Origin of the sequence: Pseudomonas fluorescens, from assembly GCF_001623525.1 — a bacterium.
Classification (GTDB): Bacteria; Pseudomonadota; Gammaproteobacteria; order Pseudomonadales; family Pseudomonadaceae; genus Aquipseudomonas; species Aquipseudomonas fluorescens_Q.
Genome location: NZ_CP015225.1, coordinates 288358 through 345754 on the forward strand (window position 1 = coordinate 288358; position 57397 = coordinate 345754).

Consider the following 57397-nt stretch of genomic DNA (forward strand, 5'->3'; position numbering starts at 1 on the left):
CAAATATCGTTTGCCGGCCCTGGGGATCACGGATCAGGAAAGCCCCCGTTTCGAGCAGCGGCGAGTCGAGCTCTTCGATGACGCAACCGTTGCCGAGCAGGCGAACCCGCAGTGTTTGCAGGCGAGGCTGACTGCCCAGGTCGAACGCTGCCGCGAGCAGGCCGCTGTGGTCGGCGGGAGACACGAGCATGGCGCGTTGCGGGCCGCTGAGCATCCAGCTGCCATCGGCTTGCGCCTGGCTGTCCATGTCCAGCATCCGTCGATAGAAATCGATTTGCCGTTGCGCGTCCTTGCTCGCCAGGTGCAGGTAGCACAGGCGTGCAGGTGTGGAAGTCTGGAGTGTTTGCATAACCACCTCTGTGCTTGAAGGTTTAATGAAAGACGGGCGCGATGCTCGGCTCGATTGCGCTGCTGTGGGCCTCGGCGATGCCGAACAGCGACTGCAACGATTCGGCGGCCCGGATTTCGGTGGCCTTGTCGAAAATCGCGGCGATATAGCGATCCGGGCGCAGCAACAGGAACGGGTGCGAATCGCCCAGCAGGGTTTTGAGCTGGCCTTCACGGTCCTGGAGCACCGTGCAGCCGGGGATCGACGGCATGGCCTGGACGGACGCGGGCAGGATCAGGATGCGCCTGGCTTCAAGGTGGCTCCAGAGGCCATGCTTGAGTTCATCGATACGTTGGCGGGTCGGGTCGCCGTATTGAATCAAGGCGAAGCCGGCGCCGATGGCGTCATCGAGCAGGCGTTCCTGGTCGTGGGCGTCGGTGAGCATCGGTTGCGGGAACATGTGTCCGCAGGACAACGTGCCTGCTTGTCCCTCGGTCAGCACCAGGCCCCGGGTGAAACGGGGTTTGGGCTTGAAGCGCATTTGCAGGAAATAATCGCGCAACGGCGGCAACAGGCCGATCAAGGCGAATGCGCCACTGATCAGGCGAGCGCGCAGGACGGTGGCCGGTGCCATGACCACGCCGAGGTTCAAGGCCAACTTGATCAATGCCCACGCATGATCACGACGCTCGCTTTCGTAGGACAGCAGTGCGCTTTCCGCCATTTTTCCCTTCAACACGCCGACCAGCTTCCAGCCCAGGTTGTGGGCATCGCGAACGCCGCTGTTCATGCCTTGCCCGGCATAGGGCGGGGTCAGGTGAGCGGCGTCGCCGGCGAGAAACACCCGCTGCACCTGCCACCGCTCGGCGACCCGGGCATGGAAGGTGTAGACCGTCTTGCGCACGATGGAAACCGGCGCGTCACTCTTGAAGGGGCGCAGCAATGCTTGCAGGCAGGTTTCGTCGAGCACCTGTTCGTCCGTTTCATCGGGTTTGAGCAGGAACTCGAATCGGCGCGTACGGTGAGGGCCGGGCACTTCCACTACCGGGCGCCTGGCGTCGCAATACACGCGGGTCTGCCAGAAGGGGTCGTCGTCCTGGTCAGTATCGACCACCAGCCAGCGCGAGGAGAAGCTCGAGCCGACCATCTCGATCCCAAGTTGCTTGCGCACCGGGCTACGGCCACCGTCGCAGGCCACCAGGTAAGCTGCGTGGACTTCCATCAGTTGCCCTTCGGCGTCACGCACCAGCGCGCATACGCCGTGTGGGTCCTGGGTGAATTCCACCAGCTCGTGGCTGAACCGAGCCGTCAGGCTGGCAAAACGTTCGAGGCCTCGCCTGAGGGTGTTTTCAAACAGCGGTTGGCGAAACGCGTTGCGCTTGGGGAAGCCATACAGCTTGCCGGTCGGCTCGACCTTGCCGAAGCAGCGACCGCCGGGCCGGGTGAAGTAATGCACGCCGTAGCCGGGCACGACATCACGCAGCACAGCAGCATCGAGCCCGATGGCCTGCATGGTGCGCAAGGACTCGTCATCGATTGAAACCGCCCGCGGCTCGGTCACGGTGCCCGGCTTGCGATCGATGATCAGGGTGTCCACATCGGCTTGGCCGAGCAGGTTGGCCAGGGTCAGCCCGGTAGGGCCGGCACCGATGATCAGGACCTGGGTGTTGATGCGTTTGAGGGTTGTCATTGTTATTCCCTTCCGGATGGCTCAGCCCAGTGGCTTGGCGCGGTTGGCGAGCGCAGCCATGCGTTGCGACAGTTCCTGCGCCAGGGCAAGGATCTGTTGCCCTTGTGTCTCTTCCTGGGCGCTGTCGCGTTCTCGTACCGGGCGCACGCAACTGATGCTGCCGACGACCTTGCCATCGCCGTCGAAGATCGGCGCGGCCAGGCCATAGACGCCCGCGTCGACTTCACCTGCGCTGGCCACATAGCCTTGGCGACGCAGTTGCTGCAACGAGCGACGAAACGCTTCCCAGGTCTGGCCAAGTTGACTGGCGCGCACTTCATCGGGGTGATCGAGGAACAGTTGGCTGTGTTGGCGCGAGGTCATGTTGGCGAGGATCGCCTTGGACGTCGCTCCCAGGAACAAGGGCCTGGGTGAACCACGGGAGTAGCTGACCTCACTGAACAGGTCCCCGTGCTGGTGAATGCACACAACCTGATCCTTGAACAGCCGGCAGATCAGCCACACCTGATGTTCGCTCCACTGCGGGAAGCTGGGCTCAAGCGATTGTGCTGCGCGTACGAGGGGGTCGCTCAGGCGCAACTGGCGGTCCCAGGTAATGATTCGCGCGCCCAGGGCATAACGGCCGGCTTCGACCTGGAACAACAGGTTGGCCTCGGCCAATTCGCGCACGTAGCGGTAGATCGTCGAACGGGTAAAACCCAGGGCGCCGCCCATGTCGTCCACCGCCCAGATCGGGCTCTGTTCGGTGAACAGGTCGAGTACCCGCAACATGCGCTCCAGGCTCGAGCCTTTGCTGTCGCCATCCGGCTCGGGCAGGGCGTCAGGGGTGTGTAGGTTTTCCATGCTTATTGCTCGTCCACGATGCTGTTGCGCAGGGTGCCGATTCGAGCGATCTCGATCTCGACTTCGTCGCCTGGTTTCATCCACACCGGCGGCTCGCGGAACGCCCCGACGCCGCCAGTGGTGCCAGTGACAATCACATCGCCGGGGGCCAGTTCGGTGAAGGTGGAACAGTATTCGATCAGCTGGCGCACATCGAAAATCATGTCGCTGGTGCGGGTGTGCTGCATCACTTCGCCATTCAGGCGGGTGGTCAATTCCAGGTCCTGCGGGTCGCCGATCTCGTCGCCGGTCACCAGCCAGGGGCCGAACCCACCGGTGTTCGGGAAGTTCTTGCCGGGGACGAACTGAATGGTGTGCTTCTGCCAGTCGCGGACACTGCCGTCGTTGTAGCAGGCATAACCGGCGACGTAGTCCAGCGCGTCGGCGTGTTTGACGTGACGGGCCGCTTTACCGATCACCACCGCCAGCTCGCCCTCGAAATCAAGTTTGTGGGACGCGGTCGGGCGAACGATGGGTTGCAGGTGGGCGGTCTGGCTGTCGGCGAAGCGGGTAAAGATCATCGGATAGGTCGGCATTTCCCGACCGGTTTCGCGCACGTGGGTGGCGTAGTTGATGCCGATGCACAGCACTTTGCCCGGGTTCGGGATCACCGGCAGGAACGTCACGTCAGCCAAGGGGATACGCGGCAGGCGTGCCAGGCGCGCAGGGCTCAGTTCGTTCAGGCGGTTGTGGCCGATGGCCTGCTTGAGATCGCTGCCAAGGGTTGGCTTGAGCGATTCCAGGTCGATGACTTGATCACCTTCGACCACACCGTAGCTACTACGGCCTTGGACAATAAAGCTTGCGAGTTTCATGGCGGTTCCTGGAGAGAGGGAGGGTGCAATGAGGGTTAATCTAGTCTTGCTATAAAATCCTGTAAAGTAGGATTTATACAAAAATCCTAAAATATGGAATTTATGTATTTTTGGCGAGGCTGTACCTTTGGCGGACCTGGGGAGCAGAGGGAGGGGAGGCAGGCATCCACCGCAGATGGCAGGGGCCGCGAGAGGTGCGCAAAGGCTCTGAACGTGTGGGAGCGAGCTTGCTCGCGATGAGGCCAGCCAAGTTCAATACTCATGTAACTGAACCGCCGCCATCGCGAGCAAGCTCGCTCCCACAGGGATTGTGCTTAATTGACGGGCATCAGGGCCCGATGCCAATCAATCGCTTGGTGCCCAGCAGCCATGCAGCGACATGCGCATCCGGAAGGGAATCCTGATCCGGGCAATGGGGCCGCTAGCCATGTCACGGGTGTCCAGCACTACCAGTTCACTGCGCCCTTCGGCAATGAGGTTGAGCAGGGCAACCACGTAGCCATCGGCTTCCTCCGCATCCGCCGAGCGCGGTATGAAGATGGGTTCCTGGAAGCATCCGCTGTCGCCGGGAAACCAGGCGTCGGTGCGGCCTGTCTGCAGGTCCAGGTGCGCCAGCAGGTTGAAGAACTGGAAGGGTATTGGCCCATTCGCCGGGTTGTAGGGGCGCTCAGGATCGAAGGCGAGCAGGAACCCATGCCGGTATTTCCGACCGATGTAGCGATCATCACACCGTGGAAACTCGCAGGGATATTCCGTCAGTGGCTGCGGTTGAACGTCCTCCTGCGCGCCATTCAGGTCGAAGGTCCAGCGCATCAGGCTGGCGGCCAGGGTTTCAGGCGGTGGTACGTAGCCGTCGGCCTGGGGAAAGAAGTAGAAGATATTTCCGCCGGTGACCGGCATGTCCACATACACCTTGCCGTCCTCATCGAACGCATTGAGCGTATGCCCCTGGAAACCGTCCTTGGGCCCCTTGAACCAACGCACATCTTGCCCACGGCCGTTGCGCGGCACGATGGCGAACAGCTGGGGCAGGTCGGGTTGCCACTGAAAATGTGGCCCGCCGTTTTTCATGCGTTCGACGTCCACCGTCAACGGAATCAACGGGAACACGACGTAGCGTTCGGTCACCGCGAAATCATGCACCATCGCCGCATAAGGCGCCTGGAACCAGATCTCGTGCAGCAGCTTTCCGTCCGGCGAGATTTCGAAATAGGCCAGGTCGGGCGTGCCGTCGCCTTTGGCCTCATAACTGCAGGCCAGCAGGTTGCCTGTCACCGGATCGAGCTTGGGGTGGGCAGTGAACGTCGCGGCTTTGATCTGCCCGTCAAAGCTCCATTCGCCGAGGGTCTCCAGGGTTTCGAGGTCCATCGCCCAAGGCAGGGCATCTTCCTTGAGCGCCAACAGGACGCCGTTGTGAGGGATAACGGTGGTGTTGGCGGTGGTGTTGTTTTTCGCCGCGAGAGGGTCATTGGTGTAGACGTTTCGATAGACGCCGTTGAGCGAACGCCCTTCACGGCGCTGGGCCAGCAGGCGATCGGTTTTCACGTAGCGGCGTCGCATCGAGACTTTGCCATTGGCAAAGTTGAAGCGGCTAACCACGCCGTCGCCGTTGAAAAAAATGTCGTTACCCAGCATGGGGGGGTACTGCGGGTCTGGCGCCACCTGAAAAAAAGTCCCACAGATCGACGCGGGCAGGATGCCTTCGATCTCAAGATCGAACACCTCTGCTTCCACGCGGCTGGGCGTGTAGAGAGCGCCGGAAAATTCAGGGGTTTGAGGGAATGGAATACTCATCGGGCAATCTCGTCAATGTGCGTGTTCGTTCATGTTCAGGCCGATTGCGGGGACATTGCCGGCCCGGAGGGCTTCACGCCGCGGCGAAAGCGTGCAACGACCAGGCACGAGATCACCAAGGCTAGCAGATAGGCTGAGGCGGCCAGCCATCCGACCGCGCGCAAGTGTCCCTCACCCACGACCAGTGCGGCGCCAAACGGGCCGAGTCCCTGGCCGATGAAAATCGCAGCGTTACCCAGGCCTGCCAGTCGGCCGGAAGGGTCCAGTTCCGCCGCCATGGAAAGTAGGTACGGCAGGCTGAAAAACCAGACCATATGGATCAGGCAGGCCGTGGTGATAAAGGCAACGGGGCTGGTGCCATAGACCATGATCAAGGTCGCCAGCAATGCTGTACCGAAGCTCAACAGTTGCGGAAACAGTAGGCCCAGGCGTCGTCCGATCAGCCCGGCCAGCCCGGCGCCAAGGGCACCGGCAAGGATGCTGCCGCCGAGGATGCCGCCAATCTGCTGGGGCTCCAGGCCGATACTCCTGCCGATGCGTTCCTGGTACACCCACAGGGCGGAGTGGCCGAAGAACAGCAGGGCAAACAGCAGGATCAACAGCATGGCGGTGAGACCGAATGGCTGGATCGAGCCATTGGCCGCGCGATGGGCGTCCGGGTAGCGCTTGGGCACTCTCCAGCAACCCAGCGCCGCGAGCACGCTGGTGATCGCCAACAGGGAAAACGCGCCATTCACGCCAAATGCTTGAAGGACCAGCGGCATGGAGGTCACCAGCAGCATGCCCCACAGCAGGTTGCCGATGTTGATGATCGCGAAAGTCGCGTCCTTGGACGTGCGCAGCGCTGCGGTGGCATAGACAACCGCCATGACCGCGCCGCCGCTGGCGCCGCAGATCATCCTGGAAATGACCAGTCCGGCCTGGCTGTGCAGTTGTGTGCTGGCCAGGTTACCCAATGCCAGGATCAACAAGGCCACCAGGGCGAAGCGACGGCGGTCGACGCTCGCCATGAACAGGGCGCAGACCCCGCAAGCGATGGCCATCGCCATGAGTTCAGCGGCGAAAAGAGCGCCGATTGCATTGAGTGGCAGGCCGAGTTGGTCGATCAAGGCACCGCCCAGGATCGGCTGGATCTGTAGCGTCCCCAGGGAAATGACCATCATCAGGCAGATGGCGCCCAGTGATTTTTTGCTGTCGATGGAGTCGAGTGCGTTCATGAAGCATCACCTCAGGTCAAGAGCCCGCTCATGCGTGAGCCGGCCTACACGTCAATCAGAACTTGTGGACGTAGCGAACCTGCACCTGGTAATCCGCTCGGGAGCGATTCTCGACGCCGGTTTCTTTATAGGTGTTGAGCCAGAAGGCTTTGTCTTCGGTGATTTTCCAGAACAGGCCTGGGCCAAAGCCGAGCACCTTTTCCCGGGAGTCGGTCAGGGTGTTGCCGTTGACCTTGTCATCCGAAATCTGCCGGAAGTAGTAGCCGTTGATGCCGACCGAGACCTTCGGGAACACTTCGTACGAGGCGGTGAAGTTGGCCCACGCCGACTGTCCTGACTGGGTGTCGCGCACCGCTTGCCCTTCAAAGAACTGCTGCGAACTGCTCGCCGGATCGTCGTTCTTGAAGTTGTACAGATAGTTCAGTCTCCAGCTCACTTCCCAACGGGGGGCCGGCATCCAGGTCGCTGCCCAGTAGGGGTTCAGGGAGAAGTGGTTGGAGCCAGGGTTCAGGTCTTTGTCTTTGTCGTACTTGCCCGTTGGCAGGATGGTGTCGAAGGCCATGCGCTGGACGAAAACCGGCCGGCCGCTGGCGTCGACGATCGGATCGAACTGGACCTGGGGCCCGACCGTGACATCGCCCAGGCCGGTAGCGTTGTCCTTGAGCTTGGCACCGTTGTCGCCGAAGTCGCCGTCCAGGGACACGACGGGAACCAGCAGGCTCCAACCCAGGTGTGCCCCTCCCGCGAAAGTGTCGGGTGAGTAGTAGCTCAGTTGATTGATCATCGTGATGACGTTGATTTTTGGGTCATCGAAGGCGCCGTTTTTCTTGCCGCCGTTGGTCCTGATGCTGCTGGCGGTGCTGAACTTCAAGTAGGTCTGGTGAGTCAGCCCGGGTGGCCCCGCAAACCCGTCGTAGAAGCTGGTGCCGCCCAGGTTGATACCGCTGGGTTGGCTTACGGAAGGTGGTGGAGGGCCATCGGCTGCATGGGCGGCAAATGACGCGAAGCTGAGTGCCAGGCACGCTGGCAGGGATTTGGTCAGGCTCATTGAAGTGGCTCTATTCTTGGAATTGTGAGCGGGGGAATGTCCCCTGGCACTTCGACTTTAAGTCCCGGTGGTGGGTGATGCTTGAGCGCAACGGCCAGAGTTGACTGGGAGCGCCATGAACCGGGAGAAACCCGAGCGAGTTGCTCAGCCGCCAGCGCCAACGGCGCGCCAGGCCGCCTCGGCCAGCTGCTGCCGGTAGAGCTCAGGGCTGCGTTTGACGCGGGCCGAGAGCCAGGCGCGGCAATAGCTCTCCGCCGAACCGATGATCAATGACGGAATCAGCTCAAAAGGCAAGTCCTGCAAATCCTGTTGGTGGGCAGGGTCGCTGAACCATTGCTTGAGCGCGGCGTTCCTGGCGGCATTCGCTTCGGCGAGCCGCTCGTTGAAGCTGCTGCGTGCGACCGCAAAGCGAGCCTGGTATTGGAACCGCGCCCAATCGGGTTGGCTGACCACCCAATCCACGTAGCTGAACACCAAGGCGTGGACCCATTCCCTGGTCGACGTGACAGCGCTGAGGTAGCTGTCCCTGAGCTGTGCCTGGTCATCCAGGGCGGTCATGTACAACGCCGCGACCAAACCTTCCTTGTTATCGAAATGGTGATAGATAGCCCCCACGCTCATCTGGCTTTCGGCCCGGATGATGTCGATGGTGGTCGCTTCTATGCCCTGTTGATTAAACAGCGCCAGGGCACATCGCAGGATATGCCGCTTGGACTCGGCACGGCGCCCTGGGTAGCAGCGCTCGAGAAGATCGACAGGTTCCATTTTTCGGCCCAGGCAAAAAGGGGCCATGGTAATTGAAACGACGGCTAGGCACGAGCGATTGACAGGGTGGACATTTACAGAATATTGTTCTGTAACAGAGCAATATTCTGTAATTGAGTGATGTTCTGTCCATGACTTCAATCCACCTGACCAGAGATCCCCCATGAGCCAGACTCTCAGCATGTACCAAAGCGTTGGCCCGTCCGCCTTCAGCAATATGGCCTGCCAGATGGCACCGTACTTCGGCACCATCAACCCGGAAATTTCGGTGTTGGCCCCCGGCCGCAGTGAGGTGAAGGTGCCGTTCCGCAAGGAAATCACCAATCACCTGGCGTCCGTTCACGCGATCGCGTTGTGTAACGCGGCAGAACTGGCGGGCGGCATGATGACCGAGGTGTCCATCCCTGGCGGGGCTCGTTGGATTCCCAAAGGCATGACTGTCGAATACCTGGCCAAGGCCAAGACGTCCATCCACGCGATTGCCGACGGCAGCGACATCGACTGGCAGACTTCGGGTGACAAGATTGTTCCGGTCGAAATCTTCGATGAGGCAGGGGTGAAGGTCTTTACGGCGCGCATCACCATGAATGTGAAAGTCGGCTAGGTCGCCTGGCCCATCAAGCGTCGACCGTCTCCGCCATCAGTCGCTGGCGCAAGCGGTTGACGCTCGAGGCAAGGCTAAAGATCAAGGACCAGGTCAGAGGTGGGCTTGCTGCAGCACAGCAAACGCAGGCCTTTGTCGATGGTCGGATACGGAAATCGCTGTAAAGCTGGCGGATACGGCATTGCGCGACCACTTGACGCAACCGGTCAAGTTGGTGCTCGCCGATATTGGTATCCAGTTCCAGGCCTTGGCCAACGGCAATATCGACCTGATCCCGATGGTCTGGCTGCCGAGCACCCACAAGGCGTTCTATGACAAATACCAGGACAAGCTCGAAGACCTCGGCGTGCTGTATGAAGGTCGGATCGGCATGGCGGTGCCAACGTCCATTCCCACCAGCGAGATCGCCAGTGTCGAGGATCTGAATAAACCAGAAGTGCGGGAGAAACTCGGCGGCAAGATCCTGACTTCGGAAGTGGGCAATGGCCAATACAAGCTCACGGAAAAGGCCATCCAGGAATATAAGCTCGATGGTTACAAGATGGTCGCTTCTTCAGAGTCCGGGATGTTGAGCGAGCTGGATCGAAACCTCAAACGTGACAAATGGTCGTTGATCAACGCTTGGAGCCCACACTGGATGTTTGCCAAGTGGCCGCTGCGCTACCTGGATGATCCGAAGCAGATTTTCGGTGGTGCCGAGCAAATCCATGCGGTTGCTCGCAAAGGTTTCAGCGCCGAGCATCCTGATGTCGCCCGGTTCTTCGCCAACTTCAAGATCCCCAAGGCTGATCTTGAGAAGTTGATGTCGACCGCCCGTGACAGTTCGGCAGACAAAGTCGTTGCCGAGTACTACGCCGCCAACAAGCCTCGCTTCGAGGCCATGTTTGGCAGTCAGACCGCCTCGGCGACCGGCAGCCAGTAATCGCCGCGGTTTTCCGATAGGTGTTTGCAGTTCGGTGCCCTTGACGCAAAGTGAAGAGCGTCGGCTGTCATCGATTCCGTTCGGGCTACCCTTGGAACATGCTGGGACCCCCTTCCGGTGCCGCTGAGGTACGTTGAGCAGCCTGTCATTTTTTCTGCGTCTGACTCAGGAATGGGATTGAACACGATGATTACCCGTCGCGAGCCTTTGTCGTTGGATCCGGCTGTCACCCGCAGCGCGCAGTGGCTTCGGCGATCGCTGCATGAAATCCTCTCGAACCACCTGGGGGACGGTACATCCGAGGCGACACAAGCACATGCCGCCGCCCTGGGCGCGGCCGAGTGGACCCTCAAGAAACCGCCGGCAACGCCCCGCGCGTTACCGGCAGTCCTGGCGCCCTATTTGGCCCAGGCATTCGACGCTGCACCGAATGCCCCCGAGCACCTGTCAGGGGTGTTGGAGGCGTTGAGCGCACTGGTGCCCCATGTTCCCTGGATCAATCGTCAGGCCCAGGCCGGCCAGGACGATCGGTTCGTGGAGCGGCATCGCCATGGGATGGTCACCGGTCCAGGGGGATTGTTCGACTGTCCCGGCATGACCCTGGGGTTGGCCCTCATGGCGCCTGAAACCTGTTATCCGTTCCACCAGCATCCTCCGGCTGAGTTCTATCTGGTGTTGTCCCCAGGCGATTGGTATCGCGAGGACGTAGGCTGGTGGACGCCCGGGGCAGGGGGCATTGTCATAAACCCACCGTCTTGCACCCATGCGATGAGATCAACGCAAGCGCCACTCCTGGCGCTGTGGGGGTTGCTCCATGAGCCCTGCGCTTGAGGTGAAGGGTTCGAAGACTACCGTCGCGCCGCTCGTCATGGTGCGTTACTGGGTATTCCTGGCATCACGTTTTCTGACTTGCCTGGACCAGACCCCATGGACTGTTGTGGGGCGTGCATGGTGATTGCCGGTGGCCTGTATGCGATCAAGGCGAAAGGCTAAGTGACTTGTTTAATCTTATGCCATGTAGGAATAAGCATGATTAAATATATTCCTTGTCCGTATTAGTCACCGTGCTAGATTGTTCCCACCGGACAGCCGGATATGTTCAACCTAATCGATGGTACGACTATGTCCGGTGTCCGAATCTTTCCAATCAGCCTCGAGGCTTTGTCCTATGACCAAGTCTGTGGAGCGATTTCTCATTCCGGCAATACCCACATCAGTCCTGAAACCTTCATTGCCGTTCCATTCGTGACCGGCAAACCGCTTCCTTGCCAGGCCAACAGCGAAGCCTGCAGTGCAATCAGCGAAGGCTTGGCGTTTCTGCTCTACGCCATGTGACGCAGCGCTGTCGGCATTTCCATACCGTAACGTCAGTCAGTCATCTCCAGGTAATACCCGTCCCGGGTGGTCGCTTGAAGTGTGAGTGAGTGGGCGTCTGTTCAGCGCAGCCTATCGCGACTTACCACCATGCCAAATTATTTGGATGAAGCTCATCGAGCCGAAATCGTTAAGCTCGGCAGAACCTTGACCAGCCGGACTGAATGGCCCACCTGGCTTTTACTGGTCGGCTTTTATCTGGCCTGGGCTTTTATTGTTTTTCATGGGCAGGCACTTGGCCAACTCATCAGCATTGTCCTGTTGGTTCCACTGGTCGTGCTCTGGATGTCGATTCAGCATGAACTGATCCACGGTCATCCCACCCGATGGCCCATGATGAACAAAGCCTTGGGATTCCTGCCGTTTGCCGTGTGGTATCCCTACGATATCTATCGGGACACGCATCTGGCCCATCACAACGATGAAGTGCTGACTGTGCCTGGACAAGATCCAGAAAGTCGCTACGTCACCCGCATGTCCTGGGTGCAATCACCCCGTTATATGAAGGCCTTGTTGTGGGTGAACAAGACCTTGGGCGGGCGCCTGATCATCGGCGCGCCGTTGGCATTGATGACCCTTGCAAGTACCGCGCTCGGAGGGTTGTTGCATTCGGAACGAAGCAATTGGCGGATGTGGCTCATTCATCTCCTGAGCGTTGGGGTGTTGCTGGGATTGGTTGAACAGTACAGCGCCATCAGCGCACTCCAATACCTCTTGCTTGTGGCACTTCCAGCATTGTCCATTTCAATGGTCAGGTCGTTTTACGAGCATCGACCGTCAACGCTGCCAGAACACCGTACGGTGATCAATGAATCCTCAGGGATTTTGAGTTGGCTCTTTCTTAACCTCAATCTTCACTTGGTTCATCACGATCTTCCCGGTTTGCCCTGGTTTTATTTGCCCCGGGTGTATAGAGCCAGGCGTGAACAATGGATCGCGCGAAACAATGGCTATGTCATTCATGGCTACTTCCAGTTATTGCAGAGGCATCTGATCAATCCCGTGGATTGTCCTCGCCATCCTGCCAGGCACTAAAAATACTCAAGCTAATCTGGGCGTCGGAAAATGATACGTTTTGAAGCCATCAAGAAAACTCATAAAGGCAGCCCGCGAATGGCCGTGAGCGATTTAACGCTTCATGTCCGGGAGGGGGAGATCTGCGTATTTGTCGGGCCAAGTGGGTGTGGCAAAACGACCATTTTGCGAATGATCAATAGACTGGACACCCAGGACAGTGGCCGCATCAGTGTCAATGGAGTGGCGACCGATGAGCTTGACGTCGTGACGCTTCGCCGTGGCATCGGTTTCATGATGCAAAGCTCAGCCTTATTTCCTCATCAAACTGTTGCAGAAAATATTGGCGCGGTTCCGCGGCTCTTGGGTTGGAGCAAGCATAAGATCCGCCAGCGCGTGAGCGAGCTCATTTCCCTGGTCGGGCTTCAGCCGGAATTTCTGGACAGGTACCCTAATCAACTGTCGGGCGGGCAGCAAAGTCGTGTTGCCTTGGCGAGGGCATTGGCCTCGGACCCACCGGTTGTATTGATGGACGAACCCTTTGCCGCGCTTGATCCGGTGATCCGCGAGCGACTGCAGGACGAACTGGTTGCGCTGCAGAGGCGTTTGCATAAAACCATTATCCTGGTGACCCATGACATGGAAGAGGCCATCAAGATTGGTGACCGGATCGCCATCTTCGAGGGCGAAGGAAAGCTTGCTCAGTTCGATACACCTCACAATATCCTTGCCCATCCTGCCAGCGAGTTTGTGAAGAACTTCATCGGCAAGGATCCGCTGTTGAAAAGACTGTCGCTGATGAAGGTTTCTGATCTTCCTGTGGATGAAGTTAATTGCGAATTCAAACTTCTGCTGGACGATAAGTCCAATCCGCTGAAGTGGGTCAGTGAATCCGACTTGCCTGTCCCTGAACTTACCACGGTGTCGAATAATGATTCGTTGCATCATGCACTGGTTAAAATTCTAACGGCTCCGCTCGGTGTGGTTGTTCGAGTGGACGAGGCGGGTGGTTACGAAGGTTGCCTGTCGATTGCCAGCTTTCACAGCGCACTCAATGAGCGCCGCTTTGGAAGTGCGCAATGATTGACTGGTCCTGGATCGTTGAAAACTGGCAGCAGATAGGCCAGCTGTTATTTGATCATATTCAGCTGGTGACCTTCGGCCTGTTTATAGGAATGTTGTTAGCGGGCGCAATGGTGCTCTTGACGTTATGGAAGCCAGGGTTGGCGCAGCCCATGATTTATATCAGCGGAATACTTTTTACCATTCCCTCCCTGGCACTGTTCATTTTGATAATGCCCTTTACCGGTTTGTCCAAGACGACGGCGGTGATTGGTTTGAGCCTGTATGCCTTGCTGATTGTGTTACAGAACACTCTGGCGGGCCTTGCGAGCAACCCCCCGGACGTGCTGGAAGAAGCCCGTGCGCTAGGGTACACGCGCATGCAGAGATTCCTGGGAGTTGAACTTCCCCTGGCGTTGCCTTCGTTATTGGCAGGGCTGCGAACGACCGCAGTGACATTGGTAGGGCTGGTGACGGTTACTGCGTTAATTGGTCAAGGCGGATTGGGGCAGCTGTTCATTACCGGGTTGGCTCAAAGTTTCACTACGCCTGTGGCGGTCAGTTTGGTTCTTACGGTGATGTTGGCGTTATGTTTTGATTTTCTGTTTTATTCAATCAATAAATGGCTGGTCCCTTGGGTGCGCTAATGAATAGGATCGCAGATGTCTACCTCTGGTTTTCTCTTCCTGAACACTGGTTGGGCGAAGACGGAATACTGACTCGGCTGGCAGAGCATATTTATTATGTGTCTTTGAGCCTGGCTATTGCTTGTGCGATAGCGTTGCCGCTCGGCGTACTCATGGCTAACTACCGCAAAGGCGCGCAGGTGGCGATCGGGCTGTTCAATATTGGGCGAGCATTGCCTTCCCTGGGTATTGTGATACTTGCAATCATGCTCATTGGCTATGAAACCAGCACGGTGATTATCGCCTTGGTCACCATGAGCATCCCGCCGATATTGACCAATACCTATGTTGGCATCGATCAGGTGGATTCGTCTCTGAAGCATGCTGCCAAATCGATGGGGATGCGCAGATGGCAGATGTTTATCCAGCTGGAATTACCGTTGGCTTTTCCACTGATCTTTTCTGGATTCCGATCAGCCCTGGTGCAACTTATTGCCACGGCCACCATTGCCGCCTATGCAGGGTTCGGCGGGCTGGGCAGGTTTCTCATTGACGGGCTGGGTCGAAATGACATCCCTCAAATCATTGGCGGCGCACTGGTGGTGTCGGCACTTGCGATTGTCAGCGAGTGGGTTTGTTCAATGATCGAAACACTCATGGTTCGAAAATGGCGAGCGGGGGATGTTGAACTGAGCGCTACATGATCAGGGGCATTTGAAAGTGCGTATTAATTCTGCAGAGGTGCAAATCCAAATGAAAAACAAACAACGTTCGAAGGCTCGTTCAGCGCACTCGGTTTCATTGTTGCTGGGGTTAGGCTTGCTGGTGGGCAGCGCATTTGCCAGTGCCCAGTCCATCACCATAGGCGGGGCCAATTTTTCCGAGCAGACGATTCTCGCGAACATCTATGCGTCAGCTTTGAAAAAGGAAGGGATTGAGGTCAAGACCCGGCTCAATCTGGGGAACCGCCAGATCATCGCCAAGGCGCTGGAAAACGGGGATATCGACGTTGTACCCGAGTACATAGGATCACTGTTGAGTTTCTATGACGACAAGAGCGCCCTGACCAGCCAAAAGGAGATCGTCAGCGCCTTGCAACAGAAGTTGCCAGCGGGCCTCCAGTTGCTTGAGCCTTCGGCCGCGGGCTCTATTACCGCTTGGGCCGTCACCAGGAAAACCGCAGAAAAGTACAACTTGCACAGCTTGTCCGACCTGGCGCCTGTCTCAGGCGATCTCACGCTGGGCGGGCCTCCCGAAGTCACCACTGCTGCATTAGGCCTGCCCGGGTTGAAGGCGGTCTACGGCATCAACTTCAAGAGCGTCAAATCGCTGGACATGGGCGGGCCCTTGTCGCGGCTGGCGCTGAACTCAGGCGCTATCGACGTCGCCACGGTGGTCTCCACGCAAGGCATCCTGGCGAAAGAACCTTGGGTAGTGCTCGAGGACGACAAGCATCAACAGCCCCTGCAAAACATTACGCCACTGGGACGCAAGGCGTTGCTAACCCCAGAAGTCACCAAAGTGCTCAACGAGGTCTCTGCAAAACTGACCGATGACGACCTCAAGCAACTCAATCGCCTGGTTGATATCGATCACAAGGATCCCGCAAAAGTCGCGGCGCAGTGGGTCGCTGAAAATACCGTCAAGGCGGCCAACTGAACATGAATGCGATGTGGGTAAGGTCGCGGAGGCGTTATGTCCAATAAAAGCATGATTTTGAATTTGTTCTTTTTTAATCCCCAAGGGGATCATCGTTTTTCTTGGCGCCACCCGCTGTCACCGACCAAGGAAATATTGACGCTGGGGTACTACGTAAAACTGGTGCAGGCGGCCGAGGCGGCGAAGTTCGATGCGGTGTTTGTCGCGGACCACGTCGCGGTCTGGGACTCCGTCGCCAGTGGGTTGAGGCACTATGCCAACGCCCGCCTTGAACCGATTACGCTCTTGTCCGCATTGGCGGCTGTCACCGAACACATCGGGCTGATGGGCACCGCTTCAACGTCCTATAACGAGCCCTTCAACCTCGCGCGATATTTTGCTTCGCTGGACTACCTCAGCACAGGGCGAGCCAGCTGGAATATCGTGACGTCCTGGTTGGAAGAAGAGGCTTCGAATTTCGGATTGTCAGGCGTGACGAAGCACGGCGATCGTTATCGGCGGGCCGAGGAGTTCATTCATGTCGTCAAGCAGCTTTGGGACTCCTGGGAGGAGGGGGCCCTTGAGTTTGACAAGGACAGCGGCGATTTTGCCGACCCGTCCAAGATTCACCCGATCCATCACGAAGGAGCTCATTTCAACGTGCGTGGGCCGCTGAACGTGCCGCGTCCACCGCAAGGACATCCGGTCCTTGCCCAGGCGGGGTCTTCTGAAGCGGGCAAGGATCTGGCCGCCGCCCATGCGGACGTGCATTTCTGTTTCATCAATACGGTCGAGGAGGGACTGGCGTATAGGGCCGATTTGAATCGCCGACTCGAGTTGAAGGGGCGGCATTCCAGTGATCTGAAAATCATTACCGGTGTGCTTCCGGTGGTTCTGGAGGATGAGACTGAGGAGGAGCGACGTCGGCAACTGGAGGACAGCCTCATTATCGATGCCGTGGCGATTGATCTGGTCTCCAGCTACACCCGTCTTGATCTGACAGGCCTGTCGCCGGACAGCCCGCTACCCGCCTTGCCGGATGAGTCTGAGTTCGATGGCATTCGAACCGAGCTGGCCTTGCTCAAGAAATACGACACCTCGTTGTCCATCCGCGAGATAGGGCGCCGGTTGGTCAAGAGTTCCAGTACCTGGCTGCTGATCGGAACGGCGGAGCATATTGCCGAGAAGCTTTCAGCGTTGTACGAGTCGAATGCCGTCGATGGCTACAACCTCATGTTTCCGTTTTTGCCCACGGACTTCGAAACATTTACCCGTGGCGTGGTGCCTTTGCTGCAAGCCAGAGGGGTGTTCCGCCAGGAATATGAACCCGGGACCCTGAGGGATCGCTTGGGTTTGAAGATGCCTGCCAACCGCTTCCTGCTGTGATCAGCGTCAATCACAATCCTCTGAATGGATTTTTCATATGACCAGCGATCTATCCATGTACCTCGCTCCCGCCAGGGTTTTACAGGCCCAGGACGCCTGGCTCCAGCGCATCCTGGAGATTCTGGGGGAGCGCCGTGAGCAAAAGCAGATCGTTGATCCCGTGTCCCATTGGCTTTCCCCCGATCTGTTGTTATCCCAGACCTGCGGCTATCCATTGGTCACGTCATTGCGGGGAAAGGTGAGGCTGATTGGGCGTCCGAGCTATGAGCTCGCTCATGGCTCGGGGGGTGAGCATTGCAGTTTGCTGCTGTGTAGAGCTGATTCGCCCGTGACTGATCTGGCGGATTTGCAGGGCAGCCATGGACTGATCAACGCCCGGGATTCCAACTCTGGAATGAATTTATTGCGTCACACGTTGGCTGGGATCAGCGACCGCGGTTTTTTCTCGAAACTCACCTTTACCGGATCCCACAGGGAGAGCATGCGCAGACTGAAAAAGGGCGAGGGCGATTTGGCTTCCATCGACAGTGTCACCTACGACTATCTGGCGAGAGACCACAGTGACGAGATCGAAGGCCTCAGGATCCTGGCGCGAAGTGTGCGCAGTCCCTGCCTGCCCTACATAACGTCGATTCGTAGAACGGCGACGCAAGCGGACTCTATCAGGCGCGCAATGAACGAAGCCCTGAGCCAGCTTCCTGAGATTTCCCGTGACCTGGCGATCAGGGAAGTCCTGCCGGCCAGTGAGGCTGACTATGAGTGTCTTCTGGAGTATGAGCGCAGTGCGGCCAATCGCGGTTTTTCGTTTGTATCATCCTGAGCGGCGAGCCGTCCCTGGCTCGCCACCTCAAACAGGCTAGAACCTGAAGCGCCCAACCAAGCCCTTGAGCTGCCCGGAAATATCCGTCAGACGCCCCGAGCCGGTCTGCGCCGAGTGGGCGAATTCCTCGACCAACTGGGCATCGGCATGGATCTGCGCGATGTGCCGGTTGATGTCTTCGGCCACCTGGTGCTGTTCCTCTGCCGCCGTGGCGATCTGCGTATTCTGGTCGCGAATCGAGTCCACCGAGTTGCGGATCTTGTCGAAACTGTCGCGGGCCTGTTGGATGCGTTCCACGCTGGTTTGCGACACCTGCAGGCTGCTTTGCATCTGCTGGGTGACTTCCTGGGTGCGACGAGCAAGGTTACCCAGCAGGCTGTCGATCTCGCCGGTGGAATCGGCGGTACGCCTTGCCAGCGCCCGGACTTCGTCAGCCACTACGGCGAACCCGCGACCTTGATCGCCGGCCCGCGCGGCTTCGATGGCGGCGTTGAGGGCCAACAGGTTGGTCTGTTCGGCGATCGAGCGAATGGTGTCGAGGATGGTGTTGATGTTCTTGCTGTCTTGTTCCAGCGCCTGCATGGTCTGGGTCGACTTTTGCAGGTCGTCGCTCAGTTTCATCACGCTGCCGGTGGCTTCGCCGATGTGATGCTGGCCGTCGTGCACGTCACGATAGCCTTCGTCCGCACTGGAGGCGGCCTGGCTGCAAGAGCGGGCCACTTCGTTGGCGGTGGCGACCATTTCGTTGAACGCGGTGCTCACCAGTTCCACGGCCTGGCGCTGGCGCCCGGCAGCGTCGTTCATGTTCTGGGCCACGTGGCTGGTATCGGCTGCGGCGGTTTGCAGGTCGGAAGAGGCGCTGCCGATGCGCTGCATCAGTTGCGCGATCATGCCCAGGAACTGGTTGAACCAGCCCGCCAGGGTGGCCGTTTCGTCCTTGCCTTGTACGGTGAGCTTGCGGGTGAGGTCGCCTTCACCTTCGGCGATTTCCTGCAGGCCATTGGCAACACCGCGAATCGGCCGCACGATGACGCTGGCGAAACTGGCGCCCACCAAAGCGAACACCACGGCCAGTACGGCGGCAATGGCGGCGATCAGCCAAGTCAGGCTCGAAGCCTCGGCCATCACTTCATCGCGCTTGATCAGGCCGATGAAGCGCCAGCCCAACCCTTTGGAGCTGACCACGTTGGCCATGTAGGGCACGCCGTCGATTTCGATCTGGGTCACGCCATCGCTGCTTTTGGCCAGCTCGGCATAGTTGGGCCCAAGGTCGGCCAACGGCTTGAAGTTGTGCTTGGCATCGGCAGGGTCCACCAGGACGTTGCCGTTGGCTTCCACCAGCATCAGGTAGCCGCTTTCACCCAGCTTGATGTTCTTGACCAGTTCGGTGAGCTGCTTGAGCGACACGTCCAGGCCGACCACGCCGATAGGTTTGCCACTGGCGTCGGCGACGGTGTGTACGGTGCCAATCAGCGATACGTCGTCCGGCGCCCAATAATAGGCGTCCGTGCGTACGTTGGTGCCCGGTGCGGCCATCGCGGCCTTGTACCATGGACGTACGCGCGGGTCGTAGTTGGCCATTTTGGGATCGTCCGGCCAACTGGCATAGCCGCCGTCCTCCATGCCCACGGAAAGGTAGGCGGTGGTGGGGTGGCTCTTGGCGAATCTCTCGAAGATATCCAGAAGCTGCTGGTTGATCTCGGGGAATGGCTGTTGTGCGGCGTCGGCACCGGCGTAGCTTTTCAGCCCTTTGGCCGCGATGACCCGGGGGTCCTTGGCGAAGAATTCGACGTTCTGGCTGATGCCATCGAAAAACTGCTTCATGCCGTTGTCGATCTGGCGAATCTCACGACCACTGCTGTCCAGGAAGTTGGCTTTTGCGGCGTCGCGCAGGTTCAGCACGACAAGCACCGCCACCAGGATAACTGGAAGGCAGGCGATGGCCGCGAACGCCCATGTCAGCTTCTGTTTGATATTCATGACTTCTCCCGCGGAATATTTTAAGTGTTGGAGCGGCGGAAACAGCAGTGGTTGGCGTTGCGAGTCTCTGGAAGGGAAAAGCGCCCATGCCTACTGACAGTGTATCGACCAAAGTCGTAGGCACTTGAGGCTTTCCATTATGGCGCGGACCGACCGGTAGACGGCGCAGGCGCGATTGCAGCCGGCTTGACTAGTCTGGAAGATAGCGTGGTTTGCTCTGCGCCTTCGCCCTGCGGCTCAAGGCCCCCACGTGCAGCCAATCATCATCGTCTTTGATGTATTAACGAGGCCCTATGCCAAGCGCATTCGAGAGCGTACTCAAAAACAAGAACATGGCTTATCGACCGCTCGGATCAGCGCCCGCCAGCCAGGTGCCGATCCGCGTCGCGTTTGTATTGATGGATAATTTCTCGATGATGTCCTTCACCGGTGCGGTGGACGCGCTGGTGACCGCCAATCTGATGAGCGACATGCCCCTCTATGAAGTGCTGACGGTGGGGGTTTCAGGTGGGCAAGTCACGAGCGACCTGGGCATTGTCATCTCGACCGACATCGAACTGGCGCAGATGCCGGAAAACCAGGACGTGCTGATTGTCGCCGGGGGCTTTCGCGTGAAGTTGCAAGGCCATCCCTTGCTGCGGCGCAAGCTGCGTGCCAACGCGGCGTCTGGGACGATACTGGGAGGACTGTGGAACGGCGTCTTCTTTGTGGCCGATGCCAATCTGCTGGACGGTTTCGAATGCGCTGTCCACCCGGAAAGCCGCGCCATGATGGCGGAGGTGTTTCCCCATGTGAAGGTGTCCAGCCGGGCCTATGTCGTTGATCGGGAGCGGGTCAGTTGCGCGGGGGCCAACAGTTCGCTGCGCATGATGCTCCAATTGATTCGCCAGACGGGCGGGGCGGCGCTCGTGGGCGCTATCGAGGAAATTCTTCGTTGTGACGAGTCTGGCGATGATGCGACGGACTTGCCTCCGGTCTTCGTCGAAACCGACCCGACGTTGCCGGAAAGCCTCAAGCTGGCCCTGGAACTGATGTGGCAAAACGTAGAAGAGCCGTTGACCATCGATGAGCTGGCGGCGTGCGTCAAGATTTCCAAGCGGCAGTTGGAGCGGCGGTTCTGCAGTTTTCTCGGTGCGACGCCCACACGCTATTACCTGGAACTGCGCTTGACGCGTGCCCGCCAGCTCATCCAGCAAACCAATCGATCCGTGACCGAAATCGCCGTGGCGACGGGCTTCGTCAGCTCCCCGCACTTCCAGCGTCGTTTCCGGGATTTTTTTGGTGTGCCGCCTGGTAGCTATCGCTCGAAATCGGAGCGCAAACAAACCGTGCGATGAAGGCGCAGGCTGATCAGAGAGGAGTTTTCAGGGGGCGAGGGCGTTGCCGCGCCGTAGCGCGGGGGCTATGTGGGGGCAAGCTTTACTCCCACACAGTTCCTGCGTGACGAATACAAGTCAGGTGTTATCGTCTGTTTGTTTTTCGGTGGGCAGGTCTTCAGTTTGTGGCGCGGCTTTCGAAGCGGTCAAGGAGGTGTCGTTGCACAGCACTTTTCCGACTTCGTCGGCTATCGAGCCATCGATGATTCGCCCTTCCATCTGGTCGAACTGAGCTTTTTCCACCCCTGAAAGACTGTTGTACATCCCCATGTGTCGAACATTGCGGTTGGCGCAGTCGAGTTCAAGCTTCGTGTAGTTGGTGAAGTAAGTGCCCGATCTTTGTACGGTGGCCTGGATGGCTGAACCGCTGTCGACAAACGAAACGATGGAGTACACGGCATCCGAATCATCGTAGATGTACTTGATGTTCTGGACGTCCGCAGCCGCATTGCACGCAATAGAGAGTAACGCGAGGGATATAACGGTTTTCATGCTTTCTTCCGTGAATAAGCAAGCCAGGAGAATTGATAGCAAAGTGAAATTATTTTGCCTTGGCGCGCGCATGGGGTCAATTTGTGTTGGAAGCATGCGGCGACCATTGGTCAGAAACGAAACTATTTTGGGAACTTTATAGGTCGGCCTGGCTCGTGGCAACAGGCGAACGCATTCCGAGGTGGCCCGGTGCATCTTGCCTAATGCGCGATCCCTCCATTATCAAAGCCTGGATTATTCAGGTCGCCTGACTTTTTTTAGATGTTTTTCGCCTGAAATACGTCATTGATCATGGATTCAGGACTTTCGAATCTTTCTTAGCGTTATACGCAAGATAACCCTTGTGGGAGCTGGCTCGCTCCCACAAGGGTTCATGGGGTTGCTTCAGGGCATCTGTGGCAGTTCCTGAGGCCGCAGATCGAACACCAGCACTTCGGCATCCTTGCCGTTGCTCAAGGTCAGGATTTGCTCCTCGCGCACCCGCACGCCATCACCTTCCTGCAGTGGTAGGCCATTGAGCTCGACAGCGCCTCGTGCCACGTGCACGTAGGCATAGCGTTCCGGCGCCAGGGTCAGGGTGGCGCTTTGCTCACCATCGAACAGTCCGGCGTAGACCCGTGCATCCTGGCGCACCTGGAGCGAGCCGTCGGTGCCGTCCGGGGAGATGATCAATTGCAGGCGACCGCGTTTCTGCTCGCTGCTGAAATGCTCCTGTTGATAGCGTGGCGTGGCGCCACTGACGTTGGGCACGATCCAGATCTGCAGGAAGTGCACCGGCTCGTCCGCACTGTGGTTGAACTCGCTGTGGGCCACGCCGCTGCCGGCGCTCATCAACTGCACGTCACCGGGGCGGATGACCGAGCCTGTGCCCAGGGTGTCCTTGTGTTCCAGGGCCCCTTCAAGCACGTAGGAAAAGATCTCCATGTCCCGGTGGGGATGCTGGCCGAAACCCTTGGCGGCGGCGACCCGGTCATCGTTGATGACCAGCAGGTCGGAGAAGCCTTGTTCGTTGAGGTCGCGGTAGCTGGCGAACGAGAAGGTGTGGAACGAGGTCAGCCAGCCGTGGCGGGCAATGCCGCGGTCCGAAGCTTTGCGAAGGGTCAGCATGGTCAATTCTCCTGATGTCTGTGGGCGACGACTGGGCCGTTCGCCGGGTTCAGAAGAAGATTAATGGTTATCCATATATTCAATAAGTGGGCAGAAAACGAAAGACTGTCCGTTACTGGTAGACAATCGAGAATGCCTACCGGCGGGTGCTTCGCTTCGACATAATGCTGACGAGAAACCCTGTGGGAGCAAGCTCGCTCCCACAGGGGGCATTTATAGTTTCTGGATTTTTTTGGCGTCTTTTTAAATGAAAACCGTTGCAATGGTGCTGTTCCCGGATTTTTTGCTGCTCGACATGGCCGGGCCTCTGGAGGTGTTTTCCATCGCCAATCGTTACCTCGCAGCGGATCAGCGTTATCAATTGCTGACCCTGGGAACCGAGCGCGGGCCATTGCGGGCGTCCAACGGCGTGTCGGTGCAGGCCGATATCCATATCGACCAGGCATGGGCGGCCTATCACGTGTTGCTGGTACCGGGCGGGCCGGGGGCCTATAACGACCAGCATCCGGGACTGCACACCTGGTTGCGGGCCGCGGCGCAACGGGCCACGCGCTACGGCTCCATCTGCACCGGGGCCTTTGTGCTCGGTGAGGCGGGCTTGCTCGACGGTTATCGCGTCACCACCCACTGGCATTACACCGAACGCCTGATCCAACGTTTCCCCAAGTCCCTGGTGGAAACCGACAAGATATTCCTGCAGGACCGCCGCCTGATCACCTCCGGCGGTGTCACCGCTGGAATCGACCTGGCCTTGTCCATCGTCGCTCAGGATCACGGTCGCAAAGTCGCGTTGGACGTGGCCAAGGTGCTGCTGGTGGTGATGAAACGCCAGGGTGGACAGGCGCAGTTCAGCCCCTCGGTGGCGGCGGTGTCGACGCAGGAATCGGCCATTACCCGCGTGCAGAATCATGTGATGGAACATCTGGAAGAACCCTTCACCATCGAGCGCATGGCCGCGTTGGCTGCCATGAGTGCGCGGCATTTCGCCCGGGTCTTCGCCCGTGAGGTGAAGATGACACCCATGGAGTTCCTGCAAGGCGCGCGCATTGACCGGGCGCGTCAGTTGCTGGAAACCACCGACCTGCCACTCAAGACCGTGGCGTTTCGCAGTGGCTTCGGCAGCGTGCGGCACATGCGCTTTTTGTTCGGTGAAAAGCTCGGCCTGACCCCGGTGCAGTATCGCCAGCAGTTCAGTTGAGCCATCGGTGTCCGTCCAGGGCACTGTGATGTCCGTGGCGCTCCCTGTGCCAGCATTGTCCTGAGGCCCGCGCCTGCCAAGATAGCGGCGAACCCTTTGGAAAGGATGCGCAGGAGCCTGGGTAGACGTGTCCGGTGAATCCGCACACGGACGCTCGTACCGGTTATCCGGCGCTGGATCGCCCATGAACAGTTTCGTCAAACCCGATAGCGAGCCGTCGGTGGGCTTCGGTCCGTTTGTCTTCTACCGGCAGCAGCGGCTGGTCACCCGTGACGGCCAGCCCCTCGCACTGGGTGGCCGTGCCCTGGATGTCCTGCAGGTGCTGGTGGAGCACGCCGGCCAGTACGTCAGCAAGCAAACACTCATCGCCCACGTCTGGCCGGACAGCGTCGTGGAGGCCATCAACCTGCGGGTGCACATTGCGGCGCTGCGGCGGGCCTTCGGTGATGGGCGCGGCGGCGCTCGCTATATCCTCAATCATCCTCGACAAGGCTATTGCCTTGCGCTGCCCCTGGTAGCGCAAGCGCGCGTTGAGTCGCCTTTCAGTCCACAAACCGAGCGACACAACCTGCCCAGGCGCTTGAACCCGGTGGTGGGTCGCGACAAAGTCCTGGGGCGGTTACTGGCGCAAGTGCCCCGTCAAGCCGTGACCACCGTGACCGGCCCCGGCGGGGTCGGCAAGACCACCGTGGTGGTGCGGGTGGCGGAACTGCTGCTCGAACACTTTAAGGACGGTGCCTGGTTCGTTGACCTGGCGGACGTCAGCGACCCCTCGCAAGTGGTGGCGCAAGTGGCCGGTGTGCTGGGCGTGGAGCAGGGGGCGTTGGCCCGCTCTCTCGAACCCTATCGGATGTTGCTGGTGCTCGACGGTTGCGAGCACCTGCTCGATGCTTGTCGGGAGCTGGTCCAGGCAGTGGCTGCGGCGCCCGGGGTGTCGTTGCTGGTCAGCAGTCGCGAACCCTTGGACTTGCCCGACGAAAGAATTGTGTCACTGCCGGGCCTGGCCGTGGCGTCACCCCTGGAACCGGAGCACCAGATCGAGGCATGCCCGGCGGTGCAGTTGCTGATCGAGCGGGTCGGCGCCCGGCAGCAGGATTTCAGGCCGGGTGGTCGCGACTGGCGGACGCTTGCGCAGATCTGCCAGCGCCTGGACGGATTGCCGCTGGCGTTGGAATTGGCGGCGGCCCAGGTCGATGCCTTGGGAGTGGCCGGGGTCCTGGAACAACTGGATCACGGTTTATCCCTCTTGAGCGTCGGGCGGCGTACGGCGGTGGCCCGGCACCGCAGCCTGGAGGCGGTGTTGGACTCGAGTTTCGAGCGTTTGAGCACTGACGAAAAAACCGCATTCCAGCGTCTGGCGGTGTTCGAGGGGCCGTTTACGCTCAAGGCGGCGCTGGCCGTGATCAGTTGCGCTGAGCTGAGTGTCGGGCAATTACCCTCGCTGCTGTCGCGGCTGGTGGGCGTGTCACTGCTGATGGTCGAGCCGCTTGCCGAAGGGGGGCGCTTCCATCTGCTCCACACCACTCGCGCCTATGCCATGGACAAACTGCGGCGCAGTGGCCAGTGGCCTGTGTTTCATCGGCGCTACGTGTTGCAAGGCGCTTGGGGAGTCCGGCATTCAAGGCCCCAACCGTCAAGTCAGCGCCTGGAGCAGCGCGCCGGCTTCCAATAGGTCGGGGGTCTCGAAACCTTCGGTGAAGCGTCGATAGACCGGGTCGAGCAGCGCCTGCGCAGCATGCGCCTGCCCTTGGCGCTGCCACAAACGGGCCAGGGACGTGGCGCTGCGCAGTTCCCAGGCCAAGGCCTGGTGACGACGGGCGATGCCCAGGGCGGCCAGCAGTTGCGCTTCGGCTGCTTCTTCGAGAGACGGTTCGTTCCGGGCCAGCAAGGTCTCGGCGTCGGCCCGCAGGATCTCCGCCGAACACCAACCCGCGGCGCCACTGCGCGCCCGTTCGATTTGCGCCGGCCTGACGAAGTCGCTACGCAAGGTGACGGCGATGTCCTGGATCAAGCCGTTTGACGGGCGTGTGGCCAGGGGCTGGCCATCGAATGCGCGGTCGTAATGGCAAGCCCAGTCGTGGAACAGCATCACCGAATGTTTCTTGGCCTGTTGCTTCAACAGGTCGAGCCTTTCCCGGGCAATCGAATGATCGCCGGTGTAGTGGGCGATCACGCAACCGGTCAGTGCCAAGGTGTAGCAGATCGAAATGCCGTGATTGATCTGCAAGGCGATTTGCAGCGCCAGGTTGGCTGTGCGCCGGGCTTTTACGGCAAAACCTTGCAGCCAGAGGATGCGCGCCAGAACCGTCAGCGCGGCCACGCTCTGATCGTACTGCACGCCGAAGCCGTGGCTGAAGCGGCTGAGGTGACCGCTCTGGGCCAGGCGCTGGATCACCTGTTCGGCTTCGCGCCGCGCCGCGCCCTGGTCGCCGGTGAAATGCAACGCCAGCACCCGCAGGCGTTGAGTGCTCAAGGACAGGGTCGGGTCGCCCTGCAAGCCCAACCGGTCGAAATCCCGGCTGTGTGCCAGGGCCTGTTGGTAGTCGCCGCAACTGAGGTCTACGGTCATTTGCCCGGACACGGCCCTCAGTTCGCCGGCCAGTTCCTGGCATTGCCGGGCCAGTTGCCGGGCCGTGGCGAAGGCGCGGACAGTGGCCGGCGTACCACCCTCGGTGTGGTAGTTGAAACTGGCGTGGGCCAGTTCCAGGGCCAGGGTCAAGCGCGGGCATGGCGCGGGGCTGGCCCGCAATAATTGCAGCGCTTTGTTGACGTAGAGGCCGTGTTCCTTGAGCAGCGACAGCTCCTGCCAGAGGGGCAGGGTACGGGCAGTCAGGCGGATCGCGACGGCGTGTGAACCTTGCGGGCCCAAGCCTCGGTCGAGCGCCGCGCGGATGTCGTCGCGATAGTCGGCGTAGCGGGTGATCCACAGTCGGGTGGGGGTGTTTTCCCAATCGCTTTCCGCTTGTCCCATGAGCGCCAGGCAGCGCTCGGCATGGCGTTCCTGGCTGGCCGCCAATTCCCCGGCTTCGGCCAGTTTTTCCAAGGCATAACGGCGGGTGGTGTCCAGCAGGCGATAGCGCACCTCTTCATCGCCGATCTCTACATTGAGCAACGACTTGGCGACCAACTGGCTGACCGACACCAGCACCTGGTCGGGCGCGACATTCTGGCCGACGATCACTGCGGCGGCCGAGGCCAGGTTGAAACTGCCCATGAACACCGCCAGCCGCCGCAGGCAGGTCTGCTCGCAGACCGTGAGCAACGCGAAGCTCCAGTCCAGCGTGGCGCGCAGGGTTTGCTGGCGCGGGGTGGCGTCGGCGTCGTTGTGAAGCAGGGCGACGCTGTCTTGCAGTTGCTGGTGAAGCTCCTCCAGGGTGAAACGACCGATTTGCGCGGCAGCCAGCTCGATGGCCAAGGGAATGCCATCCAGCCGTCGGCAGATGTCGATCACCAACGGCACCTCGCGGTCGCTCAGTTCGAAGTCGTCACGGCTGGCCAGCGCGCGCTCGGCAAACAGTTGCAGCGCCGGGTATTCCAGGGCGGGATAGCCCTCGATGGGCATTTCCCGGGGCGGGAACGCCAGGGCATCCAGGCGCTGCACGTGTTCGCCTTCGGCGCGCAGGTCTTCGCGGCTGGTGGCCAGGATGTGCAGGTGAGGAGCGCCGCGCAGCAGGGTTTCGGCGAGCAGGGCGACGGCGTCGATCAGGTGCTCGCAGTTGTCGATGACCAGCAGCAGATGCCGCTCCTTGAGCTGCCGGGCGATGGCGTCCAGCGGATCACCGTCCTGCAGTGGCAGGTCGAGCAATGCGCACAGGTTGGGGGCGATCATGGCCGCTTCGTTGAGCGATGCCAGGTCCAGCAGATGAGTGCCGTCACGGTACTGGCCGATCAGCCGTTCAGCGACCCGCAGGGCAACGGTGGTCTTGCCGATGCCGCCGGTACCGACCAGGGTAATGAAGCGTTTTCGCGGTAGCTGGGCTACCAGGTTTTCCACCAGGGCCTGGCGCCCGATCATGCGGGTGCGCCGCAGCGGCAGGTTGCGCGTCAACGACGGATGAGGGACGTGCGCCCATTGGTCGAGCGGTTCGAATGACAGCGGCGCGACAAAACTGTAGCCGCGCTGCGCCACGGTGACGATGTAGCGCTGCCCGGCCTGGCCATCCCCGAGGGCCTTGCGCAGTGCCGCGACGTGCACGCGCAGGTTGGTATCTTCCACCACGCTCTTGGGCCAGACCCGGGCGATCAGTTGCTGCTTGCTCACCACCTCGCCAGCGTGCTCGAGCAGCACCAGCAGAATCTCCACGGCCCGCCTGCCCAGGCGCAACGGTTGCCCACCCTCGAGCACCAGGCGCTGGCGAGGATGGACCCGGTAAGGGCCGAAGTGCACCGTCTGTTCGACGGGCAGGCTGAGGTATTGGCTCATGTTGCTCTCAATGTTCTGGTCCGGTGCCTGGGCTTTACCCGAGCATATTCCTCAGGTTTTGCGTCAAGCGCAACGGCGCGGGCTTCCCACAGCCTATCTGCCAGACACAGAACCCCGTGGCGAGGGAGCTTGCTCCCGCTGGGCCGCGAAGCGGCCCCAAAGGCCTCACCCCCAATCAATCTGACACGCCGAGGTGACAGTTCTAGGACTGCTGCGCAGTCCAGCGGGAGCAAGCTCCCTCGCCACAACAGCGAGGGTTTTTAACACTTCAGTTCCGAAAAAATTAACAACGTTTAACTCACGCAGGTGCCTCCCATGGCCGGACCATAAAGCGATCCACCCACCTCAAGGAGTCACGTCATGAGCACCTTCATTACCCGCGACGGCACCGAGATTTACTACAAGGACTGGGGCAGTGGTCAACCGGTGGTCTTCAGCCACGGCTGGCCGTTGAACTCGGACAGTTGGGAGGCGCAGATGATGTTCCTGGCGTCCAACGGGTATCGGGTGATCGCCCATGACCGCCGTGGGCACGGGCGTTCCAGCCAGCCCTGGGACGGCAACGACATGGACACCTACGCCGATGACCTGGCCGAGCTGATCGAGCGGCTGGACTTGAAGGACGCGGTGTTGCTCGGCTTCTCCACCGGCGGTGGCGAAGTGGCGCGCTACATCGGCCGCCATGGGGCTGCCCGTGTCGCCAAGCTTGGCCTGATTTCGGCGGTGACGCCGCTGATGCTCAAGACCCCGGCCAACCCCGGCGGTCTGCCTGTGGAGGTGTTCGACGGTTTCCGCCAGGCCTCCCTGGCCGACCGTTCTCAGCTATACAAAGATGTGGCCAGCGCGTTTTTCGGTGCCAACCGTCCGGGCGCCAAAGTCTCCCAAGGCATGATCGACTGGTTCTGGATGCAGGGCATGCTCGCCGGCCACAAGAACACCTATGACTGCATCAAGGCGTTCTCGGAGACCGATCTTTCCGAAGACCTGCGCAACATCGACGTGCCGACCCTGGTAGTCCACGGCGATGACGATCAGGTGGTGCCCATCGAAACGGCTGGCATCGCCGCCGCCAAATTGCTGAAGAACTCACAGTTGCTGGTGTACCCGGGCGCGCCCCATGGCCTGACCGATACCCACAAGGACCGCCTGAATGCGGACCTGCTGGCGTTCATCCAGGGCTGATCAAGCTACACACCTGTGGGAGCGAGCTTGCTCCGGGCGGCGTTCCGACGATGGCGGCGCAACAGTCAACATCACCGCCGACTGACACCCGGCTATCGCGAGCAAGCTCGCTCCCACAGGATCGGTATTCGACAGGACCAACACCCATGAACCGCAACGATTTACGCCGCCTCGACATGAACCTGCTGGTGATCTTCGAGGCGCTGATGTTCGAGAAAAACCTGACCCGCGTCGCCGAAAAGCTGTTCATGGGCCAGCCGGCGGTGAGCGCGGCGCTGGGGCGGCTGCGGGATCTGTTCGATGATCCGTTGCTGATCCGCCACGGGCGCGGCATGGAACCGACCCCGCGGGCCCTGGCGATCCTGCAAGAGCTGCAACCGGCCATGGACACCATCTCTGGCGCGGTCAGCCGGGCCAAGGCCTTCGACCCGTCCACCAGTTGCGACGTGTTCCGTATCGGTCTGTCCGACGATGCCGAATTCGGCCTGTTTCCACCGTTGCTGAGCCAACTGCGCGAAGAAGCGCCGGGGATCATCGTGGTGGTGCGCCGGGCCAATTTCCTGCTGATGTCGTCGCTGCTGGCCAGCGGTGAAATCAGCGTCGGTGTCAGCTACACCACCGATCTGCCGGCCAATGCCAAGCGCAAGAAACTGCGGGACATCCCTTGCAAGGTCTTGCGTGGCGACAAGCGCCCGGGGCCTTTGACCCTGGATGAATACTGTTCACGGCCCCACGCCATGGTCTCGTTCTCGGGCGACCTGAGTGGCAACATCGACCTGGACCTGGCCCGCATCGGCCGGACCCGCAAAGTGGTGCTGGCGGTGCCGCAATTCAGCGGGCTACGGGCCTTGCTGGCCGGCACCGAGCTGATCGCCACCGTGCCCGACTACGCCGCCTGCGCGCTGGTGGAAGGCTGCGCGCTGCGCGCCGAGGACCCTCCGTTCGAGATCAATGCCGCCGAGCTGTCGATGGTCTGGAGCGGGGTGCATGACAACGACCCGGCCGAGCGCTGGCTGCGTTCGCGCATTGCCAGCCACATGTCCCAACCGCTGCCAGCGGCGGCCTCGATCGCCGCGGACGGAGCCCACCGATGAACATGACCGATGAGCGCCCGCTGCAGGATCTGGGCTTGTTGTTCCTGCGCCTGAGTGGCGCGTTGTTTTTGCTGTGGGTCCATGGGTTGCCGAAGCTGTTGCACTACAGCGTCGAGCTGACGCGCATCGAAGACCCCTTTCACCTGGGGGCGGCGCCGACCCTGGTCCTGGCGATCTTCGCCGAGGTGCTGTGCCCGCTGTTGATCATGGCCGGTGTCCTGGTGCGCCTGGCGTGTCTGCCCATCCTGTTTTTGCTGGCGGTGGCGCTGCTGGTGGTGCACCCGCAGTGGAGCCTGGAAGAAGGGCAGTTCGGTTGGTTGCTGCTGATCATATTTACCAGCGTATTCATTGCCGGGCCCGGGCGCCTGGCGATGAACACGCGTTTTGTTGGAGTGCTTCGCCATGTCTGAATCTCACACCATCGGCTCCCCTGCGAGCCCGGCCAAACCCGGCTTCGACGAAATCGTCACCCTGGTGGTCAAGCACCGGATCAAGGCCGGTCAGGACGCCGCCTACGAGGCCTGGTTGCGCCGCATCGTAAGCGTGGCCGGTCAGTGGCCAGGGCACCTGGGCGTGGACGTGGTACGGGGCAAGCGGGGCGGATTGTCGCTGTTCACCTGCGTGCTGCGCTTCTGTTCCACCGAGGCCATGCAACGCTGGCTGGACTCGCCCGAACGCCGTGAACTGGTGGAGGAGGCCACGCCCTTGCTGGCCGACGGCGACCAGACCGAGGTCGCGCCGCACAAGGAGTTCTGGTTCGCCCCGCTGGCCGATGCCGCTACACCGCCGCCGCGTTGGAAGCAGTCGGTGGTGACGCTGCTGGTCATCCTGCCCCACACCCTGCTGGTGCCGCTGATCTGGGGCCCGTTGCTGCAACTCAATGCGTTTCTTTCCAACTACGTGGTGGCGACGTTCCTGATCACCCTGACCATCGTGCTTTCGGTGGTGTACGTGTTCATGCCGCTGGCGACTCGATTGTTCGCACCCTGGATGGAAGCTTCGAAGGCCCACGAACACCTGGAGCCCGCCGATGGCCAATAACGACGATCCGACCGATCCGCTGCGCCGCCAACTCTTGGCCGCCGGGTCCTTGCTCAGCGCGGCGGCGGCTTTCTGGCCACGTCTGTCCCTTGCCTCTACTCATTCAGAAGGAAATCCGATGAACGCCGATCTGATTCTATTCAACGGTCAATTCCATACCGTCGACCGCGAGAAGCCTCGGGCCAGCGCAGTCGCCATCAGCCAGGGCCGCTTCGTCGCGGTGGGCACCGATGCCGAAGCCATGGCCTTGCGAGGCAGCGGCACCCAGGTCATCGACCTCAAGGGTCGCACCGTCATCCCCGGGCTCAACGACTCGCACCTGCACTTGATCCGTGGCGGCCTGAACTACAACCTGGAGCTGCGCTGGGAGGGCGTGCCATCCCTGGCCGATGCCTTGCGCATGCTCAAGGACCAGGCCGACCGCACGCCAACGCCACAGTGGGTGCGCGTGGTCGGCGGCTGGAACGAATTCCAGTTCGCCGAAAAACGCATGCCGACCCTGGAGGAACTGAACCAGGCCGCTCCCGATACGCCGGTGTTCGTGCTGCACCTGTATGACCGTGCCTTGCTCAACCGTGCCGCGCTGCGGGTGGCCGGCTATACCCGTGACACGCCGAACCCACCGGGTGGCGAGATCGTGCGTGACAGCAAGGGCGAACCCACCGGCATGCTGGTGGCGCGGCCCAACGCGATGATCCTTTATTCGACGCTGGCGAAAGGGCCGAAGCTGCCGCTGGAGTACCAGGTCAACTCCACGCGCCAATTCATGCGTGAACTCAATCGCCTGGGCCTGACCAGTGCCATCGATGCTGGCGGCGGCTTCCAGAACTACCCGGACGACTATGCGGTGATCGAGCAGTTGGCCCGCGAGCAGCAGTTGACGGTGCGCATCGCCTACAACCTGTTCACCCAGAAGCCCAAGGAAGAACTCAGCGATTTCAAGAACTGGACCGGCAGCGTCAAGTTGCACCAGGGCGATGATTTCCTGCGGCACAACGGCGCCGGTGAAATGCTGGTGTTCTCGGCGGCGGATTTCGAGGATTTCCTCGAACCGCGTCCGGACCTGCCGCCCGGCATGGAGCAGGACCTGGAACCGGTGGTCCGCCACCTGGTGGAACAGCGTTGGCCGTTCCGCCTGCACGCCACCTATGACGAATCCATCAGCCGCATGCTCGACGTGTTCGAGAAGGTCAACCGTGACATCCCGTTCAATGGCTTGCCGTGGTTCTTCGACCACGCCGAAACCATCACGCCGAAGAACATCGAGCGCGTACGGGCGTTGGGCGGCGGCATTGCGATCCAGGACCGCATGGCTTTCCAGGGTGAGTACTTCGTCGACCGCTACGGCGCCAAGGCCGCCGAAGCCACGCCGCCGATCAAGCGCATGCTCGCCGAAGGCGTGCCGGTGGGCGCCGGCACCGACGCCACTCGCGTTTCCAGTTACAACCCCTGGACCTCGCTGTACTGGATGGTCAGCGGGCGCACGGTCGGCGGCCTCTCATTGCACGAAGAAGGCCTGCCGCGCCTGACTGCGCTGGAATTGTTCACCCATGGCAGCGCCTGGTTCTCTTCGGAGCAGGGCAAGAAAGGCCAGATCAAGGTCGGCCAACTGGCGGACCTGGCGGCCCTGAGCGCGGACTTCTTCAGCGTCGAGGAAGAAGCCATCAAGTGGATCGAGTCCGTGCTGACGGTGGTCGACGGCAAGGTGGTGTACGCCGCTGGTGATTTCGAAAAACTCGGCCCGGCCAGCGTCCCGGTGCTGCCGGACTGGTCGCCGGTGGTCAAGGTTCCGGGCCACTGGCGCCCGACCTCACCGTTGCAGGCGCAGGTCCACCAGTGCAGCGGTCCTTGCACAGTGCATTCCCATAGCCATGAACGGGCGCGGTTGTCGAACGTCCCGGTCAGCGATTTCCAAGGCTTCTGGGGCGCGTTTGGCTGTTCCTGCTTTGCCTTTTGACTAACGCACCGATTCTCCCCTGTGGGAGCGAGCTTGCTCGCGAGGGCGGCGGAACATTCAACGTCGCCGCCGCCTGACACTCCGCTATCGCGAGCAAGCTCACTCCCACAAGGTTTTGTAACATCCATCCCAAAGGAGTCATCCCATGAGCAACGTTCCCGCCTACAACCGTCTGAACAAAGACGACGCGGTCGTCCTGCTGGTCGATCACCAGACCGGCCTGATTTCCCTGGTCCAGGACTTCTCGCCCAACGAGTTCAAGAACAACGTGCTGGCCTTGGCCGACCTGGCGAAGTTCTTCGAACTGCCCACCATCCTCACCACCAGCTTTGAAAAAGGCCCTAACGGCCCGATCGTGCCGGAACTCAAGGAGATGTTCCCGGATGCGCCGTACATCCCCCGTCCAGGCCAGATCAATGCCTGGGACAACGAAGACTTCGTCAAGGCGATCAAGGCCACCGGCCGCAAGCAACTGATCATCGCTGGCGTGGTCACCGATGTCTGCGTGGCGTTCCCGACCCTGTCGGCGCTGGCTGAAGGTTTCGACGTGTTCGTCGTCACCGACGCTTCGGGTACGTTCAACGAAACCGTGCAACAGGCCGCCTGGGTACGCATGACCGCTGCCGGCGCGCAGATGATGAACTGGTTCTCGGTGGCCTGTGAGCTGCACCGCGACTGGCGCAACGACATCGAAGGCCTGGGCAACCTGCTGTCCCAGCGCATTCCGAACTACCGCAACCTGATGAACAGCTACTCGGCGCTGACGGCCAAGTAAGCTGCTTTCTTGCTGAACGGATGCCCGCCAATGTGCGGGCATCTTTTTGTCTGGCAATTAACCTTGTGGCGAGGGGATTTATCCCCGCTGGGCTGCACAGCGGCCCCAAAGTCAGCCAACCAGTTGTGGCAGAATGTGCCCATGATTCATGAGCGGGTCTGCTGCGCAGCCCAGCGGGGATAAATCCCCTCGCCACAGTTCTGTGTTCGGCTGACACCTTCCGTCTACTTGGAAAGAAATGAACCCCTTCGAAGAAATGCGCATCTTTGCCCAGGTCATGGAGTCGGGCAGTTTCACCGCAGCGGCGGAAAAACTGGGGCTGTCCAAGCAGTTCGTCAGCCGCAAGCTGATGGAACTGGAACAGCGCCTGGGCGTGCGCCTGCTCAATCGCTCGACCCGGCGGCTGGATGTCACGCCCCTGGGCCAGCGCTATCACGAAGCGGCGCTGCGTCTGCTCAATGAACTCGAACAGGTGGAGCAGGGCATCAGCGGCCAGACTAGCGAGCCCCGCGGCACCATTCGGCTCAGCGCACCGCTGTCCTTCGCCATGGCGCACCTGGGCAGCCTGCTGCCGCTGTTTCTGCAGCGCTATCCGGGCGTCAGCGTCGAAGTGGACCTGAGCGACCGCTCGGTGGATCTGCTGGGGGAGGGTTATGACCTGGCGCTGCGCATCGGCGTGCTGGAGGATTCGACGCTGATTGCCCGGCGCATCGCGACTATCGAGCGGGTGTACTGCGCCAGCCCCGCCTACCTGGCGCAAAAAGGCACACCCGCGCGGCCTGAAGACCTGCGCAATCACGACTGCTTGCCCTATGGTCACAGCCGTCAGGTGCAGTGGCGTTTCGTGGGGGCCGGCAAACCGCTGACCCTGGAGGTCACGGGACGCATGCGCGCCAATAACGGGGACTTGCTCAGGGACGCGGCCATCGCCGGCATGGGCATCACCTATCTGCCCGCTTTCATCCTCGGCGATGCCTTGAAGGATGGGCGGCTGATCAAGGTCCTGGAAGGCTTCGAGACCGAACCGTTGGCGCTGTCGGCGGTGTATCCCCAGCATCGGCAAAGTGCACGTCCGGTGCAGGCGTTGGTGGAATTCTTGCGTGAACAAATGCAATAAAGCGCCGCAATGCATTCAGCCGTCACATGACGGCTGAAGCATCTACCGCGCTCTGATCAGGCGGCGAGGTTGGCGCTGCTCAGTTCTTTTTTGTACTGCGCTTTCATGGCTTCCATGTCTGCACCCAAGGCATCGAGTTTTGCCTTGCCCAACAATTTTTTCGCGTGGGGGAACATCTCCTTTTCTTCTTCCTCGATGTGATGCTCGAGCAGCTCCTTGACCACTTTCACCCGACCGGCGAATTCCGGCTGGGTTGGATCGGTGGCTTTGAGGTCCGGCAGCACCAGCGAGTCGACGGTACGGTGTTCTTCCTTGGCCTCGTAATACATTTCAGCCTCGTCCTTGCCACCGGCCTGCTTGAAAGCCGGATAAAGAATTTCTTCTTCCAGGCGGGTGTGGATGGAAATTTCCATTTCCAGTTTCGCCAACAGGTCGGTGCGTTTTTTCACGGCGCGTTCAGTCGACTCGCTCAGTTGAGTCAGGATGGCTTTGACGCGTTCGTGGTCGGCTTTCAACAGATCGATGGCATTCATAGGTAGCTCCTCGGCAATACACGGAAGCGGGCAGGCTTCGAGCGCCTACGCCGCGTAAGAGCTGAATTGCATCAGCTGTGCCAGCCGAAGATCGATTTAAAAACTCTTTAAAAACAATAAGTTGAAACGAAAATAATTTCCGGCGTCGTGCAAGCTGCATGAGCGGGCTGCAAAATGCGTTGCACTTTGCGCGGGTGGCTAGAGATTTTCGATCCGCTGTCGGACCCGGCTGGCGATTGCCAGGCAGGACGTCAGCCCAGGCGACTCGATGCCGAGCAGGTTGATCAACCCAGGCACCCGGTGTTCGGCCTCGCTGCTGATGACAAAGTCGCGGGCCGGCTCGCCGGGGGCGGAAATCTTCGGGCGGATGCCGCTGTACGCCGGTTGCAGGCTCTGGTCCGGCAGGCCCGGCCAATAATTGCGGATCGCCGGGTAAAACGCTTCGGCCCGAGCCGGATCCACTCGGTAGTCCTCGCAGTCGACCCATTCGGTGTCCGGGCCGAAACGCGCCTGGCCGGCCAGGTCCAACGTCATGTGGATGCCCAGGCCGGCGGCTTCCGGGGCGGGATAGACCAAGTGCCGGAACGGTGCTCGCCCGGCGAGGCTGAAGTAGTTGCCCTTGCACAAAAAGTCTTCGGGCACCCATTGCATCTCCAGGCCTTCGATGCGGCGGGCGAGAGCAGGTGCCTGGAGGCCCGCGGCGTTGATCAGCAGGCGACAGGACAAGGTCATCTGCGCCGTGCCGCCCAATTCCAGGATGAACCCCCCAGTGATGATGCGAGCGCCCAGTAAAGGCGTATGGAAAGCAATGTTCGCTCCAGCCGCTTCGGCGTCACCCTGCAAGGCGAGCATCAGAGCGTGGGAATCGACGATACCGGTGGAAGGCGAATACAGCGCGGCGACACAGGCCAGGGCCGGTTCCAGTGCCTGCGCCTGTTCTTGGTCGAGCAGGCGCAGGTCGTCCACGCCGTTCTTCAAGCCCCGCTCAAGTAATGTTTCGAGTCCGCCCACCTGTGCCTGATCCGTGGCAACGATCAACTTGCCGAGCCGGCGGGTGGCGACGCCATGGCTTTCACAATAGGTGTACAACCGGTGCCGGCCTTCGACGCACAGCTGCGCCTTGAGACTGCCCAGCGGATAATAGATGCCCGCATGGATGACTTCGGAGTTGCGCGAGCTGATGCCCATGCCGATGGCTTCGGCGGCTTCGATCAGCAGCACGTCATGCCCGGCACGCGCCATCTCTCGCGCCACGGCGAGCCCAACGACGCCAGCGCCCACGACCACGCATTCAAAATCGACGTTCAACCTTGTCTCTCCTTCCGGGCCTGCAAGTTAGCACTTTCATAGTGCAGGTTTGATTTGATCGCTCACGCTCTCAGCCCTGGGGGCAGGTAGCCTGAGGCCAACCGACACGCGCTGCACGCAGGAGGCTGGCTTTAACGACCATGCGGTGAAAGGGGGCAATAACGAAGATGTAGGCCCGGCCCAGACGGTTGTGGCACTGGACCACGGTTGAAAGAACCAGTTGGCGACGGCCTTCTGGCTCTGCCTCACCGGAACACAGGATCGATATCCGGAAGTCGAGGTGCTTGTCGTCCTCGCCCAATACGATTTCAGTCTGGTTCGTGCTGTAGACCTTGAAGATACCAACCCGATTGGCAAGGGTTGCCAAGTGTCTGGCTGTCTTGAGACCAAAACCGGCAACGACAGTGTCTCGGACTTTCAGGAGCCATCCGATCCAGGATGGCTGGTGGGAAAAGATGAATCGAGCCAGCAGATCTGGATTGCTGGATGTGCCCGCAGGGAGCCGAATCGCAAAAGCGTCCGCCAGGTTCATCGACTTGTAAAGGTGGGTGATGCCGGACCTCGAGGGGACTGGCACGGCCGTGATGAGCTCAAATTCTCGGGGCATCGGGGATCTCTCCTGAGTTCTAACTACCAATTCGGCGACAGGCCATGTCGCGGTTCTTGTTGGGCGGCGCCCACTTCTCCTTGTCGGATACTGAGCCCGATCAAGGCATCATAGAGCGCTTGCTGCCCAGCGGGCAGAACAGGAAGCAACGTCGCACGGCGTTTGTCGGCATCGAACCAGGATTCAACCAACCATCCCACCAGATAGAGCGCCGAAAGGCATCCGCCAGCGGTTGCAACGTTTCCCTGGCATACAAGCGGTTGGTCCATGGATTCAAGTCCCAGCGCTTGCAGGCTCGCTCGTGCATCCGGGTGTGTAGTGGCTGGGCCGCTGAGTAGCCCAAGCCGTTCAAGAATGAAGGCTCCGGCGCATATGGAGCCAATTCGCTGGCGTCTGGCGTCAAGTTCAAACGACGGCAGGAAATCCGGGGCGGCAAGTGCAGCGGGTATCCCTTCCTTGCCGCTGACGAACAATACCGCGTCAGCACTGTTGGCCTCGGAAAGCGGACCGTGCACCGAAACAGGCAGGCCGTGGGCCGATCGCACGATAGCGCTGGAACCCAATATTCGGACGTGCCAATCCTCAGTGTTGCGGCCTAAGATGTCCCACATCAGGAATAGGTCGATATCAGTGAATTGGTCGAAAGCAACCAGAACGATTTTCTTCAAGGCGAGCTCCATGAAAAGTGCTGGCGTGCAAAACGCAACGGCCATCTTTGCTGGTGTTCGCAGCGTACTGATCGGTTACGCACCCTACACAGTCTGTATGGTGCTAAATAGGGAGCGAAATGATCGGTGGGAAAGCTAACGCGTCACCATTGGATCGCGGCTGGTTTTGAGGCCCTCGACCAAATAGGGCATACCGGCGTTTCGGCCGAGAGTCTATCGCGCCGATTGAATGTGACCCGCGGATCGTTCTATCACCATTTCCGCAATCGCGAAGATTTTGTCCGCACCTTGCTGGCCGCTTGGGAAGAAGACTACACAGAGCGCATGCTCGCTTATGCGGGGCAGGGCAGTAGCGCGGGTGAAATCCTGAAACGCTATTTGAGTATTGCCGCTGAGAAACAGCCGGGGCGGGAAGTTTCCATCCGCGCCTGGTCGCTGCACGATCCGTTGGTAGGCGAGTTTCAGCAGCGTGTTGACACAAGAAGACTGGACTTCGCGATACGGACGTGCCGCCGCTTGGTCCATATGCCAGGCGAAGCAGAAGTGATAGGTCAGATGGCCCATCTGTGCCTGATTGGTGGTCAACAGGCAGGACTGCGGCGTGATGCCGCTCGCTTCAACCGTTTCCTGCATGGCGCCTTTTCACTTTTCGAAAGGGCGCTTCCACCGTGGCGGGCTGGGTCATGAGCTAAATCGGGCAACTGAATAAATAGCATTCCAGTGCTAGCGCCCATGCCACTGGCCTGCGGCACTAAAGGGTGTTTCCCTTGCGCAAAAAAAAACGGCACCCCAAAGGTGCCGTTTCTGTTTTCTACGAGCTACCGCTACGCGATCAGCCGGTCAAGCCAGCCTGCTGAACCAGGGTCAGCAACGGCTGCGGGTACACGCCGAGGAAGAACGCCAGTACGGCGATGGCCAGCAGCATCACGCCGCCTGCCTTCTGTTCCCAGTGCAGCTCGGCGTCGTGGCGACGCAGGTTCGGTTCCATCAGGTACAGGGTGACCATGACGCGCAGGTAGTAGAACACGCCGATGGCACTGCCCAGCACCAGGGAGCCGACCAGCCACCATTGGTGAGCCTCGACGCCAGTGGCGATGATGTAGAACTTGCCGATGAAGCCGGCGGTCAGCGGGATGCCGGCCAGGGACAGCATCATCACCGTCAGCACGGCGGTCAGGTACGGACGGCGCCAGAACAGGCCACGGTATTCGTACAGGGCGTCGGCGTCGCGGCCGTTGTACGGAGAGGACATCAGGGTGATCACGCCGAAGGCGCCGAGGCTGGTGATCACGTAGGTGACCAGGTACACGCCGATGGCTTCCACGGCCAGGCCTTTGCTGGCGATCAGGGCGATCAGCAGGTAGCCGAAGTGGGCAATGGACGAGTAACCCAGCAGACGCTTGAGGTTGCTCTGGGTCAGTGCCAGCAGGTTACCGAACAGGATCGACGCGATGGCGATGATGGTCAGCACGTTGCTCAGTACACCGCTGCTGGCCACGGGCGAGATCTGGAACAGCCGCACCATCACCGCGAACACCGCGACTTTCGACGCGGTGGCCAGGAACGCCGCCACTGGCGCCGGGGCGCCTTCGTAGACGTCCGGGGTCCAGAGATGGAACGGTACCAGCGACAGCTTGAACGCCAGGCCGATCAGCATCATGCCCAGGCCCAGTTGCGCGATCGGGCTAGGCAGGCCGGTGGCCGCCAGGGCCTGGCCGATGCCGACGAAGCTCAGGGTGCCGGCTTCGGCATAGAGCAGGGCCATGCCGAACAACAGGAACGCGGAACCGGCCGCCGACAGCACCATGTACTTGATGCCGGCTTCCAGGGAGCGCTTGTTGAAGAAGGCGTAGGCCACCAGGCCGTAGACCGGTACCGACAGCAGTTCCAGGCCGATGAACAGGCTGGCCAGGTGCTGCGCGCTGACCAGGACCAGGCCACCGGCGGCGGCCATCAGGATCAGCAGGTACAGTTCTTCGCGGTTGCCCGGGTAACCCGAACCGCCATCGCCGAGGTAGGCGTGGGCGAGGGTAACGCAGGCCAGGGTGGCGACCAGGATCAGCGCCATGTACAGGCAGGCGAAGCTGTCGATCTGCATCAGCGGGGTGACCGCCAGGGGCGCGACTTTCAGGGCCGGCAAGATCGACAGCAAGGCCAGGTTCAGCCCCGCCACCGACAGCAGGAAGGTCTGTGAGTGATTGCGCCGCCAGGCGATCGCCAGCATCACCACGATGATCGTGGCGCTGGTGATCAACAGCGGCGCAAGCGCGATAAAGTGTTGAATCGTGAATTCCATAGCGCTCTTACCGGGCCGAAGCGAGTTGAGAGAAGGCGGTGCCGAGCCACTGCTGCACGCCATGCATCGTGGCGGCAGAGGTGTCGAGGAACGGTTGCGGGGAAACGCCGAGGTAAACCAGCAGCACCGCAAGGCCGAGCACCATGATCAGTTCGCGACCGTCCATGCCGCGCAGCACTTCGTCCGACTTGGACGGGCCGAAGTAGGCGCGGTGGATCATGATCAGCGAGTAGACCGAACCGAACACCAGGCCGGAAGTCGCAATGGCGGTGATCCATGGCGAACTGACGAACGAGCCGATCAGGATCAGGAACTCGCCAACGAAGTTACCGGTGCCCGGCAAACCCAGGGACGCGGCCGCGAAGAACAGGCTGATGGCCGGCAGGTAGGCGATGCGCGACCAGATGCCGCCCATCTCACGCATGTCCCGGGTGTGCAGGCGTTCGTACAGCTGGCCGCTGAGGATAAACAGCGCCGCCGCCGACAGGCCGTGAGCCAGCATCTGGATCACCGCGCCTTGCAGGGCGAGCTGGCTGCCGGAGTAGATCCCGATCAGCACGAAGCCCATGTGCGAAACGCTGGAGAACGCGATCAGGCGCTTGATGTCGGTCTGGGCGAACGCCAGGAACGCACCGTAGAAAATCCCGATCAGGCCCAGGGTCATGGCGATCGGCGCGAACTCCGCCGAGGCATTGGGGAACAGCGGCAGGGCAAAGCGCAGCAGGCCGTAGGCCGCGGTCTTGAGCAAGATACCGGCCAGGTCCACGGAACCGGCGGTCGGCGCCTGGGCGTGGGCGTCCGGTAGCCAGGAGTGGAACGGCACCACCGGCAGCTTCACCGCGAAGGCGATGAAGAAGCCGAGCATCAGCACGTACTCGGTGGTCTTGGACATCTGCACTTTCAACAGGTCGGCGTAATTGAAGGTAATCACGCCGGTGTTGTTGAAGTTGACCAGTACCAGGCCAAGGATCGCCACCAACATGATCAGGCCGGAAGCCTGGGTGAAGATGAAGAACTTGGTCGCCGCGTAGATCCGGGTTTTCTTGCCGTCCGAAGAACTGTGACCCCAGAGCGCGATGAGGAAGTACATCGGCACCAGCATCATTTCCCAGAAGAAGAAGAACATGAACAGGTCCAGCGCCAGGAACACGCCGATGACGCCGCCCAGGATCCACATCAGGTTCAGGTGGAAGAAACCCACGTGACGCTGGATCTCTTTCCAGGAGCAGAGTACCGAGAGGATACCCAGCAGGCCGGTCAGCAGGATCATCAGCAGCGACAGGCCGTCGAGGGCCAGGTGCACGCTGATGCCGAAGCGTTCGATCCAGATGTGCTTGAATTCAAGCGCCCAGGTCGGATCGGCGCCAGGGGCCGGAGCAAATGAATAGTCGCCGGTCGCCCACAGCCAGAGGCCGAGCGCGAGTTCCAGGGACATGGTCAGCAGCGCAATCCAGCGCGGGAGCGTGGAGCTGGAGCGCTCCGCGATCCAGCACAGCAGGCCGCCGATGAAGGGGATCAGGATTAGCCAGGGCAGAATCATGACGGGCTCGTTTCCTTTCGCAAGTTCGCAAGGTTCATATCAGACCGCTACCAGCACGATGGCGCCGATAACCAGCACGGCGCCAGCCGCCATGGAAGCCGCATACCAACGCAGTTGACCGGTCTCGGTACGGCTCAGGGCGGTGTGGCCGCCCTTGGCCATGCGCGGGATCAGGCCAATGGTCTGGTCGAGCGGGTCCTTGCGCAGAATGTGGCTGATCGCAAGGTATGGCTTGACGAACAGTTTGTCGTAGATCCAGTCGAAGCCCCAGGCGGCGAACCACCAGGCCGAAAGGAATCGCCCGATGCCGCTGTTGGCGATCGCCGTGACGAAACGACGCTTGCCCAGGAACAGCAGGGCGGCCAGCAGGATACCCGCCAGGGCAATGGCGCCCGAGGCGATTTCCAGGCTGTGCTTGGCTTCGCCGCCGGCATGGCCGACGCTTTGCGGCAGCACATCGGCCAGCGGTGGGGTGATCATGGCGCCGACGAAGGTCGACAGCACGATCAGCACCGACAGTGGCAGCCAGTGAGCAATGCCATGGCCGGCATGGGCTTCGGTCTTGGCTTCACCATGGAACGCGATGAAGATCAGGCGGAAGGTGTACAGCGAGGTCATGAACGCACCCACCAGGCCGGCATAGAGCAGCGCCTGGTTACCGCTGGCGAAGGCTTCCCAGAGGATCTCGTCCTTGGAGTAGAAACCGGCGGTGACCAGTGGCAGGGCCGCCAGGGCCGCGCCGCCGACGATGAAGCTGGTATAGGCCAGTGGCAGTTTTTTCCACAGGCCGCCCATCTTGAAGATGTTCTGCTCGTGGTGGCAGGCAACGATCACCGCACCGGAGGCCAGGAACAGCAGGGCCTTGAAGAACGCGTGGGTCATCAGGTGGAAAATCGCGCCTTCCCAGGCACCCACGCCCAGGGCCAGGAACATGTAGCCGATCTGGCTCATGGTCGAGTAGGCGAGGATGCGCTTGATGTCGGTCTGTACCAGGGCGGCAAAACCGGCCAGTACCAGGGTCACGCCACCGACGATGCCCACCAGGTGCAGGATGTCCGGCGCCAGGGCGAACAGGCCGTGGGTACGGGCGATCAGGTAGACGCCAGCGGTCACCATGGTCGCGGCGTGGATCAGTGCCGAGACCGGGGTAGGGCCGGCCATCGCGTCCGCCAACCAGGTTTGCAGCGGCAGTTGCGCGGATTTACCGACGGCGCCACCGAGCAGCATCAGGGTCGCCAGGACGATCCAGAAGTCGCCGACCTTGAAGTGCTCCGGCGCCTTGACCAGCAGTTCCTGGATGTTCAGCGTGCCCAGTTGCTGGAACAGGATGAACAGGCCGATGGCCATGAACACGTCGCCGATCCGGGTCACGATGAACGCCTTGAGCGCTGCGTTACCGTTGTTGCGGTTGCTGTAGTAGAAACCAATCAACAGGTACGAGCACAGGCCCACGCCTTCCCAGCCGAAGTACAGGAACAACAGGTTATCGCCGAGCACCAGGAACAGCATGCTGGCGATGAACAGGTTGGTGTAGGCGAAGAAGCGCGAGTAACCGGCTTCACCGCGCATGTACCAGGAGGCGAACAGGTGGATCAGGAAGCCCACGCCGACCACCACGCCCAGCATGGTGATGGACAGGCCGTCCAGGTAGAGGGCGAAGTTCGGCGTGAAGCCTTCCACCGCCATCCAGCGCCACAGCACCTGCACATACACACCGCCTTCGGGCGGGGCGACGTTGAACTGCCAGATCACGTAGGCCGTGACGATGGCAGACAGGCCGATGGAACCCACGCCAACCAGCGCCGAAAGGTTTTCCGACCAGCGTCCACGAGAGAACGACAGCAGCAGGAAACCAATGAGGGGGAATACGAAAGTCAGAAAGATTAGGTTCATCCGCGCATCTCGCTGGCAGCGTCGATATCGAGAGTGTGGAAGCGGCGGTACAGCTGCAACAGGATCGCCAGGCCGATACTGGCCTCGGCGGCTGCCAGGCTGATCACCAGGATGAACATGATCTGTCCATCCGGCTGCGCCCAGCGAGCGCCCGCGACGATGAAGGCCAGGGCGGAGGCATTCATCATGACCTCCAGGCTCATCAGCACGAACAGAATGTTGCGGCGGACCATCAGGCCAACCAGACCGAGGCAGAACAGGATGCCGGCAACCGCCAGACCATGCTCGAGAGGGATAGCAGGCATGTGATTACTCCTTCGCCTCGTTACGGCCCAAATGGAACGCTGTGACGGCTGCGGCAAGCAGCAGCATCGAGGCGAGTTCGACCACCAGCAGGTACGGACCGAACAGGCTGATGCCCACGGCCTTGGCACCTACGGTGGTGTGGCCGATGGCCTGGCCGCTCTGGTGAGCGAACAGCACATACAGCAGTTCACCCAGCAGCAGGGCGGACAGGATCACCGGCCCCGCCCAGATACCGGGCTTGAGCCAGGAGCGTTCCTGCTGGACCGCGGCCGGGCCAAGGTTGAGCATCATCACCACGAACACGAACAGCACCATGATGGCGCCGGCGTAGGCGATCACTTCCAGCGCACCGGCGAACGGTGCACCGAGGGCGAAGAAGGTCATGGCCACGGCGATCAGCGAAATGATCAGGTAGAGCAGGGCATGGATGGGATTGGTGTTGGTGACCACACGAAGCGTGGACACCACCGCGATACCCGATGCGAAATAGAAAGCGAATTCCATCTTTCTTCCTTAAGGCAGCAAGCTCTTCACGTTGATCGGTTCGGCTTCGTTCTGCGCGGCGCCTTTTGGCTTACCGGCAATGGCCATACCTGCAACACGATAGAAGTTGTAATCAGGGTTTTTACCGGGACCGGAAATCAGCAGATCTTCTTTCTCGTACACCAGGTCCTGACGTTTGAACTCGGCCATTTCGAAATCCGGTGTGAGCTGGATCGCGGTGGTCGGGCACGCTTCCTCGCAGAGGCCGCAGAAAATGCAGCGCGAGAAGTTGATGCGGAAGAAGTCCGGGTACCAGCGACCGTCTTCGGTTTCAGCTTTCTGCAGCGAGATGCAACCTACCGGGCACGCCACGGCGCACAGGTTGCAGGCCACGCAGCGTTCCTCGCCGTCGGGGTCGCGGGTCAGGACGATGCGGCCGCGATAGCGCGGCGCCAGGTAGACCGGCTCTTCCGGGTATTGCAGGGTGTCACGCTTGCGGAAGCCATGGCCGAAGATCATGACCAGGCTTCGCAGTTGGGTACCAGTACCCTTAACGATGTCGCCAATATATTTGAACATGGGTCAAATCCTCACTGAACCGCGGCCGCAGGCGCGTTCATCAAAACGATCGCAGCGGTCACCAGCATGTTGATCAGGGTCAGCGGCAGGCAGAATTTCCAGCTGAAGTCCATCACCTGGTCGTAGCGTGGGCGCGGGATCGAGGCGCGCAGCAGGACGAACAGCATGATGAAGAACGCGGTCTTCAGCGCAAACCAGACGAAGGACAGTTGCGGCAGGATGCCGAACGGGCCGTGCCAGCCACCGAAGAACAGCGTCACCAGCAGCGCCGAGATCAGGATGATGCCGATGTATTCACCAACGAAGAACATGCCCCATTTCATGCCGGCATATTCAATGTGGTAACCGTCGGCGAGTTCCTGCTCCGCTTCCGGCTGGTCGAAGGGGTGACGGTGAGTCACGGCCACGCCAGCGATGAAGAAAGTACAGAAACCGAAGAACTGCGGAATGATGAACCACAGGTTCTGGGCCTGGTACTCGACGATGTCGCGCATGTTGAACGAGCCGGCCTGGATCACGATGCCCATGAGCGACAGGCCCATGAACACTTCGTAGGACACGGTCTGGGCCGAGGCCCGCAGGCTGCCCAGCAGGGCGAACTTGTTGTTGCTCGACCAACCGGCGAACAGCACCGCATACACCGACAGGCCAGCCATGGCGAAGAAGAACAGCAGGCCGATGTTCAGGTCCGCCACGCCCCAGGTCGGGGTGATCGGGATGATCGCGAAGGCGATCAGCAAGGCGCTCATGGCCACGACCGGTGCCAGGGTGAAGATCACCTTGTCGGCGAACGGCGGCGTCCAGTCTTCCTTGAAGAACATCTTGATCATGTCGGCGGCGATCTGGAACATGCCGAACGGGCCGACACGGTTCGGACCGTAGCGGTCCTGCCACCAGCCCAGCAGGCGACGCTCGACGAAGCTCAGCAGGGCGCCGCAGACCACCACGGCCAGCAGGATCACGATGGCCTTGAGAACCGTCAGGATCACGGCGATCACTTCGGGGGTGAACCAGCTCATTGCGCTGCCTCCTGCAGACCGTCGACGGTTTTGCCGAATACGGCTGGCGGAATGCCCGCCAGGCCGGCCGGCAGGGCCACCAGGCCGGCGCCCAGTTCTTCATTGATGCGCAGCGGCAGACGCAGGGTCTGGCCGGCCACGTTCAGGCTCAACAGGGCCCCGTCGTTGACGCCCAGGCGATCGGCTTCGGACTTGGCCAGCGCCACGTAGGCGGCTGGGATGCGTTCCTGCACCGGAGCGGCCTTGGAAGAGTTCTCTTCGCTGCCGAACAGGTGATGGAACGGCACGACCTGCCAGGTGCCCGGCGCCGGGTTGAAGGCGCGCGGCACGCTGGCGAACCAGCTGAGGCCATCGCCCTGGCTTTCGATCAGGCGGGTGCCCGGGTCGCCGGCACGCAGGTGACCGCCGACTTCGTCCTGGAACTTGTTCCACGCTTGCGGCGAGTTCCAGCCCGGCGACCAGGCGAACGGCACCTGGGAACGCGGTTCGGTCGAGCCCGAGTAGCCTTCCATGGAGAACGAGAACGCAGTGTCGTTGTCCTGGGAAGTGCGCGGTTCGTGAACGCTGATGTCGGCGCGCATGGCGGTGCGACCGGAGTAGCGCAGCGGTTCGCGCGCCAGCTTCAGGCCTTTGATGCGGAACGAGGCGGACGGTGCGGCGTCGACAATGGCGGCCAGTTGCGGGCTGCTCGAAGCGACGGCGGCGGTGACGTGGTCCAGTTGCGTCCAGTCGATCGGCTGGTCCAGCAGGGTGGCGCGCAGGGCATGCAGCCAGCGCCAGCCTTCGTGTACGAGGATGCTGGCGTCCAGGTATTGCGGGTCGAAAACCTGGAAGAAGCGCTGGGCGCGACCTTCCTGGCTGACCAGTGTACCGTCGCCTTCGGCGAAGCTCGCCGCCGGCAGCACCAGGTTGGCGCGGTCGATGGTGGCGGTTTTCTGATGGTCGGCGACGATCAGCACTTTCGCGGCGTTCAGGGCGGCGTCTACGCGGGCCTTGTCGGTGCGGGTGTAGAGGTCGTTTTCCAGCACTACGATGGCGTCGGCGCTGCCGTCGATCACCGCTTGCAGGGCGGCGTCCACCGATTCGCCACCGAGCATGGCCAGGCCGAGGCTGTTGGCCTCCGGCACGATCAGGCTGATGGAACCGTTCTTCTCGCGCAGCTTCAGGGCCTTGGCGATGTTGGCGGCGGCTTCGATCAGCGCCTTGGAGCCCAACGAGGTGCCGGCGATGATCAGTGGGCGCTTGGCGGCCAGCAGGGCGTCGGCGATGCGCTGGGCCAGGGCGGCCGCTTCGCTGTCCAGGCCTTCGACGGCCGGGGCGCTGGCGTCCAGGGCGTGGGCCACGGCAAAGCCGATACGGGCCAGGTCGTCAGGGGCGGCGTGGACGCATTCTTCGGCGACGTCGTCGAGCTTGGTTTCAGCGAGGCTGGCGATGAACAGCGGGTTCAGCGCGTGCTGGCCGATGTTCTTCACGGCGGCGTCGAGCCATGGCTGGACGCGCATGGCGTCGGCCATGTCTTCGGCCTTGCCCTTGACCGACTGGCGCAGGGCCAGGGCCATGCGGGCGGCGGTCTGGGTCAGGTCTTCGCCAAGCACGAACACCGCGTCGTGGTCTTCGATGTCACGCATCGTCGGCACGGGCAGCGGGCTGTCCTTGAGCACTTGCAGCACCAGGCGGATGCGTTCCAGCTCACCGGCTTCGATGCCGCTGTAGAAGTGCTCGGCACCGACCAGTTCACGCAGGGCGTAGTTGCTTTCCAGGCTGGCCCGTGGCGAACCGATGCCGACGATGTTGCGACCGCGCAGCAGCTCGGCGGCCTTGTCCAGCGCTTCGTCCAGGCTCAGCTTGGCACCGCCCGCCAGCTGCGGTTGGCGTGGGCGATCCTTGCGGTTGACGTAGCCATAGCCGAAACGGCCACGGTCACACAGGAAGTACTGGTTAACCGAACCGTTGAAGCGGTTTTCGATGCGCCGCAGTTCACCGTAGCGCTCGCCCGGAGAGATGTTGCAACCGCTGGAGCAGCCATGGCAGATGCTCGGCGAGAACTGCATGTCCCACTTGCGGTTGTAACGCTCGGAGTGGGTCTTGTCGGTGAACACACCGGTCGGGCAGACCTCGGTGAGGTTGCCGGAGAACTCGCTTTCCAGGGTGCCGTCTTCAACGCGACCGAAATACACGTTGTCGTGGGCGCCGAATACGCCCAGGTCGGTGCCGCCGGCGTAGTCCTTGTAGAAACGCACGCAACGGTAGCAGGCGATGCAGCGGTTCATCTCGTGGGAGATGAACGGACCGAGGTCCTGGTTCTGGTGGGTGCGCTTGGTGAAGCGATAACGGCGCTCGTTGTGGCCGGTCATCACGGTCATGTCTTGCAGATGGCAGTGGCCGCCTTCCTCACAGACCGGGCAGTCGTGAGGGTGGTTGGTCATCAGCCATTCGACGACGCTGGCGCGAAACACTTTCGCTTCTTCGTCGTCGATGGAGATCCAGCTGCCGTCGGTGGCGGGGGTCATGCAGGACATGACGATCCGACCACGCTTGTCGTTCTCGTCGGTGTACTGCTTGACCGCGCACTGGCGACAAGCGCCAACGCTGCCAAGGGCGGGGTGCCAGCAGAAATAAGGAATGTCGAGGCCCAGGGACAGACATGCCTGTAACAGGTTGTCTGCGCCATCGACTTCGAGCTCTTTGCCGTCTACGTGGATAGTGGCCATGGTTCAAAGTTCTTCGTTGGCCCGGTGTCAGCGGGCGTGGCTAATGGAATCTTGTTATTCGCGTGAATCAACACAGCCGTTTACGGCGTCATCACGCGAGAAGGCGAAGGGTACGGACCCTTCGCCTTTTTAAGCGTTTACGCGCCGACTACGATCGGCTTTGCCAGAGGCGGGACGACGGCGCTGGTGGGCGCGATGCCGGCTTCGAACTCTGGACGGAAGTATTTGATCGCGCTGCCCAACGGCTCCACGGCACCCGGTGCGTGAGCACAGAAGGTCTTGCCTGGGCCGAGGAAACCCACCAGACCCAGCAGGGTCTCGATGTCACCGGCCTGGCCTTCGCCGTTTTCAAGGGCCCGCAGCAGCTTGACGCTCCAGGGCAGGCCATCGCGGCAAGGGGTGCAGAAACCGCACGACTCGCGGGAGAAGAACTCTTCCATGTTGCGCAGCAGCGACACCATGTTGACGCTGTTGTCCACCGCCATCGCCAGGCCGGTACCCATGCGGGTGCCGACCTTGGCGATGCCGCCGGCGTACATTTGGGCGTCCAGGTGTTCGGGCAACAGGAACCCGGTACCGGCGCCGCCAGGCTGCCAGCACTTGAGCGTGTAGCCGTCGCGCATGCCGCCGGCGTAGTCTTCGAACAGTTCGCGGCCGGTGACGCCGAACGGCAGTTCCCACAGGCCAGGGTTCTTGACCTTGCCGGAGAAGCCCATGAGCTTGGTGCCCATGTCTTCGCTGCCGTCACGGGCCAGGGATTTGTACCAGTCCACGCCGTCGGCGATGATCGCCGGCACGTTGCACAGGGTCTCGACGTTGTTCACGCAGGTCGGCTTGCCCCACACGCCCACGGCGGCAGGGAAGGGCGGCTTGGAACGTGGGTTGGCGCGACGGCCTTCCAGGGAGTTGATCAGTGCGGTTTCTTCACCGCAGATATAGCGCCCGGCACCGGTGTGGACGAACAGCTCGAAATCGAAGCCGCTGCCCAGGATGTTCTTGCCCAGCAGGCCTGCGGCCTTGGCTTCTTCCACTGCACGGTTCAGGTGCTTGGCGGCGGTGGTGTATTCGCCACGCAGGAAGATATAGCCACGGTAGGTTTTCAGCGCGCGGGCGCTGATCAGCATGCCTTCGATCAGCAGATGGGGCAGTTGCTCCATCAGCATGCGGTCTTTCCAGGTGTTGGGCTCCATTTCATCCGCGTTGCACAGCAGGTAGCGGATGTTGATGGATTCGTCCTTGGGCATCAGGCCCCACTTCACGCCGGTGGGGAAGCCCGCACCGCCACGGCCCTTGAGGCCGGAATCCTTCACGGTCTGGACGATGTCGTCGCCGGCCATGTCGGCGAACGCCTTGCGCGCGGCAGCGTAGCCGTTCTTGGCCTGGTATTCGTCCAGCCATACCGCTTCGCCGTCGTCACGCAGACGCCAGGTCAGGGGATGGGTTTCGGCCGAACGCTGGATGCGGTTGGCGGGCCCGAAGGAAGTCAGGGTCATACGTAGCCCTCCAGCAGGTTGGCGACACCATCTGGCTTGACGTCACCGAAGGTGTCGTCATCGATCATCAGCGCCGGGGCCTTGTCGCAGTTACCCAGGCAGCACACTGGCAGCAGGGTGAAGCGACCGTCGGCGGTGGTCTGGCCGAGGCCAATGCCCAGCTTGCTCTGGATCTCGCTGACCACCGATTCGTGGCCGCCGATGTAGCAGACCATGCTGTCGCAGACGCGAATGATGTGACGACCAACTGGCTGGCGGAAAATCTGGCTGTAGAAGGTGGCGACGCCTTCGACGTCGCTGGCCGGGATACCGAGGATCTCGCCGATGGCGTAGAGCGCGCCATCGGGCACCCAGCCACGTTCCTTCTGGACAATCTTCAGGGCTTCGATCGACGCCGCGCGCGGGTCTTCGTAGTGATGCAGCTCGTGCTCGATGGCCGAGCGCTCGGTTTCGCTCAGGGCGAAACGGTCTGTCTGGATAAGCGTGCTGTTCATGCTTAGCGGTCCACGTCGGCCATAACGAAATCGATACTACCCAGGTACGCGATCAAGTCCGCGACCATGCTGCCTTTGATCACGGAAGGGATCTGCTGCAGGTGCGGGTAGCTTGGGGTGCGAATCCGGGTGCGGTAGCTCATGGTGCCGCCGTCGCTCGTCAGGTAATAACTGTTGATGCCCTTGGTCGCTTCGATCATCTGGAAGGACTCGTTGGCCGGCATGACCGGGCCCCACGAAACCTGCAGGAAGTGCGTGATCAGGGTCTCGATGTGTTGCAGCGTGCGCTCTTTTGGCGGCGGCGTGGTCAGCGGGTGATCCGCCTTGTACGGGCCTTCCGGCATGTTGCGCAGGCATTGGTCGATGATCTTGATGCTCTGGCGCATTTCCTCGACGCGAACCATGCAGCGGTCGTAGGCATCGCCATTGGCCGCCAGCGGTACTTCGAATTCGAAGTTTTCGTAGCCGGAGTAAGGGCGCGCCTTGCGCAGGTCGAAGTCGCAACCGGTGGAACGCAGGCCGGCACCAGTGACACCCCATTCCAGGGCCTCTTTGGTGTTGTAGGCAGCGACCCCGATGGTACGACCCTTGAGGATGCTGTTCTGCAGGGCGGCCTTGGTGTATTCGTCCAGGCGCTTGGGCATCCACTCGACGAAGTCCTTGACCAGCTTTTCCCAGCCGCGTGGCAGGTCGTGGGCCACGCCACCGATGCGGTACCAGGCCGGGTGCAGGCGGAAACCGGTGATGGCTTCGATCACCGTGTAGGCCTTCTGGCGGTCGGTGAAGGTGAAGAACACCGGGGTCATCGCCCCCACGTCCTGGATATAGGTCCCCAGGAACAGCAGGTGGCTGGTGATACGGAAGAACTCGGCCATCATGATGCGGATGACGTCGACCTTCTCCGGTACCTTGATCCCGGCCAGTTTTTCGACCGACAGCACGTACGGCAGGTTGTTCATCACGCCGCCGAGGTAGTCGATGCGGTCGGTGTACGGGATGAAGCTGTGCCAGGACTGGCGCTCGGCCATTTTCTCGGCGCCACGGTGGTGGTAGCCGATGTCAGGGACGCAGTCGACGATCTCTTCGCCGTCCAGCTGCAGGATGATGCGGAACGCACCGTGGGCCGAAGGGTGGTTCGGGCCGAGGTTGAGGAACATGTAGTCCTCGTTGGCGCCCGAACGCTTCATGCCCCAGTCTTCAGGCTTGAAGCGCGCGGCTTCTTCCTCGAGCTGTTGCTTGGCCAGGGACAGGCTGAACGGGTCGAACTCGGTGGCACGGGCCGGGAAGTCCTTGCGCAGCGGGTGACCTTCCCAGGTCGGTGGCATCATGATGCGCGACAGGTGCGGGTGGCCGGGGAAGTCGATCCCGAACATGTCCCACACTTCACGTTCGTACCAGTTGGCGTTCGGCCAGATACCGGTCACGGTCGGCACGCTGAGGTCGCTCTCGGACAAGGCGACCTTGATCATTACGTCACTATTACGCTCGATCGACAGCAAGTGATAGAACACAGTGAAGTCGACGCCGTCGGGCAGCCCTTGACGCTTGGTGCGCAGACGCTCGTCCACGCCGTGCAGGTCATAGAGCATGACGTACGGCTTGGGCAGGTTGCGCAGGAAAGTCAGGACTTCGACGAGTTTGGCGCGGGCAACCCAAAGTACCGGCATGCCGGTGCGGGTCGGCTGGGCGGTGAACGCCTCGGGGCCAAAACGGTTGTTCAGTTCGACGACCACATCCTGGTCGTCTGCCTTGTAAGGCGGGATGTACAGAGCACTGCCTGTAGTCATGGTTATTTATCGCTTTCGGTCAACGTAAAGAATGAAGCCAGGTTCTCGTTTCTTGTAGGGAACAGAGCTGGATCAGACTTCGTCGGGGCTGCGCAAGTTGGTGACTGCGATACGCTGTTCGCGGCGCTGTTCCTTTTGCGATGGCATGTCGGCGCGATAGACGCCTTGATCGCCAACGACCCAGGACAGCGGGCGACGCTCCTGGCCAATCGACTCCTGCAACAGCATTAGGCCTTGCAGGAAAGCTTCAGGGCGAGGCGGGCAGCCGGGCACGTAGACGTCCACGGGCAGGAACTTGTCCACCCCTTGAACGACGGAGTAGATGTCGTACATGCCACCGGAGTTGGCGCACGAACCCATGGAGATAACCCACTTCGGCTCGAGCATTTGCTCGTAGAGACGCTGGATGATCGGCGCCATCTTGATGAAGCAGGTACCGGCGATAACCATGAAATCCGCCTGGCGTGGCGATGCCCGGATCACTTCGGCGCCAAAGCGCGCGATGTCGTGGGGTGCCGTGAAGGCGGTGGTCATTTCCACGTAGCAGCACGAAAGACCGAAGTTGTACGGCCACAGGGAGTTCTTGCGACCCCAGTTGACCGTGCTGTTCAGCACGTCTTCGAGCTTGCCCATGAAGATGTTTTTGTGGACTTGATCTTCTAACGGATCGGCGACGGTTTCCCGTTCGCCAATCGGATACTGCTCGTTAGGAGCATCGGGGTCGATCCTGGTGAGATTGTATTGCATTGCCAAAGCCTCATTGTTTCAGCTTCGCTTGCCGCTTGCGCCGAGCTTCCGGAGCCCAATCAAGCGCCCCCACTCGGTAAAGGTAGACAAGACCTGCCAACAGAATTGCTATGAAAACGAGAGCTTCGACGAATCCGGTCCAGCCGCTTTCGCGGACGGACACAGACCAGGCAAAGAGAAAGAGGGCTTCGATATCGAAGATCACGAAGAGCATCGCGACCAGATAGAATTTGGCTGAGAGCCGCAAGCGGGCGCCACCGGTAGGTAGCATGCCGGACTCGAACGGTTCATTTTTGCTGCGGCCCCAGGCTTTTGACCCGAGCAGGCTCGACACGCCGAGCATGAAGGCGCACAGGCCGACGACACCCAGAAGGAAAATGGCAAAGCCCCAGTTGTGGGCCATGAGTCCTGTCGCTTCGGGCATGCTGGAAATCCTTAACAGAGAGCAAAGGTCTCTGAGCTTGAATAGAAATAACGCAGTGACGATATGTCGCAGCAATCAATCGCGGTGATTTTATGGCTAAACACCGGGCAAGTAAAATTCCTATGGCGAAATTATTTATTGGAATAAGGACATAGCGCACCTCCAGAGCCCTGCGGCCCCGGCCCCGTGGGCGTTGGCCGGCTGTTCAGCAATAATATTTCGTGCGGAATGTAACAATGATAACGACTTCCAAATGATAATTATTATTATCTAGCCAGCCTTTTCTACAGTGCACTTAGTGTCGTGTCCGAGAGGCTGTCTTACATCGTCGCTACTGCAATTGTCAGCGTCGGACGTTTTACTCCTTTTCCGACTGCCCAATACTGCGTTCGATCAATTTTCCTAGCGCTGCGTCGAAGTTTTTGTGAGGGCGGCGTCCGGCGAAGGTTGGGTCTGCATGAGGGACTGCTCCCGTGGAAGCCAAGCTTGCTTGCAATGTCGACAACGCGGTCCCGAGGCAGACAGCCTTATCGTGCATCGCAGCCAAGCCTGGCCTCCACAGTGCAGGCTTGCTCTTACAGCGTAGGTGGCTTCAAGGAAAACGGGTGAAAAAACCTCCGTCATCAGATCGAGGCCGCCCAGCCGAGCCAACCAAGAACCCTACGCCCAGGCATTGGCGCGTTAAGCGAACCCGCTTTGCCTGCAAAAATCGGCATGAGGCCGGCCCTAGAGCCTTGAAGAGTTGATGGCAAATGGCTATCTTTGCCGCTCACTCATCTAATCATCTATATCAATGTTGATTAGACAATTGCCCCTTCATAGATAGCTGCGTCAGTTTTCATCGTTCGCGGCGGATTACCAAAGGACTGTCATGAACTCTTGGATCGCGAACATGAGCGTGATGCTCAAGCTGGCTCTGGGTTTTGCTGTTGTGCTGTTTCTAACCGCTATCCTGGCCGCGACCGGCTGGACCAGCCTGGGCAAGATGATCCAGCGTGCGGATCGAATGACCAGCATTACCGAGCTCGGCAACCGTCTTGATCACCTGCGCAGGGCTCGCTTGCAATACCAGGTGGACAAGGGCGATGAACAAAAGGGTGAATTGATCCAGGCGTCGCTGGAACAATTTGTCGCCAAGCAAAAAAGCCTTGCAAATGAGTTGAAAAAACCCGAAAACCTGAAAAAACTTGCGCTGATCGAGCAGGCCAGCACCGAGTATCAAGTGGCGCTGAATACAATGCGCGAGGCTTATCGCACTGACGCAGCCATGCGCAAGGAGATGGGCGTCAATGCGGTCAAGGGCGCCGCGCTGATAGCCAAGGTCATCAATGACGTAGAAGCAATGCCTGCCACGGACGAGCGGCGTTTTGAGTTGTACCGGATTATCCTCAAAGCCAAAGAGGACGTCGCGCTGGTGCGTTATGAAGTGCGTGGCTACACGGGCAACCCCAACAGCGCCACCGAACAGGCCGCCACCCGCCAGCTCGAAAATGCGCTCAAGAGCATCGAAACCCTTAACGGTGCTTTCGGCCCGAGCTATGCCGACACCATCAAGCAATTGGAAACCGCGCTGATTGCTTACCGCCGTTCGGTGCAGAACTTCACCGCCAGTAATCAGGCCATTGGCAAGGCCGTGCAAGACACCATCGATCTGGGTGAAACCATCACCCGTCTGACTGACGAAATGTACGCCAGCCAGTTGGTCTCCCTGGGTGACGAAAGCGCCCAGTCCCGTATCCTGCAGTTGAGCTGCACTGCCTTGGCGATGCTGTTGGGGATTCTTGCGGCCATGATCATCACTCGCCAGATTACCCGGCCGTTGCAGGACACATTGGCGGTGGTCGATCGCATTGCGGCAGGCGACCTCACGCAAGGTACGGTCGTGACCCGGGGTGATGAACTGGGTGTCTTGCAGCAAGGTATCCAGCGCATGGGCACCACGTTGCGCGACTTGATCGGTGGCATCCGCGATGGCGTCACCCAAATCGCCAGCGCCGCCGAAGAGTTATCGGCTGTCACCGAGCAGACCAGTGCCGGGGTCAATAGCCAGAAGACCGAGACCGACCAGGTGGCTACCGCCATGCAGGAAATGTCGGCCACCGTGCACGAAGTCGCGCGTAATGCTGAACAGGCTTGCACGGTCGCGTCAGAGGCTGATGCACAGGCCCGTATCGGCGACCAGGTGGTTGCGCAAGCCATCGTTCAGATCGAACGCTTGGCCAGCGAAGTCGGGCGTTCCGTCGACGCCATGGATGAGCTGGAACAAGAAAGCGCGCGCATCGGCAAGATCATGGACGTGATCAGGGCGGTGGCGGAGCAGACCAACTTGCTGGCCCTTAACGCCGCCATCGAGGCCGCCCGCGCGGGTGACGCCGGGCGCGGTTTTGCCGTGGTCGCCGACGAAGTGCGTGGGCTGGCCCAGCGTACCCAGCATTCCACCGAAGAGATCGAAAGCCTGGTGGCGGGCTTGCAGAACGGCACGCGCCAGGTGTCGAGTATCATGCGCAATAGCCGCGAACTGACCGACAGCAGCGTGGAACTGGCCGGCAAGGCCGGCATTTCCCTGGGTAACATCACCCAGGCGGTTTCGGGCATCCAGGCCATGAACCAGCAGATTGCCGCTGCTGCGGTGCAACAAAGCTCGGTGGCCGAGGAAATCAGCCGCAGCATCCTGAATGTGCGCGATGTATCCGAACAGACCGCTTCAGCCAGCGAAGAAACCGCAGCCTCCAGCATCGAGCTGGCGCGCCTGGGTAACCAGTTGCAGCAACTGGTCAGTCAC

51 protein-coding genes and 3 pseudogenes (2 of these 54 running past the window's edge) are annotated in these 57397 nt (G+C 60.7%); 24 read left to right on the top strand and 30 right to left on the bottom strand.

The genetic code is table 11. From position 1 onward, the window contains the following. The 8 genes from TK06_RS01155 to TK06_RS01190 form a co-directional block, all read right to left on the bottom strand. Positions 1 to 349, bottom strand: partial view of a VOC family protein gene (locus tag TK06_RS01155; RefSeq protein ID WP_063320435.1) — the 5' end (the start) only. The gene continues 500 nt to the left of window position 1, outside the view; 349 of the gene's 849 nt are visible here — the first part of the coding sequence; it begins with the start codon at positions 347 to 349; the stop codon falls past the left edge of the window. Between the two features lie 22 nt (positions 350 to 371). After that, positions 372 to 2018 carry a bifunctional 3-(3-hydroxy-phenyl)propionate/3-hydroxycinnamic acid hydroxylase gene (locus TK06_RS01160; protein WP_063320436.1) on the bottom strand — a complete coding sequence of 549 codons (1647 nt, stop codon included), beginning with the start codon at positions 2016 to 2018 and terminating at the stop codon, positions 372 to 374. A 21-nt stretch (positions 2019 to 2039) separates the two neighbouring features. After that, on the bottom strand, positions 2040 to 2861 hold the full coding sequence (locus TK06_RS01165) for an IclR family transcriptional regulator (RefSeq protein ID WP_063320437.1): 822 nt from the start codon (positions 2859 to 2861) through the stop codon (positions 2040 to 2042). A 2-nt stretch (positions 2862 to 2863) separates the two neighbouring features. Further along, positions 2864 to 3715: a fumarylacetoacetate hydrolase family protein gene (locus TK06_RS01170; RefSeq protein ID WP_063320438.1), complete on the bottom strand. Its 852-nt coding sequence runs from the start codon at positions 3713 to 3715 to the stop codon at positions 2864 to 2866. 345 nt (positions 3716 to 4060) lie between these two features. Next, the gene (locus TK06_RS01175) at positions 4061 to 5509 is read right to left on the bottom strand and encodes a carotenoid oxygenase family protein (protein ID WP_063320439.1); all 1449 of its coding nucleotides are present in this window, start codon (positions 5507 to 5509) and stop codon (positions 4061 to 4063) included. 35 nt (positions 5510 to 5544) lie between these two features. Continuing rightward, positions 5545 to 6726 carry an MFS transporter gene (locus TK06_RS01180; protein WP_063320440.1) on the bottom strand — a complete coding sequence of 394 codons (1182 nt, stop codon included), beginning with the start codon at positions 6724 to 6726 and terminating at the stop codon, positions 5545 to 5547. 55 nt (positions 6727 to 6781) lie between these two features. Further along, on the bottom strand, positions 6782 to 7774 hold the full coding sequence (locus TK06_RS01185) for a SphA family protein (protein WP_003203467.1): 993 nt from the start codon (positions 7772 to 7774) through the stop codon (positions 6782 to 6784). 144 nt (positions 7775 to 7918) lie between these two features. Beyond that, positions 7919 to 8539 (bottom strand): TetR/AcrR family transcriptional regulator, encoded by a 621-nt coding sequence (locus TK06_RS01190; RefSeq protein WP_063320441.1) that lies wholly within the window; start codon positions 8537 to 8539, stop codon positions 7919 to 7921. 163 nt (positions 8540 to 8702) lie between these two features. Between TK06_RS01190 and TK06_RS01195 the strand changes: the two genes are divergently transcribed. The 11 genes and pseudogenes from TK06_RS01195 (at position 8703) to TK06_RS01245 (ending at position 17985) form a co-directional block, all read left to right on the top strand. Then, positions 8703 to 9143, top strand: a complete 441-nt coding sequence (locus TK06_RS01195) for a hotdog fold domain-containing protein (RefSeq protein ID WP_063320442.1) — start codon at positions 8703 to 8705, stop codon at positions 9141 to 9143. A 127-nt stretch (positions 9144 to 9270) separates the two neighbouring features. Beyond that, a pseudogene (locus tag TK06_RS01200) lies at positions 9271 to 10065 on the top strand (glycine betaine ABC transporter substrate-binding protein); the annotation flags it as partial. 171 nt (positions 10066 to 10236) lie between these two features. Beyond that, entirely contained in the window at positions 10237 to 10896 is a 660-nt protein-coding gene (locus TK06_RS01205) for a dimethylsulfonioproprionate lyase family protein (protein ID WP_063320443.1), read from the top strand. Positions 10897 to 11160: 264 nt separating this feature from the next. After that, on the top strand, positions 11161 to 11400 hold the full coding sequence (locus tag TK06_RS01210) for a hypothetical protein (RefSeq protein WP_063320444.1): 240 nt from the start codon (positions 11161 to 11163) through the stop codon (positions 11398 to 11400). 129 nt (positions 11401 to 11529) lie between these two features. Then, positions 11530 to 12474, top strand: coding sequence for a fatty acid desaturase (locus tag TK06_RS01215; RefSeq protein ID WP_063320445.1), 945 nt, complete (start codon positions 11530 to 11532; stop codon positions 12472 to 12474). Positions 12475 to 12504: 30 nt separating this feature from the next. Then, a complete protein-coding gene (locus TK06_RS01220) occupies positions 12505 to 13536 on the top strand; it encodes an ABC transporter ATP-binding protein (protein WP_063320446.1) in 1032 nt (343 codons plus the stop codon). Next, complete coding sequence (locus TK06_RS01225; protein WP_063320447.1) at positions 13533 to 14162, top strand: ABC transporter permease; 630 nt, start codon at positions 13533 to 13535, stop codon at positions 14160 to 14162. Before TK06_RS01220 ends, TK06_RS01225 begins: the two co-directional genes overlap by 4 nt. Further along, on the top strand, positions 14162 to 14845 hold the full coding sequence (locus TK06_RS01230) for an ABC transporter permease (protein WP_063320448.1): 684 nt from the start codon (positions 14162 to 14164) through the stop codon (positions 14843 to 14845). The genes TK06_RS01225 and TK06_RS01230 overlap by 1 nt, the downstream gene beginning before the upstream one ends. A 49-nt stretch (positions 14846 to 14894) precedes the next feature. After that, positions 14895 to 15800, top strand: coding sequence for an ABC transporter substrate-binding protein (locus tag TK06_RS01235; protein ID WP_063320449.1), 906 nt, complete (start codon positions 14895 to 14897; stop codon positions 15798 to 15800). Between the two features lie 36 nt (positions 15801 to 15836). Beyond that, the gene (locus TK06_RS01240) at positions 15837 to 17165 is read left to right on the top strand and encodes an LLM class flavin-dependent oxidoreductase (protein WP_063320450.1); all 1329 of its coding nucleotides are present in this window, start codon (positions 15837 to 15839) and stop codon (positions 17163 to 17165) included. Positions 17166 to 17202: 37 nt separating this feature from the next. Then, positions 17203 to 17985: a phosphate/phosphite/phosphonate ABC transporter substrate-binding protein gene (locus tag TK06_RS01245; protein ID WP_063320451.1), complete on the top strand. Its 783-nt coding sequence runs from the start codon at positions 17203 to 17205 to the stop codon at positions 17983 to 17985. A 36-nt stretch (positions 17986 to 18021) separates the two neighbouring features. Here TK06_RS01245 and TK06_RS33305 read toward each other — a convergent pair whose 3' ends face one another. Then, positions 18022 to 18876 carry a methyl-accepting chemotaxis protein gene (locus TK06_RS33305; protein ID WP_371856946.1) on the bottom strand — a complete coding sequence of 285 codons (855 nt, stop codon included), beginning with the start codon at positions 18874 to 18876 and terminating at the stop codon, positions 18022 to 18024. 6 nt (positions 18877 to 18882) lie between these two features. Continuing rightward, positions 18883 to 19965 (bottom strand): annotated as a pseudogene (locus TK06_RS33310) (HAMP domain-containing protein); the annotation flags it as partial. A gap of 293 nt (positions 19966 to 20258) precedes the next feature. On the opposite strand from TK06_RS33310, the gene TK06_RS01255 reads away from it, so the two are divergent. Next, positions 20259 to 21302: a GlxA family transcriptional regulator gene (locus TK06_RS01255; protein ID WP_063320453.1), complete on the top strand. Its 1044-nt coding sequence runs from the start codon at positions 20259 to 20261 to the stop codon at positions 21300 to 21302. 117 nt (positions 21303 to 21419) lie between these two features. Here TK06_RS01255 and TK06_RS01260 read toward each other — a convergent pair whose 3' ends face one another. Both TK06_RS01260 and TK06_RS01265 read right to left on the bottom strand, forming a co-directional pair. Continuing rightward, positions 21420 to 21833 carry a hypothetical protein gene (locus TK06_RS01260; RefSeq protein WP_063320454.1) on the bottom strand — a complete coding sequence of 138 codons (414 nt, stop codon included), beginning with the start codon at positions 21831 to 21833 and terminating at the stop codon, positions 21420 to 21422. Positions 21834 to 22217: 384 nt separating this feature from the next. After that, positions 22218 to 22940: a pirin family protein gene (locus TK06_RS01265; protein ID WP_063320455.1), complete on the bottom strand. Its 723-nt coding sequence runs from the start codon at positions 22938 to 22940 to the stop codon at positions 22218 to 22220. 247 nt (positions 22941 to 23187) lie between these two features. Between TK06_RS01265 and TK06_RS01270 the strand changes: the two genes are divergently transcribed. After that, positions 23188 to 24138, top strand: coding sequence for a GlxA family transcriptional regulator (locus TK06_RS01270; RefSeq protein ID WP_063320456.1), 951 nt, complete (start codon positions 23188 to 23190; stop codon positions 24136 to 24138). Positions 24139 to 24322: 184 nt separating this feature from the next. Then, positions 24323 to 25810, top strand: coding sequence for an ATP-binding protein (locus TK06_RS01275; RefSeq protein WP_063320457.1), 1488 nt, complete (start codon positions 24323 to 24325; stop codon positions 25808 to 25810). On the opposite strand, the gene TK06_RS01280 is transcribed toward TK06_RS01275, so the two are convergent. Beyond that, complete coding sequence (locus tag TK06_RS01280; RefSeq protein WP_063320458.1) at positions 25772 to 28561, bottom strand: ATP-binding protein; 2790 nt, start codon at positions 28559 to 28561, stop codon at positions 25772 to 25774. The genes TK06_RS01275 and TK06_RS01280 overlap by 39 nt on opposite strands. Before the next feature lie 360 nt (positions 28562 to 28921). Here TK06_RS01280 and TK06_RS01285 point away from each other — a divergent pair, with 360 nt between their 5' ends. The 7 genes from TK06_RS01285 to TK06_RS01315 all read left to right on the top strand — a co-directional run bounded on the left by TK06_RS01285 (position 28922) and on the right by TK06_RS01315 (position 35727). Further along, entirely contained in the window at positions 28922 to 29743 is an 822-nt protein-coding gene (locus TK06_RS01285; RefSeq protein ID WP_063320459.1) for an alpha/beta fold hydrolase, read from the top strand. Between the two features lie 146 nt (positions 29744 to 29889). Beyond that, positions 29890 to 30837, top strand: coding sequence for a LysR family transcriptional regulator (locus TK06_RS01290; protein WP_063320460.1), 948 nt, complete (start codon positions 29890 to 29892; stop codon positions 30835 to 30837). Further along, positions 30834 to 31247 (top strand): DoxX family protein, encoded by a 414-nt coding sequence (locus TK06_RS01295; protein WP_063320461.1) that lies wholly within the window; start codon positions 30834 to 30836, stop codon positions 31245 to 31247. The genes TK06_RS01290 and TK06_RS01295 overlap by 4 nt, the downstream gene beginning before the upstream one ends. Further along, positions 31240 to 31878 carry an antibiotic biosynthesis monooxygenase gene (locus TK06_RS01300; RefSeq protein ID WP_063320462.1) on the top strand — a complete coding sequence of 213 codons (639 nt, stop codon included), beginning with the start codon at positions 31240 to 31242 and terminating at the stop codon, positions 31876 to 31878. Before TK06_RS01295 ends, TK06_RS01300 begins: the two co-directional genes overlap by 8 nt. Before the next feature lie 118 nt (positions 31879 to 31996). Beyond that, entirely contained in the window at positions 31997 to 33835 is a 1839-nt protein-coding gene (locus tag TK06_RS01305) for an amidohydrolase (RefSeq protein ID WP_003203401.1), read from the top strand. Positions 33836 to 33980: 145 nt separating this feature from the next. Then, a complete protein-coding gene (gene ycaC, locus TK06_RS01310) occupies positions 33981 to 34610 on the top strand; it encodes an isochorismate family cysteine hydrolase YcaC (RefSeq protein ID WP_003203400.1) in 630 nt (209 codons plus the stop codon). A gap of 238 nt (positions 34611 to 34848) precedes the next feature. Then, positions 34849 to 35727, top strand: a complete 879-nt coding sequence (locus tag TK06_RS01315) for a LysR family transcriptional regulator (protein WP_063320463.1) — start codon at positions 34849 to 34851, stop codon at positions 35725 to 35727. Positions 35728 to 35783: 56 nt separating this feature from the next. Here the strand turns inward: TK06_RS01315 and TK06_RS01320 are convergent, their stop codons facing one another. The 4 genes from TK06_RS01320 to TK06_RS01335 all read right to left on the bottom strand — a co-directional run bounded on the left by TK06_RS01320 (position 35784) and on the right by TK06_RS01335 (position 38888). Then, positions 35784 to 36260: a hemerythrin domain-containing protein gene (locus TK06_RS01320; RefSeq protein WP_063320464.1), complete on the bottom strand. Its 477-nt coding sequence runs from the start codon at positions 36258 to 36260 to the stop codon at positions 35784 to 35786. A gap of 198 nt (positions 36261 to 36458) precedes the next feature. Beyond that, on the bottom strand, positions 36459 to 37568 hold the full coding sequence (locus tag TK06_RS01325; RefSeq protein WP_063320465.1) for an NAD(P)/FAD-dependent oxidoreductase: 1110 nt from the start codon (positions 37566 to 37568) through the stop codon (positions 36459 to 36461). 70 nt (positions 37569 to 37638) lie between these two features. Beyond that, positions 37639 to 38175, bottom strand: a complete 537-nt coding sequence (locus TK06_RS01330) for a DUF2867 domain-containing protein (protein ID WP_063320466.1) — start codon at positions 38173 to 38175, stop codon at positions 37639 to 37641. Between the two features lie 23 nt (positions 38176 to 38198). Then, positions 38199 to 38888 carry a DJ-1/PfpI family protein gene (locus TK06_RS01335; RefSeq protein ID WP_409077370.1) on the bottom strand — a complete coding sequence of 230 codons (690 nt, stop codon included), beginning with the start codon at positions 38886 to 38888 and terminating at the stop codon, positions 38199 to 38201. An 81-nt stretch (positions 38889 to 38969) separates the two neighbouring features. Between TK06_RS01335 and TK06_RS33250 the strand changes: the two genes are divergently transcribed. Then, positions 38970 to 39530, top strand: a complete 561-nt coding sequence (locus TK06_RS33250) for a TetR/AcrR family transcriptional regulator (protein ID WP_086936544.1) — start codon at positions 38970 to 38972, stop codon at positions 39528 to 39530. A gap of 145 nt (positions 39531 to 39675) precedes the next feature. Here the strand turns inward: TK06_RS33250 and nuoN are convergent, their stop codons facing one another. The 13 genes from nuoN to TK06_RS01405 all read right to left on the bottom strand — a co-directional run bounded on the left by nuoN (position 39676) and on the right by TK06_RS01405 (position 54615). After that, positions 39676 to 41139, bottom strand: coding sequence for an NADH-quinone oxidoreductase subunit NuoN (nuoN, locus tag TK06_RS01345; protein ID WP_063320468.1), 1464 nt, complete (start codon positions 41137 to 41139; stop codon positions 39676 to 39678). 7 nt (positions 41140 to 41146) lie between these two features. Next, positions 41147 to 42679 (bottom strand): NADH-quinone oxidoreductase subunit M, encoded by a 1533-nt coding sequence (nuoM, locus tag TK06_RS01350; protein ID WP_063320469.1) that lies wholly within the window; start codon positions 42677 to 42679, stop codon positions 41147 to 41149. A 39-nt stretch (positions 42680 to 42718) separates the two neighbouring features. Further along, the gene (gene nuoL, locus TK06_RS01355; RefSeq protein ID WP_063320470.1) at positions 42719 to 44572 is read right to left on the bottom strand and encodes an NADH-quinone oxidoreductase subunit L; all 1854 of its coding nucleotides are present in this window, start codon (positions 44570 to 44572) and stop codon (positions 42719 to 42721) included. Then, a complete protein-coding gene (nuoK, locus tag TK06_RS01360; protein WP_003180046.1) occupies positions 44569 to 44877 on the bottom strand; it encodes an NADH-quinone oxidoreductase subunit NuoK in 309 nt (102 codons plus the stop codon). The genes nuoL and nuoK overlap by 4 nt, the downstream gene beginning before the upstream one ends. Before the next feature lie 4 nt (positions 44878 to 44881). Then, positions 44882 to 45382 carry an NADH-quinone oxidoreductase subunit J gene (gene nuoJ, locus TK06_RS01365; RefSeq protein WP_063320471.1) on the bottom strand — a complete coding sequence of 167 codons (501 nt, stop codon included), beginning with the start codon at positions 45380 to 45382 and terminating at the stop codon, positions 44882 to 44884. Between the two features lie 9 nt (positions 45383 to 45391). Continuing rightward, positions 45392 to 45940 (bottom strand): NADH-quinone oxidoreductase subunit NuoI, encoded by a 549-nt coding sequence (nuoI, locus tag TK06_RS01370; RefSeq protein ID WP_003180051.1) that lies wholly within the window; start codon positions 45938 to 45940, stop codon positions 45392 to 45394. 11 nt (positions 45941 to 45951) lie between these two features. Continuing rightward, positions 45952 to 46959, bottom strand: coding sequence for an NADH-quinone oxidoreductase subunit NuoH (gene nuoH, locus TK06_RS01375; protein ID WP_030141318.1), 1008 nt, complete (start codon positions 46957 to 46959; stop codon positions 45952 to 45954). Further along, complete coding sequence (gene nuoG / locus TK06_RS01380) at positions 46956 to 49670, bottom strand: NADH-quinone oxidoreductase subunit NuoG (protein ID WP_063320472.1); 2715 nt, start codon at positions 49668 to 49670, stop codon at positions 46956 to 46958. Before nuoG ends, nuoH begins: the two co-directional genes overlap by 4 nt. A gap of 137 nt (positions 49671 to 49807) precedes the next feature. Next, the gene (gene nuoF / locus TK06_RS01385) at positions 49808 to 51163 is read right to left on the bottom strand and encodes an NADH-quinone oxidoreductase subunit NuoF (protein ID WP_063320473.1); all 1356 of its coding nucleotides are present in this window, start codon (positions 51161 to 51163) and stop codon (positions 49808 to 49810) included. Next, the gene (gene nuoE / locus TK06_RS01390) at positions 51160 to 51657 is read right to left on the bottom strand and encodes an NADH-quinone oxidoreductase subunit NuoE (RefSeq protein ID WP_063320474.1); all 498 of its coding nucleotides are present in this window, start codon (positions 51655 to 51657) and stop codon (positions 51160 to 51162) included. The genes nuoF and nuoE overlap by 4 nt, the downstream gene beginning before the upstream one ends. 2 nt (positions 51658 to 51659) lie before the next feature. Beyond that, positions 51660 to 53444, bottom strand: a complete 1785-nt coding sequence (gene nuoC, locus TK06_RS01395) for an NADH-quinone oxidoreductase subunit C/D (protein ID WP_063320475.1) — start codon at positions 53442 to 53444, stop codon at positions 51660 to 51662. Positions 53445 to 53516: 72 nt separating this feature from the next. Then, on the bottom strand, positions 53517 to 54191 hold the full coding sequence (locus tag TK06_RS01400) for a NuoB/complex I 20 kDa subunit family protein (RefSeq protein ID WP_013693708.1): 675 nt from the start codon (positions 54189 to 54191) through the stop codon (positions 53517 to 53519). A 10-nt stretch (positions 54192 to 54201) separates the two neighbouring features. Next, a complete protein-coding gene (locus tag TK06_RS01405; protein ID WP_030141323.1) occupies positions 54202 to 54615 on the bottom strand; it encodes an NADH-quinone oxidoreductase subunit A in 414 nt (137 codons plus the stop codon). A gap of 1006 nt (positions 54616 to 55621) precedes the next feature. On the opposite strand from TK06_RS01405, the pseudogene TK06_RS33315 reads away from it, so the two are divergent. Continuing rightward, positions 55622 to 56506 (top strand): annotated as a pseudogene (locus TK06_RS33315) (methyl-accepting chemotaxis protein); the annotation flags it as partial. A gap of 198 nt (positions 56507 to 56704) precedes the next feature. Further along, positions 56705 to 57397, top strand: the 5' portion of a protein-coding gene (locus tag TK06_RS33320; RefSeq protein WP_371914168.1) for a methyl-accepting chemotaxis protein. The gene runs 12 nt beyond the window's last position; only the first 693 of its 705 coding nucleotides appear in the window; the start codon lies at positions 56705 to 56707; the stop codon falls past the right edge of the window.

Coding starts and splice junctions, on each gene's coding strand:
- TK06_RS01295 (WP_063320461.1), top strand. CDS start 30,834: ATGAACATGACCGATGAGCGCCCGCTGCAGGATCTGGGCTTGTTGTTC.
- TK06_RS01285 (WP_063320459.1), top strand. CDS start 28,922: ATGAGCACCTTCATTACCCGCGACGGCACCGAGATTTACTACAAGGAC.
- nuoC (WP_063320475.1), bottom strand. CDS start 53,444: ATGACTACAGGCAGTGCTCTGTACATCCCGCCTTACAAGGCAGACGAC.
- TK06_RS01170 (WP_063320438.1), bottom strand. CDS start 3,715: ATGAAACTCGCAAGCTTTATTGTCCAAGGCCGTAGTAGCTACGGTGTG.
- nuoG (WP_063320472.1), bottom strand. CDS start 49,670: ATGGCCACTATCCACGTAGACGGCAAAGAGCTCGAAGTCGATGGCGCA.
- TK06_RS01230 (WP_063320448.1), top strand. CDS start 14,162: ATGAATAGGATCGCAGATGTCTACCTCTGGTTTTCTCTTCCTGAACAC.
- TK06_RS01160 (WP_063320436.1), bottom strand. CDS start 2,018: ATGACAACCCTCAAACGCATCAACACCCAGGTCCTGATCATCGGTGCC.
- nuoF (WP_063320473.1), bottom strand. CDS start 51,163: ATGACCCTGACTTCCTTCGGGCCCGCCAACCGCATCCAGCGTTCGGCC.
- TK06_RS01225 (WP_063320447.1), top strand. CDS start 13,533: ATGATTGACTGGTCCTGGATCGTTGAAAACTGGCAGCAGATAGGCCAG.
- TK06_RS01405 (WP_030141323.1), bottom strand. CDS start 54,615: ATGCCCGAAGCGACAGGACTCATGGCCCACAACTGGGGCTTTGCCATT.
- nuoL (WP_063320470.1), bottom strand. CDS start 44,572: ATGAACCTAATCTTTCTGACTTTCGTATTCCCCCTCATTGGTTTCCTG.
- TK06_RS01320 (WP_063320464.1), bottom strand. CDS start 36,260: ATGAATGCCATCGATCTGTTGAAAGCCGACCACGAACGCGTCAAAGCC.
- TK06_RS01190 (WP_063320441.1), bottom strand. CDS start 8,539: ATGGAACCTGTCGATCTTCTCGAGCGCTGCTACCCAGGGCGCCGTGCC.
- nuoM (WP_063320469.1), bottom strand. CDS start 42,679: ATGATTCTGCCCTGGCTAATCCTGATCCCCTTCATCGGCGGCCTGCTG.
- TK06_RS01255 (WP_063320453.1), top strand. CDS start 20,259: ATGCCAAGCGCATTCGAGAGCGTACTCAAAAACAAGAACATGGCTTAT.
- TK06_RS01235 (WP_063320449.1), top strand. CDS start 14,895: ATGAAAAACAAACAACGTTCGAAGGCTCGTTCAGCGCACTCGGTTTCA.
- TK06_RS01330 (WP_063320466.1), bottom strand. CDS start 38,175: ATGCCCCGAGAATTTGAGCTCATCACGGCCGTGCCAGTCCCCTCGAGG.
- TK06_RS01220 (WP_063320446.1), top strand. CDS start 12,505: ATGATACGTTTTGAAGCCATCAAGAAAACTCATAAAGGCAGCCCGCGA.
- TK06_RS01290 (WP_063320460.1), top strand. CDS start 29,890: ATGAACCGCAACGATTTACGCCGCCTCGACATGAACCTGCTGGTGATC.
- TK06_RS01185 (WP_003203467.1), bottom strand. CDS start 7,774: ATGAGCCTGACCAAATCCCTGCCAGCGTGCCTGGCACTCAGCTTCGCG.
- TK06_RS01335 (WP_409077370.1), bottom strand. CDS start 38,888: ATGGCCGTTGCGTTTTGCACGCCAGCACTTTTCATGGAGCTCGCCTTG.
- TK06_RS01270 (WP_063320456.1), top strand. CDS start 23,188: ATGAAAACCGTTGCAATGGTGCTGTTCCCGGATTTTTTGCTGCTCGAC.
- TK06_RS01245 (WP_063320451.1), top strand. CDS start 17,203: ATGACCAGCGATCTATCCATGTACCTCGCTCCCGCCAGGGTTTTACAG.
- TK06_RS01305 (WP_003203401.1), top strand. CDS start 31,997: ATGAACGCCGATCTGATTCTATTCAACGGTCAATTCCATACCGTCGAC.
- nuoI (WP_003180051.1), bottom strand. CDS start 45,940: ATGTTCAAATATATTGGCGACATCGTTAAGGGTACTGGTACCCAACTG.
- nuoN (WP_063320468.1), bottom strand. CDS start 41,139: ATGGAATTCACGATTCAACACTTTATCGCGCTTGCGCCGCTGTTGATC.
- ycaC (WP_003203400.1), top strand. CDS start 33,981: ATGAGCAACGTTCCCGCCTACAACCGTCTGAACAAAGACGACGCGGTC.
- TK06_RS01265 (WP_063320455.1), bottom strand. CDS start 22,940: ATGCTGACCCTTCGCAAAGCTTCGGACCGCGGCATTGCCCGCCACGGC.
- TK06_RS01210 (WP_063320444.1), top strand. CDS start 11,161: ATGTTCAACCTAATCGATGGTACGACTATGTCCGGTGTCCGAATCTTT.
- nuoJ (WP_063320471.1), bottom strand. CDS start 45,382: ATGGAATTCGCTTTCTATTTCGCATCGGGTATCGCGGTGGTGTCCACG.
- TK06_RS01300 (WP_063320462.1), top strand. CDS start 31,240: ATGTCTGAATCTCACACCATCGGCTCCCCTGCGAGCCCGGCCAAACCC.
- TK06_RS01315 (WP_063320463.1), top strand. CDS start 34,849: ATGAACCCCTTCGAAGAAATGCGCATCTTTGCCCAGGTCATGGAGTCG.
- TK06_RS01215 (WP_063320445.1), top strand. CDS start 11,530: ATGCCAAATTATTTGGATGAAGCTCATCGAGCCGAAATCGTTAAGCTC.
- nuoK (WP_003180046.1), bottom strand. CDS start 44,877: ATGCCTGCTATCCCTCTCGAGCATGGTCTGGCGGTTGCCGGCATCCTG.
- TK06_RS01240 (WP_063320450.1), top strand. CDS start 15,837: ATGTCCAATAAAAGCATGATTTTGAATTTGTTCTTTTTTAATCCCCAA.
- TK06_RS33305 (WP_371856946.1), bottom strand. CDS start 18,876: ATGATCGCGCAACTGATGCAGCGCATCGGCAGCGCCTCTTCCGACCTG.
- TK06_RS01195 (WP_063320442.1), top strand. CDS start 8,703: ATGAGCCAGACTCTCAGCATGTACCAAAGCGTTGGCCCGTCCGCCTTC.
- nuoH (WP_030141318.1), bottom strand. CDS start 46,959: ATGAGCTGGTTCACCCCCGAAGTGATCGCCGTGATCCTGACGGTTCTC.
- TK06_RS01275 (WP_063320457.1), top strand. CDS start 24,323: ATGAACAGTTTCGTCAAACCCGATAGCGAGCCGTCGGTGGGCTTCGGT.
- TK06_RS01175 (WP_063320439.1), bottom strand. CDS start 5,509: ATGAGTATTCCATTCCCTCAAACCCCTGAATTTTCCGGCGCTCTCTAC.
- TK06_RS01260 (WP_063320454.1), bottom strand. CDS start 21,833: ATGAAAACCGTTATATCCCTCGCGTTACTCTCTATTGCGTGCAATGCG.
- TK06_RS01400 (WP_013693708.1), bottom strand. CDS start 54,191: ATGCAATACAATCTCACCAGGATCGACCCCGATGCTCCTAACGAGCAG.
- nuoE (WP_063320474.1), bottom strand. CDS start 51,657: ATGAACAGCACGCTTATCCAGACAGACCGTTTCGCCCTGAGCGAAACC.
- TK06_RS01165 (WP_063320437.1), bottom strand. CDS start 2,861: ATGGAAAACCTACACACCCCTGACGCCCTGCCCGAGCCGGATGGCGAC.
- TK06_RS01205 (WP_063320443.1), top strand. CDS start 10,237: ATGGGATTGAACACGATGATTACCCGTCGCGAGCCTTTGTCGTTGGAT.
- TK06_RS01280 (WP_063320458.1), bottom strand. CDS start 28,561: ATGAGCCAATACCTCAGCCTGCCCGTCGAACAGACGGTGCACTTCGGC.
- TK06_RS01180 (WP_063320440.1), bottom strand. CDS start 6,726: ATGAACGCACTCGACTCCATCGACAGCAAAAAATCACTGGGCGCCATC.